Here is a 51796-nt window from a genome sequence, read left to right as displayed (position 1 = left end):
TCACATGGTTCGCAACTGTTGGATTAATCCTTTTCTTTGCGCGTCCCATCCAATGAAAAAATGAATGTTTCTTCCTTAATTATCTATTTCGGGATGAAGCCGTGAGTGGAGTAAGTGATATCAATGTTGATTTTGGTGATGGCCCAATTAATATGACAGTAACGTTTTCATCGGCATACCTTGGAGGTACAATTATCGTTAAAAAAGCAAATCTTGGTGTGCAAGATTTCAGGTTATTTTTTAAAGATCGTCTTCGAGTTACCGTTTATCATCAACCGTATGTTCATCTGCCGTTTTCTTTGCCGGTGATTCCTGTTCCGCTTACAGTGTCACTTTCGACACATTTTGAAAAGCCCTTTTGTTTTCTATCTTTTCCTTTTAATACAGGTAGTACTTGGAATCTGAGTGCGACTAATTTTACCATCAATGGAAATCTTCAATCCATCTGGTTCAAAATTCTCGACGTGGTCAACAAACTTGCAAACCGATTTGGATATGAGTTATTACCTCCTGAAATAGCTGCACTGCTGCCCATTGTTTATATCAATGAGACATTACATGCGTTAGGTATCGGGAATCGCTTTTCAATTCCTGAAATACCGTATGCTTTTTCCTGTTTTTCAACAGAGAATGTTACTGTTCCTGCAGGAACCTATACTTGTTATAATGTTTCGATCCTTGGGGGACTTGCGCATTATTACTATGCACCCGCCGCAGGAACAATTATAAAACTATCAGGTAACTTTCAAGAAGTGTTTCCCTCTCTGAAAAATATTAATATCGAGTTGCTTCAGACAAACTTTCATTAACCTTGATCCATTTTTTTCTCATAAAAAATGATTATTTGAATGGAAAAAGTGTAGGTGTTTGAATAATAAAGTGGAGGCTACCTGAATTTTGAATCGTATTCCCCTTTGTTGATCGCTTGGATAACCTCTGTTGGTTTTTTTCCTTCAACAGTTACACCCATTGATGTGCAGGTTCCAATGATTTCTTTAGTTCGATTTTTCAGATCTTTTCCAAGCAGACTTGCTTCTTTCATTTTTGCAATCTTGATCGCCTGATCAATTGTGATATTCCCAATTTTTGTCTTTGAAGGAGTTCCTGAACCTTTTTCCGCTTTGACCTCTTTTAGTATCAATGCTGATGCAGGCGGGGTACCGACTTCAATCTCAAAATTTTTTGTTTTTGGATCAACAATAATCTTTACCGGTACTTTCATTCCTTGGAATTGCTTGGTTTTATCGTTGATGCTGTTGATTACTTGCATGATGTTAACACCAAGTGGGCCAAGAGCTGGGCCAAGTGGAGGAGCAGCAGTTGCTTTTCCACCATCGACGAGTGCTTCTACTTTTTCAGCCATGTTACTTTACCTCTTCTTTTTTACCTTCTTCCTCTTTACGTTTAATGATTCGCACTTGTTCTCCTCGAACAGTAATAGGAATTGGAACGAGTGAATCAAGCAGTTCAACCGTAATTTCCTCTTTACTATAATCAATGTGGGTAATTTTTGCTTTTTCACCTCGGAATGGTCCTGCAACCATTTCGACGATATCTCCTTCAGTGATTTTTGCAACAGCTGACGTGGGGGTTAGAAAATGTTCGATTTGTTCAATGGGAATCTCACCTTCAAGCATGTTCCGAGCGTAGGAAATCGTTTTGATTAAATTTTTAATAAGTTCCTCATCAAAAGCCTCGATAAAAATATAGCCTCTAAGTTCAGGAGTTACTAGGATTGCTGGGATATTTAGTTTTGATTTTTTCGCTCGGCTGTTGATTAAGTCGGCGCAGTTTTGTTCCTTTCCAACTTGTGTTTTAACGGTAAACAACCGTGATTTTTCTTCAAGAGGTGGTTGAAAATTGGTATTTTCCATGATTGTTCCCAAACCTATCAATTATTTATAACCTAATGCCGTGAGAATCCATGGGGCGACAATTTCTCGTATGATATAAATAACAAAACCGAGTGCTCCAACTATGATAATGCCTAATCCTGTGATTTTTAGTGATTTTTCATATTCTTCAGTGGTTGGTTTCCGTGCCATCATCAAGACTCGTCCGTATTTTCCTTTGCCGATCCGTTGCTGTCGTGCTTCAATTTTTTGCTGCAATTGCCATGCTTTTTGGATAATTCCTGGTTTTTCTTCCACTGGTAACACCTATACTATGTACGAAAGCGTCAAAGAGTAGGATATATATAAATAATATGCTTGTTTTTCTGCACCGTTTTCCTGTGGTTCATGTAAAAATATATATTATGTGATTACGTCGATTCCGATCCCTGATTCTTCAGTTCGATGACTTGGACCAAGGATTTGTTTTGATTTAACACCAGTTATGACAAGCATTGTACGTATCGTTTTACGAAGCTTCGGATCAACAGTTGTTCCCCAGATAATACGAGCGTTTTTGTCGATTTTTGCATAGACTTCTTCGACAACCTGCTGGGCTTCTGCAAGCGTCATATCGTCTCCACCGATAACATTTACCAGTGCACCTGTGGCTCCGGAGATATCGACTTCGAGAAGTGGTGAATTTAACGCTTCTAATACCGCGTTGACCGCTTTATTTTCACCTTCCGCTTCGCCAAGACCGATCATAGCAACACCGCCACGTTTCATTACTGTTTTTAAATCTGCAAAGTCAAGGTTGACCAATCCAGGCATGGTGATCATTTCTGTTATCCCTTTGATTGATCGCATGAGTACTTCATCTGCAACTTTAAACGCAGCATTGAGTGCAAGATTTGGGACGATCTCGAGGAGTTTATCGTTGGGAATTACAATAACTGTATCACAGGTTTCTCTGAGCCGTCGCAGACCTAACTCTGCGTTATCTGCTCGAACTGATCCTTCTACTCCAAACGGTGTCGTAACAACGCCAATAGTGAGTGCTCCTGATTCTTTTGCGATTTGAGCAACCACTGGGGCAGAGCCAGTTCCTGTTCCCCCGCCGAGACCACACGTGACAAACACCATATCTGCAGGAGTTATCGCGTTTCTGATATCTTGTTCGCTTTCTCGTGCAGCTTCTTCGCCAATTTGCGGGAGGGAACCAGCACCAAGTCCACGAGTTAGATGACGTCCGATGAGAATTTTATGAGGTGATGGTGATAGGAGAAGATGTTGTGCATCGGTGTTAATTGATATTAACTCAGCACCAACGATGTTTGATTCAAAACATCGTGCTATAGTATTACTTCCAGCTCCACCGCACCCGACAACCTTAATTGTTGTTTTTAAACCTGCTAAAACTTCTTCTAATTCATCATCTTTGACGCCAGCAATTTTCATGGTGTTTTTTGTTTTGTCAGTTTTTCCTGTTTTTTTCTCGTCTTCAGTTGGTTTTTCCGATTCACATATTTTGTCAATGTCTTGAACAGCAGCGTTCGCAGCAATAACATCTTCAATAATCTTTTTCATGAATAGTGCCCTCCATCCTTCTTAATAATTATTACTTAATCCCACCTCAAAGAATACTGTTTTAATATATTCTTTTCAATATAGTAAAGCAGATTTAATTTTTAAACATTTCCTATACAACTGGAAACATCAAAGTGGATTTTTTGTGATGTGAGATTTTTTTTAAAAGTCGTCTTATTTTTTCCATATCTTCATTGAGAAATCCTTGTTCTGAATTGAGTGAGTTAAACAACCCAACGAAATCCGATCAGCAAAAGGAGCATATTTTTCAATATTTTTTTTGGTGATTCTCCCAGAAATTTCAATGAAGATATGTGGATTGATTGAACGAAGTTTTTTTGCTGTTTCTGCGGCTTTTTGTACCGAGAAATTATCAAGCATGATGATCTCGACGCCACAGTGAGCAGCACGGAGTGCATCTTTAGGTGTTTCAACCTCAATTTCGATTTTTCTCTTAGGATATTTTTTCCGAATTTTTTGTACGGTTTCTTCCAGAGATCCAGAAATGTTCAAGTGATTATCTTTTATGATAATGGCGTCGAATAGACCGTAACGATGAGAAAATCCACCGCCGATCTCAACAGCATTTTTTTCATATCTGCGAAAACCAGGTGTTGTTTTTCGTGTGGCAGCAATTTGAACATGAGGATTGATCTTATGAGCTCGGACTACCACTTCATGGGTGGCAGACGCAATACCACTCATACGTCCAAGGATATTGAGTGCAAGACGTTCAGCTTTTAACAGAGATCGGGCAGATCCGGACACTGTTGCGACAATACAACCTTTATTGATTGCTGTTCCATCTATAACTTGTGCACGGAATGAGCAATGAACGAAACGAAATACTTTTTCAATTTCTCGTATACCAGCTACGATACAGTTTTGTTTGGCAAAGATTTGGCCTGTACCTTGTTCAGTATGAAATAAAGCATTAGAGGTAATGTCACCTTTTTTTCCAAGATCTTCAGCAAGAAAGTAAGCGATTGTGTTTTTTGTCATCAATACATTTTATAACAGGATCATGTTTTAAGGTTTTGGTTTTTACTATGAAACTCGGCATTATTGGATGTGGCGCTATTGGAACTGATGTTGCACGTGCTGCTGATCATATGACTGATATTACAACAATATATCTCCATGACAAAAATCCAACAGCTGCTCAGAAATTGTGTAAACAACTATCAAAAGCAAGAATTACCTCCGTTGACCATTTTCTTCATGATGTTGATGTTGTTTTTGAGGCAGCATCTCAAGAAGCAGTTGTTCAATACGCTGAGCAGATACTTGCTCATAAAAAGCATCTTGTGATTATGAGTATTGGTAGTCTTTTTGATGATGTATTTCTTGATAAGTTAAGGTCTCTTGCTCGGAAAAATAACTGTAAGATATATCTTCCTTCAGGAGCTGTTTGCGGTATTGATGGTGTTTATGCAGCAAGTCTTGAACAACTTGATAGCGTTACCTTAGTTACTACGAAACCGCCGAAATCTCTTGGTACTGACGTTGATAGACGGACGGTTGTATTCCAAGGTACTGCACGTGATGCAGTCAAAGAATTTCCAAAAAATATTAATGTTGCTGCATGTCTCTCACTTGCAGGTATTGGTTTTGACCGTACGAAGGTTCAAATCGTTGCCGATCCTGTCGAAACCCGTATAAATCATAGAATACTTGCGCATGGTCGATTTGGGCGGTTACGTGCTGAAATTGAAAACATGCCAAATCCCAATAACCCTCAATCAAGTTATATGGCATCATTATCAGCTATTGCGATACTTCGGCGAATCCTTGATCCAATTCAAATCGGATGAATATTAAGGTTTCATCGTTACTAAATAAAGGTGTAAAGATAAAAGATAGGTTTATATAGAGGTTTTTGACACAAACCATTTTTTATTCCAGGTACGTAGTGGTGTATGTATGACCTTTGAAATCAAACACCGAGATGCAGCAGGAAGAATTTGTAGATTTACTACAAAACATGGGGCGGTTACCACCCCGACGCTTATGCCAGTTATCAATCTTAATAAAATGATCATCACCCCAAAAGAGATGCAGCGACTTTTTGGAACTGAAATCATCATTACAAACTCATATATCATAAACAAGCATCCTCATCTTCGAGATCAAGCACTTGATCAGGGGATTCATTCTCTTGTTGGTTTTGATGGACCAATAATGACTGATTCTGGAACATTTCAGTCCTACGTGTATGGAGATATTGATGTTGATCCTATACATATTGTCAAATTTCAACAACAAATAGGTAGTGACATTGGTACCATTCTTGACCTTTTTGGAACACCGAATCAAACCAAAAACCAAGCACGCTCCACGATCAACGAAACCCTCCGCCGAGCTCAGATAAGTATACCTGAAAAAAAAGATATGCTTCTTGCCTGCACCATCCAAGGATCGGTATATCCAGATCTTCGATATCTCTGTGCACAAAAAATGAGTAGACTTGATGCTGATTTTTATCCGATTGGCGGCGTTGTTCCACTGATGGAAAACCAACGGTACGCTGATCTGACAAGAATTATTCTTGCATCAAAACAAGGATTAAACCCAGCAAAGCCAGTGCATCTCTTTGGCGCTGGGCATCCTCTCATTTTTCCTCTTGCGGTTGCGCTTGGTTGTGATTTTTTTGACTCGTCAGCATATGCAAAATACGCGGCAGATCAACGTCTTATCTTTCCATGGGGGACAGAACAACTTAGTACCATTTCGGAGCTTCCTTGCACCTGCCCGGTATGCACCCATACAACAGCAGCTGAACTGAAAACAATTGAGCAAAACGAACAAATTAAACTCATTGCACAACATAATCTCTATGTAAGCTATGCTGAGCTCAAAAACATCAGAAATGCTATTCAACAGGGTTGTCTTTGGGAACTTGTTGAACAACGAGCAACAAGTAATCCTCATCTACTCGAAGCGCTCAAAGAATTACGAAAAAAAGAAAGTAAAATATGGCTTGAACAATTCGAACCAATCAGTAAAACCCACGCAGTTTTTTACACAGGAGATCATACTATCCATCGGCCAACTATATACCGATATCATCAACGTCTTTTGCATAACTATCAAAAAAAACATGATACAACCATAGTATTTCCTGACACCAAGCGACCCTATGCTACGACCTATACTACGCACATTAATAAAATTTTATCAATATATGATGCAAATCTTGTTGTTGCATCTCCGTTTGGGCCGATTCCCCTCGAACTTGATGAAATGTATCCTGCTGCACAATGTGTTTTTCCACGAACCATCGATTGTGAAACACAGGAGCTCGCTAAACGTCTAACAGAGATTTTTCTAAAAAAGCAGAGGAGAAGATCGCTTCTTACGCTTGTTAAAACAAAAAAATATGCAGCAGCAACTCCAGTTTCATCTGAGGTTTTTGAACAGTTGAAAATCGGTGCAATGGCAGATATGCAATTTGGCCGAGGTGCGGGTACTGCATTATTTGCTGGGCGTCTCCGTATTATAAAATCAAAGCATACGAATAAAATTCGCATGATTCTTGTCGATGATACTCATGTTGTTTCGTTACGTGCTCATGATGGTTTATTTACGCTGAAATATCACGGAGGGGAAAGATTGCATCGTGCATTTAAAAAACCACGTCTTCGTGTTATTGTAAAAAAAGATGCAGTTCCCTTCGTTCATGAAGGAAAAAGTGTTTTTGCAAAATTTGTTATCGATTGTGATCCGAAGCTTCGCCCGTACGATGAATGTCTGATTGTTGACGCTAAAGATACCTATCTTGGCGTTGGTCGTTGTATTTTGAACCGATCTGAAATGCAATCATTTTTGTATGGTATTGCAGTTCAAACCAGGGAAACACAACCGCAAGGATAAAGTTTCGGCAATTATCGAAAAACAAAGGAACAATTATAAAAATGATGAGTTGTTTTCTGTGATTAAAATCTAACAAGTTGGAGTACGATAGCATATGGATCAGGAAAAAACATCAGCTATTTCTGGATTTTATAAATTACCGATTAATCAACGACGGGAAATTATTCAAAAATTTGCTGGTTTAACTGAACAAGAACGCAAGATGTTCGATACACCTCTTGAACTTATTACTGCGGATCGAATGATTGAAAATGTTCTTGGGACCTTTGAGCTGCCACTGGGCATTGCATTAAATTTTAGAATCAATAATAAAGATTATGTTATACCTATGGTTACCGAGGAATCAAGTGTTGTTGCAGCAGCAAGCAATGCAGCAAAAATCGCTCGGATACGAGGAGGATTTACGGCAACCTGCACAGAACCTCTGATGATTGGTCAACTTCAAATACTGCATGTCAACGACATCCCAACAGCGGTACAAAAGATAGCACATCATAAAAAAGAACTTTTAAAAATCGCAAATGATCAAGATAAGATACTTACGGGTCTTGGTGGTGGAGCAACCGATCTTGAACTGAGAATTCTTGATAGTCCGTATGGAAAAATGATTGTTGCTCATCTCATTGTCGATGTTCGAGATGCGATGGGCGCAAATGCGGTTAATACCATGTGTGAAGCTCTTGGTCCAATTCTTGAAGATATCACTGGTGGAAAAGTACGTTTGAAAATACTTTCAAATCTTGCTGATCGACGGCTTGTGAAGGCAACAGCGGTTTTTGATCAACAAGCAATGGGTGGACCACATGCTGTGGACGCATTTCTGGAATCGTATACACTTGCGGTCCTTGACCCGTATCGAGCAGCAACTCATAATAAAGGTATTATGAATGGTATTGATGCTGTTTTGATTGCGACTGGAAATGATACACGTGCTGTTGAAGCAGGAGCACATGCCTACGCTGCACGAGATGGAACCTATACGTCGTTAACAACGTATTCAAAGGATGATACAGGTAATCTGGTTGGAGAAATTGAACTTCCTATGGCTGTTGGTATTGTTGGAGGTGCGGCAAACATGCATCCTAAAGCCCAGCTCTGTCGGAGAATTCTTGGTGTGACGAGTGCACAAGAACTTGCAATGGTCATTGGTAGTCTTGGCCTTGCACAAAATTTTGCAGCGGTATTCGCACTTTCGACAGTAGGTATTCAAAAAGGTCATATGAGCCTTCATGCAAAAAACATTGCAGTCATGGCTGGAGCTCAAGGTGATCAAATTGAAAAGATTGCAGAACGTATGATTCAAGAAAAGAAAATTAAACTTGATCGTGCGAAAGAGCTTCTTAAGGAACTTTAAAACACTTGAGCTGCGATATCTTCTGGTTCCCGTTCGCAGTAATAGCATTTTATCCGTGTGGGGTCCTTACAGATGACGTGAAACCGACTTTTGACAGGTTCGCGTCCATTTGATACACAGGTCGGATTTGAACAATGAATCAAGTCAACAATCTGATCTGGTACTTGAACTCTATGTTTTTTTACGACTTCATAATCACGGATGATATTAATTGTTGCTCTCGGTGCAATTAACGCAATCTTATCAACTTCTTTTGGGTCAAGTTCTCGGTTTTCAACTTTAACGATATCTTTTTTTCCACTTTTACCAATGACATTCATCGCGACGCTGACAACAGCGCTTGTTGATTCGGGGATTTTAAGAATATGTAACACCTTGACAGCGTAACCGGCGGTGATATGGTCGATTACAGTGCCATTTTTAATTGGAGTGATCTTTAATTCCTTCAATTTTTCTTCCCTCCAAGAATCAATGAAAGCAATGCCATCCGCATTGGTATTCCATAGAAAGCTTGTTTGAAATAGAGTGCATGTGGTGTTGTATCAACTTCGGGATCGATTTCTCCAACACGTGGCAATGGATGCATAATGATTAACTCTTCACGTGCATCTTTTAATAATTCTTTAGTTACTTTATAGCAGCCAGCAACTTTATTGTATTCTTCTGCGTCAGGAAATCGTTCACGTTGTATACGGGTTACATAGAGAACATCAGCATCTTTTATTGCTTTTTCGAGATTTGTTGTGTTTGTTGGCTCTACGCCAAATTCTTTGCAGGATGAGATTACTTCCTTTGGCATTCGAAGGGATTCCGGGGAAACAAAGGTGAGATTTGCTTGAAATAATGACAATGCATAGGCGAGAGAATGGACAGTACGACCATATTTTAAATCGCCGACGAGAACAATATTTTTTCCTTCGATCTTTTTACGTTCCATGATGATCGTAAATAGGTCAAGTAAACATTGTGTTGGATGTTGTCCGGCACCATCGCCAGCATTGATCACAGGAATTTCTGAAAATTCTGCTGCCAATCTTGCTGCACCTTCTTGTGGATGGCGAATCACAATAACATCGCTATATGCAGCTGCCATTCGAATAGTATCAGCAAGACTTTCCCCTTTTTTCTGAGACGTACCTGTTGGATCAGAAAATCCAATGACATTTCCCCCGAGTCGGAGCATAGCGGTTTCAAAACTGAGTCGTGTTCGTGTACTTGGTTCAAAAAATAACACCGCTAGGATTTTATTTTGTAAAATCCGTAGTTGCTTCTTACCTGTTGCATAGGGAATCATTTTTTTTGCATAGTGGATAAAAAAATTAATCTCCTCTTTAGAAAAGTCTTTGATCGAGATAATATCTCGGTTTTTAAAATCCATTGGCCATCAAGGGATATCGAATAAGGTTTTTATTTAATAAAGTTTTTGAACTGGATGAACTAGAAGAATTCAGAATGTTCATTGAAGTTTTTTTTCTCGATGATACCGTAAAAAGCATACTATTTTTGTGATTAGAGTTGTATGTTTCTAAACATCAAAAAGTTAATATACTAATGGAAATGCTTCTTCAGATGGATTGAAGATGCTTAAAAATTAAGGAAGATTTATTAATATATGGGTATTCATATACACATAATGGTATCCAAGCACATGCCTCAGGAGAAAAAGAGTAGACAAACAGAATTAGATAAACTCCATATGATTCTTGATAATCCTCGAAATCCACAGCTTGAAGATATTGGCCAGCACCTTGATCCTACACTTGAGTCGATTCGGCAACGACTCATCGGTAAAACATATTCTGGACAAGCTCGCACTCAACACGTTAAAACTAGGGGCTCCTCGTATCTTCAACCACGTGCAGTTATCCGTTCTCTTCAGCAACCGGATCAATATGATACTACTTCGGCATCATCGTTAGTTTCTCAAGTTTCTCAAGAATCACCACGTGCATCTCAATCATTTATTCACCAGCTCATAATTCAGCCGCAGGATCTCTATGAGGTAGAAAAAGTAGATGTCGTAACCGATGAGTTTGTTGAGGTTAAACCAAAAGGAAAACCTGAAAAAAAAGATACAGCTCCTGTATCATCCTTGAACGTAGGCGACGCTTTGCAACGAGACGTTGTTGATGAGCGCATACGTCCGATTCTTCAGTGGGAGCCTGTGCAGACCCTACCTGCTCAGCAAGAGAAACCACTTCCAGAGAAATCTGATGTGATTGATTTTGAATTAGTTCAAGAAACAGCAGCGTCACTCAATCAAGATGGAGAAGTATCATCCCCTGAAGTTCAGCCGTCAAAATCAGATATAGAACAATCTGATCACCAAAGAAAAAACCGAAAGGAACGTCGACGGCTGAAACGCGAAGAAAAAGAAGCACGGAAACGAGCAAAACAACAAGAAAAACTGGTAAGAAAACAAGAAAAGCAGCAAGCCTTGGAACGAAAAAAACATACCAAAGAACAGCAGGCATTGCAACAGCAAAAACTCAAAGAACTCCCGGAAACCCAACTTACGTTAGAGCAAACACCGAGTGTGAAAAATTTTGTTCAGGATATTTTTAAGGAAATTAGTTGTATTGATGAACACACTGCAGAACTTCTCTATCGACACGGATTTTTTTCAATTGATAATATCAAAGATGCATCGATTCAGGATCTTGTTGCTATTCCTGGAATTGACAAAAAAACTGCAAAGACAATCAAAGATGAAGTCGACATGTTAACATCGGGAAAAAAAGAACCTGACCTCCAGCAGCCCAATAAAAAAACAGTACAGAAGATCAACGTAAAAAAACCATTCGCTGACGAATTTACCGAATGGGAATCTCATGAGATACCCACCTCAAAAACAATAGAAACTGCTGAAGAACCGTATGTCTATGATCAATACACGTTATATAAAAAAGAAATTGAGGCTGCAGATGGTAAAAAGACAACGATCCATTTCTTCAGTAAGGACCAACCAGATCAGGGAATCCCAACAAGTCTTCCTAAGGGATACAGTGTTGAACTCAATAAAAAAACAGGACTGCCATATCTGAAAAAACAGAAAGAGGAATAATTTTTTTGTGATTCTTAAAGGCAAACATTCATATTTTATGATGCTTTTCCCGTAGTTCTATGTCGTGGAATGGTCCTCTCGAAAAACTCGATCAATTTCGTTTTCGAATTCCTCAATCATATCGCGGTGAGCAAGGTACGCTTTCGATGAGGACACAAGCGGTTATTTATGCTCATGATGACATGATCCCAGCGATTCGGAGTGACAACGCGTTGGAACAAGCAGCAAATGTTGCTATGTTACCCGGTATTGTTGGGTCGTCATTAGCGATGCCTGATATTCATTGGGGGTATGGTTTTCCAATTGGTGGAGTTGCAGCAACCCATGCTGACGAAGGTGTTATTTCACCAGGTGGTGTTGGATATGATATTAATTGCGGCTGTCGATTAGTCAGAACAAATCTTTATCATAAGGATCTCGATCATAAAACCATTCGATCTCTCGTTGATACATTATTTGTAAATATACCTTCAGGTCTTGGATCAACAGCAAAAGTACGTTTGACCCATAAAGAACTTGAAGATGTTCTTCGTTTCGGTGCACAATGGGCTGTTGACCAGGGTTTTGGTTGGCATGAAGATATAGAATTTCTTGAAGAGAACGGTTGCCTCCAACATGCAGATATCCAAGCAGTATCTCATGAAGCAAAACAGCGAGGAGCTCCCCAGCTTGGTTCGCTTGGTGCAGGGAATCATTTTCTTGAGATTCAACAGGTAGCTGAAATCTATGATGTGAAAGCAGCACAAGCCTATGGAATTAGCTCACCAGGTCAAATCATGATCATGATTCACACAGGATCTCGTGGTTTTGGCCATCAGGTATGTACTGATTATCTTCAAATTTTGGAACGAGCAGTAAAAAAGTACAATATTGTTCTTCCTGATAAACAACTCGCCTGCGCTCCAGTTCATTCAAAAGAAGGTGAACAGTATTTTAAAGCAATGGCGTGTGCTGCGAATTTTGCCTGGTGTAACCGTCAGATGATTGTTCATTGGATTCGAGAATCTTTTGAAAAGATTCTTCATCGAACTGCTGACGATTTAGATATGCATATTGTGTACGACGTGTCGCATAATATTGCAAAACTTGAAGAACATACTGTTGATGGAAAAAAACAAAAGGTGTATGTTCATCGAAAAGGTGCTACTCGATCATTTGGTCCTGGGAGTAGTGACATACCTCAGAAGTATCGTGCGGTTGGTCAGCCGGTTCTGATTCCAGGAGATATGGGGACTGAAAGTTATGTTCTCCGGGGAACAGGGACCATTGAAACGTTTGCTTCAACATGTCATGGTGCAGGACGGCTGCTGTCCCGTCATGAAGCATTAAAACGCTGGCGTGGAGAACATATCTTGAAAGATTTGCAGGAGAAAGGCATTTATGTACATCCTGCGAGTTTAAAAGTATTGGCTGAAGAGGCACCAGGTTCATATAAAAATGTACGTGAAGTTGTCAATGTTGCGCATGGTGCTGGTATTGCATGTAAGGTTGCACGGCTCGTCCCGTTGGGTGTAGTGAAAGGATAACAAGCCGTGGTTACACCAATTAGATTTAAAAACTAGGAAACATATTAAGGTAAATAGAGTTAGGTGGTGTAGTTCGTGGAAGATGTTGAAATCGTCGATTTTGAACAATATGATCTTACGAATGCAACAGTAATCGCTGGTTTTCCGTCGATTGGTCTTGTTAGTACGATTGTTGCCAATTACCTGATTGATGCGTTGGGTTTGAAACAGGTTGGTGCGTTGAACTCTCCGTATTTTCCGACACTTTCAGTAGTTCATACTGGGGAGCCCTTGTCACCAGTTCGTATCTATGCTGGAGGACTATCAAATGGTCAGAAAATCGCTGTTTTTGTCTCTGAGTTTAAACCAAAGCCAAACCTCATTAATTCATTGTCAAATTCAATTATGAATTGGGTAAAGAAGAAGAACTGTCGTCTTCTGATTTCACCGGAGGGTATGGTTGTTGAAGGAAAATCTGCTGAAGAGGAAGTAACAGTTGAGGCATATGCGATAGGATCAACAGAGAAAGCACGGTTAATGCTCCAGGCACATAATATCGCTCAGTTTAAAAATGGTATTATTGCTGGTGTTTCCGGAGTTCTTCTGAATATCGGACGGCAGGAAAAGTTTGATGTGATTTCGATTCTTTCTGAGGCACATCCAAATTATCCTGATGCACGTGCAGCTGCTTCCGCGATTAACGTTATTGCAACGTTGATCGGTGTTGAGATCAATGTTGGTCCGCTTTACGAGGAAGCAGAACGGATTGAAAAGCAACTTCAGAAGTTCCATAAACAGGCAAAACCTGTGGTTTCTGCAGCTGGTCCAGCACCACAGCCAAGTATGTATGGATAATACAACTATCCCTATTTTTTCCTTTTTTTACACTACATTTAAAAATCGACGTTCTATGCTTCTGAGGAGCGTATGGATAAAATACCATTAAATCACCCACGATATCATTCTTTGATGACTCGAGAAAAAATCGCCCGAGGTATGCGTGCTGGTTTTGTTCATGAAACCGGTTTGATCGCCCATGGCCGTGGTGAAGCGTTTGATTATCTTTTTGGGGAGCAAACCCAATGGTTTGCAGAACACGCAACAAAGACGGCAGCAGCATGTCTTCTTTGTGCCCATCATCCAATAATTTCAGTGAATGGCAATGTGGCAGCATTAGTTGCTAACGATATTGTTCGTCTATCAAAGATCATTCCAGCGGGTCTTGAAGTAAACCTTTTCCACCGGACGAGAAAACGGGTGAAAAAAATTATACGTCTTTTACACACGCAGGGTGCTTCTTTTGTGTATGGTTTAGCAGAAGATGCGCGGATACCGCACCTTGATCATGATCGAGCTATCTGTGACAAACAAGGTATTTTTTCTGCTGATGTGATTTTAGTTCCTCTTGAGGATGGTGATCGATGTCAGGCATTGCGGGCTCTGGGTAAGGTTGTGATAACGATTGATTTGAATCCGTTATCGCGGACGGCAAAAACCGCCCATATTACGATTGTTGATAATGTTACTCGAGCTGTACCAAACCTTATTCGTTTCGTTAACGAATTGAAGTCAACTTCACATGAAGAGCTTCAAGTCATGGTATCTTGTTGGGATAATCAAAAAAATCTTCAGGATTCTTTGTGTTTTCTGTCACAAAGACTAAAAACAATTGGTGAATACCCTGAGTAGAGAGATAGTATGATTCGAACGCATTATTCAAAGGCAATTACAAAAAAAGACTATAACACAGTGGTTACTGTTGCTGGATGGGTTGAAGAGGTTCGTAATCTTGGTTCCATTGCTTTTGTCATTCTCCGTGATCGTTTTGGAACCCTGCAGCTGACGGTTCTTAAAAAACAAACTCCTGAGCTTTTTACTCAACTGGTTGGTTTGTCTCGTGAATCGGTTATTCGTGTTCAAGGTCTATGTAAGGAAAATGAAAAAGTACGCAATGGATACGAAATTTTACCAGATCATCTTGAAATATTGTCGGTTGCTGAGACACCATTGCCACTTGGTGTTGTTGATAAGGTTGAGGCTGATTTTGATACCAGACTTGATAATCGGGTTTTAGATTTACGAAAGCCAGAGATTCAGGCGATTTTTACAATCCGTTCAGAGATCCTCTCAGCGGCACATAGCTTCTTGCATGAACATGATTTTCTCGAAGTTCATACACCAAAGATTATTGGGAGTTCTTCTGAGGGGGGAACTGATATGTTTTCAGTTCGATATTTTGAAAAAAACGCATTTCTAGCTCAATCTCCTCAGTTGTATAAACAAGCATTAATGGCCACTGGTTTTGATCGTGTCTATGAGATTGCTTGGTATTTCCGTGCTGAAGAGCATAACACCCGTCGGCATTTGAATGAATCAACTGCTGTTGATATTGAAATGGCGTATATTGAAAATGAAGAAGAGGTTATGGGTATTCTTGAAAGGTTAGTTCAGGCGATGTGGCAGCGTGCACATGAGTGTACCCGTGAGCTTGATGTTCTTCGAAAAAAACTGACTGTTCCTGAGATTCCGTTTCGTCGGATTCGGTATGATGATGCAGTTGATCAGCTTCAGACGCATCATTCACCAATTGTCTGGGGTAATGATTTGACCACTGAGGATGAAAAACTCCTTGGTGAGCTCATGCAAAAAGAAGGTACTGATTTTTATTTTATTACTCGGTATCCTCTTGAATGTAAACCGTTTTATACGATGCCTGAAGGAAAGAAACATTCACGTGGTTTTGATCTGGAGTGTAAGGGTGTTGAGCTTGCATCAGGTAGTCAGCGTATTCATACGTTACAGCTTCTTGAAGAACGTATCTGCGCCAAAGGGCTCAATCCCGATGATTTTTCTGCATATCTTCAATCATTTCGATTTGGTATGCCTCCCCACGGTGGTTTTGGTTTTGGAATTGAGCGTTTTCTCATGGAATTGCTTGATATTAAAAATATTCGTGAATGTATTTTGTTTCCGCGTGATCGGACACGAATAACACCTTGATTTTTACTCCTTTTTTTGTTTTTTCTTCTGTAAATTTATTTTTATTCATTTGTAGAAATATTTATAAGCTATAAAATTAACCATATACTATAAAAGATGTTGAACGAAAGTGATGGACATGGGTCGCGAAAATATCTGGGCATGGCTGCAAGTAAATGGAAGAATCTTCAAAGTTATCTCCGATGCTGAGAAAGGAATCATTGAAGTTTTTGATGATAACGGAGAGTTACTCATCCGAAAAATCAATTTAACACGGGAACAAGTCCATCTTGTTGAACAAAATTTTTTACATCACGTTGCTAAGAAATTGAATAACAATCAATCGGTTCCTTCGAAACAGAATCAAGATGTGACGTTTGATCCAATGGTTGGATAGGACATACTCAGAAATTTGTCTTATCGACATTGTAGAAACTAAAACTTAATATATGTACTTCTTGATATCAACTTTGTATGGAAAAAAAGATCATCTTTTTAGAACTTCCGGCTGATGTTGTTCAAAAAATTGATGAGCAAAATCATCTTGGAACAAGGTCGCTTTTTGTCTCAGAGCTTATCCAGCGGCAGTTGCAGGATACCATGCCGAAGATGCAGGCAACTCCTGAGATTCCAACGAGTATGCATGCAGGGGAACTTGCCCAGCGGACTCCTGGTGAGATTAGTCTTGTTGATAGTAGAGGCATCTCTCTTGGTACGTTTAACATTAACACTGTCGAAGGTTTCGAGGCACTCGGGAGAAAGATTTGTGAGCTTTCCGATGATCCTATTGTTCGTATGAAAGCTCGACGTTGGCGGTAAATAGCTATTTTGACTTTTGTTCATACCTCTGCTCCATTTTTTCTCGGTTAATATTTTATAGGACCAAAGTATTTATAGAATGACACTATGAACGGTTAACAATGGATGGGATGGTGTGAGGTGAGCAAAGAACCTGATATTGTTCGAGAGCTTCGACTGCAAGAACAAATGCAGGCACTTCATAATTCAATGCAGACGAATTCCTTCTTGGAACACAAGGAACACAATGGTGAACAAGATACTTATCATCTTTTTTCTGAAATCGAACACATTATTCATGATACAAGTCAGTATCAGATTGCGCATGAGCATGATTCTGATACTCCCGCAAGCAGATTGACCAATATCGAAAAACTTCTCTATGAAATTACAAGCGATTTAATGGTTTATCTGGATGCACGCGGCCGTGTGATCATGGTGAACCCAGCGGCACGGACGTATTCTGGTTTTTCTGATAGGGAAGTGGTTGGTCAGCCTTTCTGGAGAATCCCTGGTTTGTTACATGGTAACCTTCTGTTACTTGCTTTGAGAATTTTTAAAAACGTTCTTCTTGGTCAGCATCTCAAAAACGTTCCCGTTGAGTTCTATGATAAAGAGCAGAGAAAACATCTTCTAAATGTTTCTACCTATCCTATAAAGGAAAATAATCGCTTACGGTTTATTCTTGTTGTTGGAAAGGACATTACATCTCAGCGGGAGGATTTGGAGAAATTTCGAAATCTCGTTGAACGGGCGAACGATGGGATCCTCATTATTAAAGATTCAATCGTTCGATACGTCAATCCCCGTCTTGCAGAGATGTGGGGTGGTACTGTTGAAGAGATTATTGGAACCTCTTTTCTTGAGTATGTTGATCCAACAGAGCGAAAAAAAATTCTTCAGTACTATAAACAACGACTCGAGGGACGTTCTGTTCCTGTAACGTATGAAACAGTTCTTATTCGTAAAGATGGGAAAAAGGTATATGCAGATATTAATGCTGGTTTGATTCCATATGAAGGTGGCAATGCTGATTTTGTTATTATTCGTGATAAAACTCAAGAGAAAGAATCTGAAAAGAGAGTACGTGAGAGTGAACAACGATATCGGACAATTTTTCACCATGCAGCAGATGGTATCATAATCCTTGACAATAAGAATACTATTTACGATATCAATCAGACGGCATTAGAGATTAGCGGATATTCTCGTGAAGAACTTGTCGGTAGAAACATACGGTCATTATCAGATATCATTGAAAAAGGAACTTTTTTTACGATGATTCAGAATAATATTAAGAGAAAACTTGGTATGTCTGTTGATCCTTACGAGGTAAAAATTATTACAAAAAAAGGAGATGTTCGGGATGTAGAAATCAATGCAGTTCCATATACTTTGGAGAATGGAACGCAAGGATTACTTGCGGTTTTACGGGATGTTACTCAACGGAAAAAAGCTGAAGCTACACTCATTGAAAATGAAGAGAGATATCGTTCTCTTTTCGAACAAACCTATGATATGATTCAAAGTGTTGATCTGCAGGGGCATTTTATGTATGTTAACCCTGCGTGGATGGCAATTCTAGGATATTCAAAAGAAGAGTTATCGAAACTTGTTTTAACTGATATTATCCATGCGGAAGATCTTCCGAAATGTGTCGAGTTGTTCTCTCGTGTTCTCGGCGGAGAAAAAATTCAACATATCGAAACGAAGTTTATTACTAAAGATGGTGCTGCTGTTCTTGTAGAAGGAAACGCAATTCCAAGATATTGTCGTGGGAAAGTTATTGGTACTCAAGGAATCTTTCGTGATATAACTCAAAGAAAAAAAGCAGAAACTGAATTGAAAAAAAGTGAAAAAAGATTTCGTGATCTTGCTGAACTTCTCCCTGAGTCAATCTTTGAGTCAGATCTTCAAGGGAAAATAACGTATGGTAATAAAAAAGCGTTTACACTTTTTGGATATGAACCATCTGATCTTGATAAAGGATTATATATTACTCAGCTTCTTGATCCAAAAGAACTACAAAAATTTAAAGAAAACTATTATAATACTCTTTCGGGGAAAAGTTCTCACGGAAATGAATATATTTTTGTTAAAAAAGATGGAACAAAAATTCCAATGATGATCTATTCAGTACCAATCTATGAGGACACTAGCGTAGTTGGAACACGCGGTGTTGCTGTTGATTTAACTGAATTAAAAAAAGCATATACTGAAATTGAACAGTTATTAAAAATGAAAGACGAATTTATCAATCAGCTTGGCCATGATTTAAAAACTCCGTTATCCCCGTTGGTTAACCTACTCCCTATGGTACTTGAGCGGGAACAGGATGCAAAATCACGGGAACGATTACAAGTTGCAATTTCATGTGTCAATTATATGAAGGACCTCGTAGTAAAAACCATTGAACTTGCAAAACTTAATTCTGATAAGATTGAGTTTGAATTCGAAACGGTTGATATCGGTTCACTAGTTCAATCTATTATCAATCGTGATAAGTATCTTTTTGAAGGAAAACAAATTACCATTGAAAATCATATCACGTCTCCATTGTTGGTTACTGTCGATAGATTACGCATCGAAGAAGTGTTTGATAATCTACTTTCAAATGCACGAAAATATACTGTTCAACATCCTGGAAAAATCATACTTCGATCTTCAATAACTAACGACACTCTCACCATCTCGGTTACAGACACGGGTGTTGGGTTACGAGAAGATCAACGCGAACTCATCTTTCAAGAATTTTACAAAGGTGATTCATCTCGTCATGAGCTTGATTCAAGCGGTCTTGGATTGTCTATTACAAAACGCATTATCGAAAAACATGGTGGAAAGATATGGGCAGAAAGCCCAGGAATTGGAAAGGGGACAACGATGTTTTTCACGTTGCCCATGAATAAAAGGAAAGATACATAAAGGAGACAGCGGATATCAACGTTTACGGAGATGGATGTAGTGTGACTAAAAAGATTATGATTGTTGATGATAGTCGTCTCATTACGTATACTGTGAAAGATGGACTTGAAACGCTTGATCCAAACTATACGGTTATTGAAGTTGACAGCGGGAAAAAATGTTTTGAACTCCTTGAAAAAAACAAAATACCCGATCTGATCCTTCTCGACATTATGATGCCTGAGATGAACGGTTGGGAAGTGTATAAAAAACTTCGAAAACATGAATCTTGGAAAAAAATCCCAGTGGCGTTTCTCACTGCTAAAACTGATAATTTCAGCCGTGGTTTTGGGAAGATTCTTGGAGATGCGTATATTGAAAAACCGTTTGAGATCAAAGATTTAAAACAACGTATTGACAAACTTCTTGAGAAGCCGTACGAACTTTCAGAAACAAAATTAAAAATCATCGAAGATGTTTTAGAACACATCCCTGATGCTTAGCAGGACGTACCTCTTTGAACCGAGATATTCTTCCTTTATTGTGATATTTTTGTTCTTTTTATTAGATACATCCTTATATAAATAAACTTTATATAACCATCATTTCATATCATGTCTATAGTAAATCATTCTGGAGAAGGATGAGAGGGCTATCAAATAAACAACAAGAGTACAGATGGGATGTATGGTTGTCTGTAGATTTGATAGAGACGTAAATTAGGGAAAGAAGTACAGCGTAGATATACTTAAAAAATAATTTTTTCTCGCCGTTCTCCGTAAAAAGAAAAAACAAATAGAACATGAGGAGAGAAATTATGGGAAAATGGAATGATATGAAAATAAGTAAGAAGCTGGTGATCGGATTTGTGACCCTAATCGTATTAACTGCAGCAGTTGGTATCGTGGGATATAATGCGCTTGGTACGGCAGCGTTAACTAGTGAAACAACGAATGATGCAGCGTGGATTGTTGCTGATACTATTGAACTTCGAAGGCAGGTCAACAATTACATGTTATATGGTGAGGACGTCTATGTTACCAATGCAAATAAACAGCTGACAACGATTAGTGATCGAATAACTGAAATGAAAACAATGATTATTGATTCGCAGATACAAGGAATTCTTGATGGAATGGCAACGCCGCTTGCAAATTATAAAACTCATCTTGATACCTACATTGCTAAAACAGAATCAAATGCCAATGAGGTTTTACCTGAATGGACTGCTATAGGAGCAGCGTTCAATGCTGAGATTGCAAAAATCAGAACCTTAACAACACCTGGAAGTACTGTAAGCGAACAATCACATGTGGTTGAAGCTAAATTCATTTTACACCGGGTAGCAGCTCTCGACTATATTAGAACACCTACTGAAGAGAAATGGACCGCATTTGATACAGCAATGACTGCAACACAAACTGAAGCAGCGAAACTTTTAACTTTAGCTGCAGCTGCAGGAAACACAGAACTTAAAACAGAAGCAGATAACGTTGTAAATCATATTTCTCGATATTTAGCACAAGCAAATATATATCATCAAAATGAAGTCGCAAAAGCAGCCGCCCTCGAAGGTATGGTTGAAGCAGGCAGCAAAATCATGGGAAGCAGTCAGCAAGGAGATACCTATTATGGCGGTGCGTATCTGATCGTATCGATTGCCCATGAGCAACAGGCAGCAGCACAACTCCAGGCAAACATGATGATCATCGTATTTCTTGGATTATCCATAGCAATAGGTGTGATTCTTGCATGGACCATTACCCGTTCAATCACCAAACCACTTGCAACCATCGGCAGCGAACTCAAACAACTTGCAGAAACCGGTGATCTCTCAAAACGATGCAGTATTAAAAGTACTAATGAAATCGGTCTTATGGCAGCATCGTTAAATGAGATGCTTGATAACGTTGCTCAACCTGTCGCGCAGATAGCAACTTCTGCAGGTTATATCGCTCAAGGAGATCTCACGCAGGATATCGCTGTTGAGGGTGTCAAAGGCGATGTAAAGAAACTTGCTGATGGATTTAAGACGATGCTCGATGGACTTCGAGAAACGATAACTGCAGTTAAAAATAGTACTGAGCAGGTTGCAAGTAGCGCTGAAGAACTCTCCTCAAGTGCAGAGGAAGTCAATGCAAGTATGGAGGAAGTTTCAAGTACCATTCAACAAGTCGCAACAGGTTCACAGAACACAGCAAAAGACTCAGAGACCATGCTTCGACAAGCTCAGCAAGCAGGAGAATCCTCGGCGAAAGGTCAACAAGCCGCACAAGACGTTAGTCAAAAAATGGAACTAATTAAGAAAACCACTTTGGAAGGTGCTCAGAAAATTGCAGCGCTTGGTGAAAAATCCAAGGAAATCGGACAAATCGTCAACACCATTAATCAGATCAGTGAACAAACCAATCTGCTTGCATTGAATGCTGCAATTGAAGCAGCACGTGCTGGCGAAGCAGGTCGTGGTTTTGCCGTCGTTGCTGATGAAGTCAGAAAACTTGCGGAGGAGTCAAGTCAGGCAACTCAACAAATCTCCAACCTCATCCAAGGAATTCAAGCAGAAATCGAAAGCGCGGTTCGCAGTATGGGCGAAAATACGAAACAAGTTGAAGAAGGCGGAAAAGGTGTCGCTGCAGCAGTCGCCGCATTTGAACTGTTGCCAACAGTGATTAATGCAGTGAACAAATCAGCTCAGGAAGTCGGAGCGGTTGCACAGGAAAACGCAAGCGGCGCTGAAGAAGTCAGTGCATCAATTCAAGAAGTCACCTCGTCAATGCAGCAGGTTTCCAGCGCAGCACAACAGATGGCATCAATTGCCAGTGATCTCAAAAACATCGTTTCAAAGTTCAAGCTCGATGGAGAAAAAACAACAACATCTACTTCGTCGTGGGAGCATAAAAATACGTCTCCCACCACAACATCATCACCGGTGTCATCATCGCAGCCAGTCGTACATCAACCTGTGAAAAAAACTTTACTGCATCATCGGCAGCAGCAGGAGAAACATTGGAAAAGCAATCCTGCTGCTGAAGCATCAACTGCGGTCGAGACTCCGAAGAATCCTGAGATTAAAAGTTAATGGTGCAAGGTGACTGAGAGGAATAGATATGCCTGTTGGAACTGAAAGCAACACAACGAAAAAGTCGTTTAATGAGCAGCAGTTGGTGGTGTTTGAGCTCGCTGGCGAAGAGTTCGGGGTGAATATCAATAAAGTCAAAGAAATCATCCGCTGGGAAGAAGTAACCCGTATTCCAAATACACTTCCTTTCATTAAAGGAGTGATTAATCTCCGTGGAAATATTATTGTGGTCAATGATCTTGCGATGAAGCTAGGATTGCCGTCGAAACCGGTGGATGATGATACGAGGATTTTGGTGGTTGAGGTAGGGAATAATACGGTAGGTATGATCGTGGATAGTGCGACTGAAGTACTACGACTTGAAGGTGAGAAGATTCGTGATGCGCCGAGTATGATTACGAGCAGTATTGACCATAATTATATTGAGGGTGTTGGTATTTTGGATGAGAAGCGTTTGTTGACGTTGCTTGATTTGAGCAAGGTTCTTGAATCAAAGGATTATGAGCAGATTTGGCAAGCGCAGAAAACTGCAGAGCAAAACCTTAAAACACTCGAAGAAAAAAAATCTGCTAGTTGATAAGATGGGTTCGCTATGGCTTTAATGAACTGGGATGCATCATTTAGTGTTAACGTCAAGGAGATCGACATCCAACATCAAAGACTCGTAGAAATGTTAAATCAACTCCATGAACTGATGAAAGTCGGTCAAGGAAAGACAGCTATAGCACCAATTCTTGACGAGCTCATCACCTACGCTGGAACACATTTCAGCACTGAAGAAAAATACTTTGATCAATTCCGTTTTTCAGAAGCAGTACGACATAAAGCAGAACATAAACAATTCGTCCAAAAAGTCCTTGCGTTCCAAAATGATTTCAAAACAGGAAGAACAGTATTAACTATGGATGTAATGAATTTTCTCAGAGATTGGTTGGTAAACCATATCAAAGGAACCGATAAACGATATTCACAATGTTTCAATGAACATGGGTTATACTAAGTAATCCACTGCTTGAAACATATATCTCTACATATAAATTGAAAAATAGGAGGACGTATGCCAACAAATATTGAAGTCCGAGAAGCACTCATCAACTGTTTTGTTGAGGCACATAAGGAATTTATGAAAAAAGGAGCTGAAGCAACCGGAAAACCAGTCTCTGAAGAAGAAATCAGAAAAAATACAAAAATATTAGTTAAACAAGCATTCAACCGTGTGAATGCTGACTATGACCACCCAACAAAAGAAGACATCATGAAAGTGATGGGCGTACTTCAAGAAAAAGCAAAAGCAGCCGGCCGAGACATGAGTATCATTCAAAAACATGCTCGCCAGATGATGGAACTGGTCAATCAACTGTAATTTTTTATCTTATTTTTTTATTTTTGTACATGAAAATTTTTTCATATATCAGTATGACCATGGTGATGCCCAAGTAAATGATCACGTTCATGTTCTAAGAACTGCACAACCTCTCGAAATGATTCTGTATTTTTCCATGACGTTTTCACGAAACAAATTTTACGATTTATTTTTTTAATATCATCGATATACTGCTCCTCATCAAAACCAACAATCTCAGCTAAATCATATTTTGATATAACCACGACATGCGCATCCAGAAAAATATACGGATATTTTTTTGGTTTATCGCTTCCCTCTGGAGTTGAACTTACAACCATGTTGATATGCTGACCAATACGAACACCAGCAGGACACACCAGATTACCAACATTTTCAATAAAAAGAAATCTTTTATTCTTCAAATCCAAATCAAGCAGAGCTGTATGAACCATCGACGAGTTCAAATGACACCCGCTATGCGTGTTAATCTGAACTGTTTCAATCTTTCTTTTTTCAAGTCTTTTCTTATCAATATCGGATTCGAGGTCACCTTGAATTACTGCAACACTCGACACTTCAAGAAAATTCAAAACCCCCTCAATCACGGTTGTCTTCCCGGAACCAGGAGCACCCATAATATTCACACATAAAATCTGTTTTTGCTGTAAGCTCCGAGCAATCTGATCCGCAAGAATATCGTTAACTTCAGTCACCGATCGGTTAATCGTGACCCTCTTAGGCTCACCGTTATGAATCTGACAACCACAGTCCTCGCACATATACAAAACCCCTTAGGATTCAATTTCTCGAAGGATTACTTCTTTTCCCTGTTCAATAGTAACATCAGTTGAATAACATTTCGGACACACCAGCATGCATACATCATGTATAATACTTTTTTTCCTACATTGCTTGCAAACTATCTTTCCAGGTACTTCGTGGATGTAGAGTGTTGATTCTTTCAGTATCAACTCCTGTTGCTTCAACAGATCAAAATAAAACACCAAAGAGTCTTTACTATATGACGTAAACATACCAAGATCAACAACGATTTTTTTCGGGCGAGCAATGTTTCTTTTTCTACATTCGGTAACAACCATTTGAATTAAATTTGTCGTCAATGGAAGCTCATGCATAAGTATATCCCTTAACAGATCCTTGGAACAATTCTACCACTGGGCATCGGGAGAATTCTTGTACCTAGGATACTTTGAATGATAATATGACTTCCTTTTGTAATCCTGCCGCAAATCGCAGCATCAGAATTAAAATCTTGTAACTTTTTTTCAACCCTGGAGGCATTTTTTTCTGAAGCAACGCACACAAAACGACCTTCACAGGCAAGTTCGTACACGTTTACCCCTAAAAGTTCCGATACCTTTTTCACTCCTGGTTTCACGGGAATGCGTTCTTCATCAAGCACCATGCCAACCTTGTATCTCTGAGCGACCTCATGAAGTGACGACGCAAGACCACCACGGGTAGGATCTTTTGCAACTTTAATCAGCGGAAGAACACTGCGGATTTCTTCGAAAATCGGCTTCGAGTCAGATACAATCGTCGTTTTATACTGAAAACGCTTTGAAAGTAACGCAACCGCATGTTCACCAAGACCACCAGAAATAATAATCTTATCGCCAGGGTTTATTTTTTTTATCAGCATCTCTTTTTTTTTCACAAGACCAACACCAGCAGAATTAATTACAATCTTATCAATAGTTCCTTTCTGCATCACCTTCGTATCACCAGTAACTACAGGAATCTTTGTTTTCCCAGAGAGTCTTTTTATCGTTGAGATGATCTTTTTTAAATCCTTTTTTGGAAATCCTTCTTCAAGAACGATGCCAAGAGAAACGCCAATCGGCTGTGCACCGAGCACCGCAAGATCATTAATCGTACCACAGAATGCAAGATGTCCAATGTCACCTCCTGGGAAAAAAATCGGATCAACAATAAAAGAATCGGTTGTAAAAACGAGACTTCGTGACATATCAAGATCAAAACTTGCAGCATCAGTATCATAATTTTTCCATTTTCCCCGATAGGAAAAACCATAACTTCGAATCAGCTCATGCATCTCTCTGCCGCCAGAACCTTCTGCTAAGGTGACTACATCATCATTCATACAAAACACCTTTAGATTACTTTCCATATCGATAATAAATCGCACAACTTCCTTCAGCCGAAACCATACATGCTCCTTGAGGATTCTTCGGTGTACACTGTTTTTTATACAACGGGCATTCGGTTGGCTCGATCAGACCACGCAAGATGTCGCCACAACGACATGGAGTTTTTTTCGATGGAAGTACATTTTTTATTGTATCATAATATTTATGTTTTGCATTCAACGTAGCATTTTTAACCTCCAAACCAGATTTTGCTATAACTCCAAGTCCACGCCATTCACTATCAACAACAGTAAAATATTTTTTTAACAACAATCGAGCATTTTTATTACCCTGTTGCCGTACGACTTCAGGATACCCGTTCACCACGATCGGTTTCTTATCACGGATAAGTTCCAGAAGAATACGAATGGATCGAAGAATCTGCTCAGCCGAAAAACCCGCGATAACCTGAGGGATTCGAATCTTAGTATACGGTTGTATTCCGATAATCGTTGAAACATGACCTGGATTAATAAAACCATCCACCTTCAGATCACCTGATGCAAGCATCTTCAACGCTGGCGGAATCAATTTATGAGCAGAATACACGCAAATCTTTTTGTCTAGGAGAAAAGCAGTCATTGGTGCTGTTGTTTCAAAACCAATCCCGAAAAAAACAATATCCGGATATTTTTTCTGCAATTCAACAACTTCAGAAGCTGAATACACTTCAAAAACCATACCAGTTTTCCCACGAATCTCATCCAAACTCATTTTATTTCCTGGTACTCGAAGCATATCTCCATACGTTGCAATCGGAATACCATGACGTGCGCATTCTACAATACAATCGATATCATGCTGTGTCGTTACACACACGGGGCATCCGGGGCCAGAGATTAACCGAATGTTCTCCGGAAGAATATCACGGATACCATACCGTATAATCACATTGGTATGACCACCGCAGATCTCCATCAACGTTACCTCTCGTTTAATCTCTGAGGCATACCGATTAATATGTGTAATATGATTTTTCAACAACTCTTTTTCGTTCATTAAAATTCAAATCCTATATCAATATAATATCATGTCAGGCAATGAGAGAACAACATCCGTTTCTTTAATTTTTTGAATCAATCTTGCTGTTCTGAAAAAATTAATCAACACCTACAAATATCAACCTACTCTCCCCATGTACAAAATATTTATTGAAGGCGTCGTCCAAGGAGTCGGATTCAGACCATACATCTACCGAAAAGCACATTATCATCACCTTGTTGGATCAGTTAGAAATACAGGAAACGGTGTAGAAATCATCATCAATGATAAACATTTCATGAAAAAACTTACTGATCTTCCGCCACTTGCAACCATCACCAACTATACGATCACAAAAATCTCATCAAAAAAACGATACACCACCTTTTCAATACTGAAAAGCTCAGCGTCATCAGGAGAAACAAGTCTCCCGCCAGATATCTACCTCTGCGATGACTGCAAACACGAACTCCATGATAAGAACAACCGGCGATACCAGTACTATTTCATAACCTGTACCAACTGCGGACCACGATTCTCCATGATCGACGACTACCCGTATGACCGACCAAATACCGCCATGCATACATTTCCCATGTGCCACGAATGCAGACAAGAATATACAGATCCACTCAATCGAAGATATCATGCACAAACCATCGCCTGTAAAAACTGCGGCCCGAAACTCAAACTCATCCACAAGAGAACCACGGCCACTAATGACTTAAGCGAACCATCAGATATCAAAACAATACGCAAAGCAGTCACTCTTCTCAAATCAGGAGAAATACTAGCAATCAAAGGTATCGGCGGATTTCATACCTGTTCACTTTGCATCCCAGAAGCAGTATACAAAATTCGCACCCTTTTTCATCGACCACACAAACCCTATGCTATCCTGGTCAAAGATCTTCATATGGCACACCAGATCGCCCAGCTATCACCTCTTGAACAACAACTCCTTCAAAGCCCCCAACGACCAATCGTTGTCGTGGCTAAAAAAAACAGAGCGCTCTACCAAGAAATATCAGAACTTGACTCCATTGGCATTATGCTCCCCTACACTGCACTCCACTACCTTCTCTTTGATCATCTCAACGAACCGTTGGTCATGACTTCATGCAACATGCCTGGGGAACCGATAACAACAACAGAAACCATTGGATCCTATTTTTTAACTCATGAACGCCCCATTATCAACCGCTGTGATGATTCAGTCCTCAAAGTAGTTAACAACCATGTTTTCTATCTTAGACGATCTCGAGGATACACGCCACTTCCCATTCCACTTCCTTTGTCTTGTCATGATACCGTAGCACTTGGAGCAGAACTCAACAATGTCATCTGTACCGCAAAAAAACACCGCGCCTTCCTCTCACAATATATCGGCGATACATCAAAATATAAAACCTATCAATTCCTCCAAAATGCTGTTAACAAAATGATACGGCTCACTCGATTAAATCCAAAAATAATAACCTGCGATCTTCATCCTGCCTACTCGACGACACACTATGCTACAGATCTGGCAAAAAAATATCATACACCACTGATTCAGATACAACATCATAAAGCACACATTGCAAGTGTTGCTGCTGAATATAACCTTACTGATTATGTTGGAATCGCAATGGATGGTCTTGGCTATGGAGATGATGGAAAACTCTGGGGTGGAGAAGTTTTTCTCGTACAAAACCACATCAACTTCACTCGAATCGGCCATCTTGAAGAACAACCACAACTCGGAGGGGATACAGCAACAATATATCCAAAAAAAATGCTCTTTGGAATACTCTCAAAAATACTCTCAGAAAAAGAACTCAGAAAACTTCATCTTTTTCCACAAAAAGAAACAAACCTCTATATACAACTTCTTAACAATAGCTACAATATTCCATTCACTACAAGTACTGGACGCATCCTAGATGCAGCAGCTGCATGTCTTGGACTTTGCGATATAAAAACGTATGATGGCAGACCCGCAATGCTCCTTGAAAGCACCGGAACGACACCAGTACCTCTTCGTCCAATGTACGTACAAACCGATCAAACAATGGTTCTGAAAACAACACCTTTATTCGAATTTCTCCTAAACGATACCACCAACGATACAGGAAAAAAAGCTGCAACCATACAGCACTACCTTGCAGAAGGAATATACAAAATAGCAAGCAAAACAGCATACAAAAAAAACCTTCCGATTGTTTTTTCTGGTGGCGTTGCATATAACCGCATGATCGCATCCTACATGATTTGCCATGGTGTACTCATCAATAAAAATATACCCTGTGGTGATGGTGGTACCTGCTATGGACAAGCATACTTAGCAAACAGAATATATGAACACGAAAATCAAAACTAATACCTACCATCAGATTCCAAACCAGTGACTTATAATACTACCTATTTGTTCTGCTGTTCTGATTTCATGATTGATACCTACCGGGCATACTGCATTGCATGCAATGCATCATTTACGGTTACCTATGGCCGAAAAACCGATACCATTGTTTATGAAATATACTCGTGCTCGTTTTGCAGAAATCTTTTCTCACTCGAAAATACAGCAGAACTCAAATGCCCAAACTGTGGAAACCAAAAACTTGTTATCTACAATATGCATAAAAAAGAAAACATCGCTTACTACCAAAAAATGCTGGAGGAAGGATTCCTGAACAAGGATCAATATCTACAACTTACTTCATATTGGAATACCATACGAAATCATACCTGTCCCGTCTGCGGTAAACAAACCCTCCGATGGAGGTTACACCAAAACAAGTCTTAAATACAAAACACCGTTTTCCTCTGCTTAGGGATCCTTTTTATGGCCGACAACACCCAAAAAATACTTGAAGCGCAGAAAATAATCAAAGAAATGCAAAAAATCATGGAACTTCAACAATCAGACCACACAGAACCAAGAACACAATCGATTGCACAATCACCAGCAGCACCCATTCAAATACCTGAACCATCGCACCCGCATCAACACTCAACTATGATACTTAACCATCACCAACGCTGGACAGAACAGTCAATAGTTTTCTGTGACCTCTGTAAAAAGGAGATGCAACTTGGAAAAAATCTCTCAGGGTTAATTGTCGAAAACACTTTTTTTGCTTGTGAAGAGTGTTGTACCAAAACGCCACATAACGATATGGTAAAATGGGCACAATCAAAAATGCTCAATAAGAACACCGTCCGCCCAATCGGATTATGGCTTACTCAGGAGACCAACAAACAAAAAACCATTCTCTTTAAACCGTAATCCATAGTACTTCGTTACTTCGAATTATTCTCTAGCAAACAGTTATCCAAACTATTTTTTCCTCTTGGAATATCAACATATAAATAGATGTATTTCATTAACGATATGATTTGAGCACGATACGAAGAAGAGGTGAGATGGGAACAAAACGAGGATAGGTATCCTTAGCTCATAAAGGTATATTTTCGCGAAACCAAGGGAGTATGACTGAAGAACAAGTTGTTCTACCAAACACATACATAAAATACATTTCTCCAGTATCAGATATAAATGATAAAAGAAATGATCAAAGTTGGAAAAACGGATATATCATGCTTACCAGCATACGGTTGATTTTCATCCCTGAGATTGACAACAGACCAGCTGAAGATAAAGCGATAAGCATTCCGCTTTCCATGATTACTGAGGTTGACAAAAAAATAGATCTTTGGAAAAAGATCGTTGGAACTGCAAAAATACTTCCAATCCATCATCAAAACAATAACATCGAAGTTATATCACTCATCTCAACATCAAAAGAAACTGCAGACCTCATCAAAAAACTTCTTTTTATCCTTATCCTCAACGGTTCTGATATCGACTACGTATGCCCATTTGCACTTGGAGGAAAAATACAACTTGATAAAAAACCAGTTAACGGAAAAATCTACATTGACGAATCAAAAGTACTTCTGGTGAGTGAATGGCTTGGAAAAAAACAGATTGAAGAAATCGACCTCATCCATATCAATGATTTTCAAACAAGCCCCGATAACAGCTCAGGAAAAGGTATAGCATCACACACCTTAACCTATCTCAAAGATGGAACTTTAATTTCAACACTGATCACTGCACCCAATCGAATTATTCACTGTCTTGATAAATACGTCAAACTTATCAAAGGCGTTATCGAAACAGAGGAAGAAGCAATTAGCCTCGATGAAAAACAATTCATGCTCCTCCAGATGATGTACACTAGTGACATTGATGCACCAATGGCTATGGAAATGCTTGGCGTCTCCATGGAAGAACTCGAAAAAGTTGTCCATCAACTCGTTCAAATGAAAATTTTACGCACCGTTAATGAAAATGAAGTTGAAATAACAGAACTTGGAACAAAATACATTGTTGAACAAATGAAAAAAGCCTTAGCAAAATAAACACCTCTCTTCAGGATAGAAAGTTTGATAAATAGAAAAACAAATACAAGAAAAGAAAAACTCAATGATGAGGAGGGAAACATGGGAAAAAGAATCATGCTTGTAGACGACACAAAATTTATGAGAATGATGCTTGCAAATATCCTTAAACCCAAGGGATATGAAATCGTCGCAGAAGCAGAAGACGGTCTTGACGCCATTGAAAAATATAAACAATTTAAACCAGATCTTGTAACCATGGATATCGTCATGCCACATATGGAGGGAATCGAGGCGGTACGAAACATTATATCCACCGTAGACAGCAACGCAAAAATCATCATGGTTACTGCAGTTGGGCAAGATACGAAAGTTAAAGAGGCAATCGAAGCCGGCGCAAAAGGATATATTGTTAAACCATTCCAAGCACCTCAGGTTCTTGAAGAAGTAGAAAAAATCCTTGGTTAATGAATCCGTTAAGAGAGGAGATGCACTCTGTGTCGATACGAGCACTTGTTGTAGATGATTCAGCATTAATGCGAAAACTGATTAGCGATATTCTTCGAACTGATCCAGCAATCCAGGTCGTTGACACCGCACGAGATGGACAAGAAGCAGTCGAAAAAACCCTCCGATTACAACCTGATGTTATCACCATGGACGTAGAAATGCCGAATATGAATGGCATTGACGCAGTCAAATACATCATGGAAAAACAACCAACACCTATAGTCATGCTCAGTGCTATAACAACCCAAGGAGCAGAAGTAACACTTGATGCACTCCATGCAGGAGCCGTAGATTTCATCCCTAAACCGTCAGGTTCGATATCTACAGATATCGCAACTATTGGAACAGACATCATCGCAAAGGTAAAACAAGCAGCAGCGACAAAACACAAATTCAAAAAGCCGCTGCTTTCACTTTCGTATACAAAACCAAAAATCAATGTACTCCTCGTCGATGATTCCTACTTTTTTGCAAAAACACTTACTGACCTCATCAATCGAGAACCAGATTTACATGTCATAGACTATGCGCAAAACGGACAGGAAGCAATAGAAAAAGTCCAGAAAAGTCATCCTGATGTCATCATCATGGATATCGACATGCCCGTCATGAGCGGCGTCGATGCAACGTTTAACATACTTAAGCAACAACCAATACCAATCATCATTTGCAGCAGTCGCACAAAAGAAGGAATGAACGATGTAAAACTAGCTTTAGAACTCGGTGCAATCGATTTCATCCCAAAACCAACAGAAAATATGTCGATGCATTCAGTTGCTCCTCTCCTCATAAGACGAATCCGAGAAGCAGTTCGACAAACTCCCAAAAAAACAGAAGCAAATACCATTTCGACAACAACCGAAAAAATACTTCTTATTGGAACATCAACCGGAGGACCCCAAACACTCGCTTCACTGATACCTCAGATACCAGGGGACATTCCTGCAGGTATCCTGATCGTTCAACATATGCCTCCAGTCTTCACCAAATCATTAGCTGATCGTCTTGACAAAATATCTCAAATTCGAGTCAAAGAAGCAGCAGAAGGCGATGAGATTCTTCCAGGAAAAGCACTACTTGCTCCTGGAGATTTCCACATGACTGTCTACGAAAAAACAGTTAATGGTATCAAAAAACGATTTGTTTCTCTTAATAAGGAAGAACGAATTCATGGCGTGCGACCTGCAGTTGATATCACGTTTGCTTCAGCAGCGAATGTCTTCGGAGCAAACACAATTGGTGTGATACTCACGGGCATGGGACAAGATGGAGCTCATTCTATGGGCCTGATCAAAGCAAAAGGAGGAAAAACAATCGCTCAAGACGAATCAACGTCAATCATTTTTGGCATGCCTGATGCAGCAATTAAACTGGGCGTCGTTGATTCAGTACTCCCGCTTGATCAAATACCTGCTCAGATTAACGCTTACCTTAAATTAATGACGAAACCAAAAATTATGGAGGCCGTCTAATATGGCCGGAAACACACAGGAATATAAAGAAATGTTTGTGGAAGAAGCCCGCGAACATCTCCAAACACTCAACCAGTCATTACTCGATTTTGAAAAAGATCCAAAAAATAAAGATGCTCTCAACAAAATTTTTAGAGCAGCGCACACCATCAAGGGAATGTCAGCAACACTCAACTATGATAAAATACAAAAACTGTCCCATAAAACTGAAGATACCCTCGATCTTATCAGAAACAACAAACTTGAAGTCAATCCACAAATCATTGATCTTATCTTCAAATGTTTTGATGGTATCGAAAAAATGGTCGAAGATATCGCAGCACAAGATATGACCGAGTATGATATTCAAGGTCTTATCGCCGAACTGGAAAAACATACTCAAACCAATCCAGTACCTCAAACCACAGATCATCAACAAAAACCTCAACCACAAAAACCATCTGAAACAACAATATCTCTAGATCAAACGTTCCAACAACAAATCATAACAGAACTTAAAAACGGAAAATACGCCTATAAAATATCAATCACTGTTGACAAAACCTGCTCGATGAAATCCATCCGTGCATTTCTCCTTCTGAAAAAATTATCTGACGAAGGAAAAATTGTAACGTCAAAACCTGACCGGCAACAAATAGAAAACGGCTTGTTTGACGATAGTTTTGAAGTGTACTATACTTCAAATGAAAATCCAGACGCAGTACAACGGATTGTTAATTCAGTCTCAGAACTCGCAGTAAAAACAGTTACTCCGCTCAGTTACACCAATGATAGCCTTCAAGTGATTCCTCCTGAGAAAAGTCAAGAAAAAATAGAACAGCAACCAGCACCACTGCACCAAGCTACTTTTCAATTAGGACAAGATCAAACTGTCAAAAAAACTGAAGAAAAAACAAAAACACAGACCCAAACGACCGTTCAAACGATTCGAATCGGGATGGATCAACTAGATAAATTTATGAATCTTATCGGAGAACTTGTCATCAGCAAAGGACGACTTGCTCAAATCGCCGCTGATCATAAACTCGAAGACCTCTCAGAAACGATTGACACCATCGATCGACTAACAACAGAACTCCAAGATAAAATTCTGCAGATACGGATGATACCGATGAAGCATGTCTTTGATCGTTTCCCTCGAATGATCAGAGATCTCGCACGAGACAATGGAAAAAAAGTAAACCTGATCATTACTGGGGAAGGTATTGAACTTGATCGGACGATTCTTGATGAAATTGGTGATCCACTTGTTCATCTCCTGAGAAATTCCATTGATCATGGTATTGAACCACCAGAGATACGACGACAAAGCGGAAAACCTGAAGAGGGAACAGTTGAACTTCTTGCTGAACGTACACGAAACCATGTAGTCATCACGGTTCGCGATGATGGAAAAGGAATTGACCCGAATGCTATGAGAAAAGCCGCAGTTAAAAAAGGATTAAAAACACAAGAAGAAGTCGATCAGCTTGATGACAAAGAAGCACTTAACCTTATGTTCTTACCTGGTTTGAGTACTGCGGAAAAGATTACCAATATCTCAGGAAGAGGCGTTGGTATGGATGTTGTTAAATCAACTATTGAACGACTCAATGGATCTGTTGAAATTTACTCAGAACTCGGGAAAGGAAGTGCATTTTTACTTAGACTGCCGCTTACACTTGCGATTTTCAAAGCACTCTTTGTTGGCGTAGGACAAGAAACATATGCTATACCGATAAATAATGTCTCTGAAACCATCAATTTAAATCCTCAAGATATACAATATCTCAACGGACGTCCAGCGATTCTTCTCCGGAATGATATTTTACCGCTTGTCTCTATGACGAACATACTCAACGTTCCCCGAGAACAACAAACTAAGACGACGATGTACGGTGTTGTTGTTCAAAAAGAAGATAAAAAAATCGGTCTCATTGTAGACCGCCTGATTGGTGAGCAAGAAATTACCATAAAAAATATCAGCACATCACTGAAAAAAACAAAAGGAATCGCAGGTGTTACTATAACTGGGGATGGGCGTGTAATCCTTGTTATTGATGTTAACACGTTAATTGATTAACAATATAAGGAGATTCAACTATGGAAGAAATTATCCTTAATCCGGTCCAGAAAGATGCATTACAAGAACTTGCAAATATCGGTGCAGGGCATGCATCAACCGTCTTATCGCAGATGATTAATCGATCAATTCATATGGGAATACCAAAGGTTGAAATCATTCCTTTGTCAAAAGTAAATGAATATGTTAAAGAGGAAAGCATTGTTGTCGGTGTTTTTCTCAAAATATCCGACGAAATACCGTCTTATGTACTTTTGTTAATACCTCGGCAAAGCGCGTTCGCATTGGCAAACATGCTTCTTGGACAGAAACCAGAAGAAAGCAAGGAAATCCTTTCTGAGATTGACCAATCCGCATTAAGCGAGGTCAGCAATATCATGATTTGTGCATTTTTCGACAGCATTTCGGAACTCTTAGGTATTACTGTGATACCAGGTCCGCCCAATTTAGCGTTCGATATACCTGATGCAGTGATCGATTATGTTCTGATCCAAATTGGAGCAATATCGAATCAAGTTGTTGTCTTCAATGTAGAACTCCAGGAAGAACAACAACACCATCTTAAAATTCATATGTTCCTCCTTCCTGAACCACAGGCAGTCAATACGTTATTAGAAAAACTAGGAGTTAAATAAAAAAAGGGAAAAATCATGCAAGAACTTACCATTAACGACGGCCAACGAGACGCTCTGCAAGAAGTAGCAAACATTGGCGCTTCTCACGCTGCAACAGCACTCTCCCGCATGGTTAACAAAAATATTAAAATTGGGATTCCTAAAGTTGAAGTGGTACCTCTTGAACAGATTATCAACTGCGTAAAAGATCAAGAGGTTGTTGTCGGAATCTATCTCAGAATATCAAATGAAATTCCGACGTACATTCTTCTGCTTATTTCAAAAGACAGTGCGTTTTCACTTGCGCGTATGCTCCTTGGTGAACATTCAGAAACTGTTGGCTCGCTCACCGATATGGATAAATCAGCGCTCTGTGAAGTTGGCAACGTAATGATGTGTGCTTTCTTCGACAGCATTACCGAATTAATTGGAATATCGATGATCCCAGGACCGCCGGCACTTGCCTATGATATGCCCTGCGCCATCATGGATTATCTCATTATACAGATGGGAGCTGTTGCAGATAAAGTCGTTACCTTTAGTTGCGACGTGAAAGAAGAAGGAAAAGAAAGTTTCGACATCAATCTTTTCCTAGTTCCTGAACCAAAATCAATATCAATCATCTTACAAAAACTTGGAATGAATTAAATAAACTGAGGAGAAAAATATGGCAAATATAGAACAACTCAACCCAAATCAACTTGACGCTTTACAAGAAACAGGAAATATTGGCTGTTCACATGCAGCCACAGCGGTCTCACAAATGATCGGAAAAAGTGTGAACATTTCCGTACCAAGCCTTCATATCAAGAAGGTATCAGAACTCAAAGATTCGCTGCATGAACTTTTTATCAAAGATGAAAAAGTCGTCGGTGTCTACCTTGAACTTACGAAAGAATTCCTCGGGAGCATCCTTTTTTTATTCCCTATGAAAAGTGCGTTAAATCTTGCTGATCTCCTCGTAGGACAGCAACCAGGAACCTCCCAACAACTTGATGACATGGGTAAATCAGCAATAACTGAAGTAGGAAATATCGTTGTCTCAGCATATACGAATGCTCTTGGTAAACTTCTTAACACAACTGTTTGGCTTTCACCACCAAAATTCGAATATGATATGCCCGGTGCAGTCATCGAAACAGTTTCAAAAAACCTTGGTCCAGAGACCAGTCATGCTTTGATTTTTGACATTAAGTTTACTGATGAAAGCAACCTTTTCACATCGATATTTATTCTTCTTCCCTCACCACAATCACTTGATGCGCTCCTCTCAAAATTAATACCCTGTGTTTCAAACCACTATGATGAACCAACAAAACAATATGTTGAATCACTCTCAAAGAATATGGGGTAACACTCAATGGATAATGTCATCGTCATAGGCATTGGAGAATATGTTGTTGTTGAAGGCGATACAAAAATATCAACGGTTGGCCTCGGCAGCTGCATCGGCACAGTAATCTATGACGATTTCAAAAAAATATCAGGGATGTCCCACATCATGCTTCCATCCATCGAAAACAGACAAGACAAAATCGGAAAATACGCAGATACTGCACTTCCAGCTCTGATTGAAGATATGCTTGCAAAAGGAGCACAACGACCACGACTTAAAGCAAAAATAGCAGGAGGCGCAAGCCTGTTTACCTTCACTGAAGATCATTTAAAAATCGGAGAACGAAACGCAGAGGCAGTTGAACGGATCTTAACCCAACAAAAAATACCAATCCTTTCTAAAGATGTTGGTGGTGACCGAGGAAGAACAATAATTTTCAATCCTGTTACCTGTGAATTAAAAATAAAGATGGTCAAAAAAGGACCAAATGAACCAGAAGAAAAAATCATCTGAGAGGTGAACAACGATGCTTGACAAACCCTTCGATCAGGAGTTCCAAGAACTTAAAGCAAACGTCAAACAACTTCTCGACTTCAACACCTTCCAATACAAGGACACCTATCTTGGCCGACGGTTTGACTCACGGCTCAGAGCACTGCACATTGATTCTTACCATGCGTACTGGGAGTTTTTAAAAAAAGATAAAGCAGAACAAGAAAAACTTCTCCAAGAACTCACCATTAACGTTACAGAATTTTTCAGAGATAACACCGTCTACGATGCCTTTAAAACAGATGTGATACCAACAATACTTGCAGAAAAAAAAGGAACAATACGCGTCTGGAGTGCAGGAAGTTCAGATGGAAAAGAAGCATATAGCATAGCAATGCTTTTTTCTGAGGTTCTCGGAGAACAAAACCTGAGAAATCGCGTTGAAATCCTTGGAACCGACATTGATCGAGATTGCCTTAATCATGCAACACAAGGGGTCTATCATTCACGTCCAGGTATCATTCAAACCGATATCGAAAAACAAATCCAATATCTCAAAAACTATCAAAAATATTTTACTATTACCGATACTGTTTATGAAATCAAACCAAGTTTAAAAAGTATTGTTAGATTTGAATACCATGATCTCATATCAGGACCAAAAAAACACAACATCGACATCATCTTCTGCAGAAATGTCGTCATTTATTTTACTCGAGAACTCCAAGAAGTACTCTACGATGATTTCTATAATACTTTAAATCCCGGAGGATTTTTTGTCATGGGGAAAACAGAGACCCTAGTTGGAAACAGCAGGGATAAATTCAAACCTTTCAATCTCCGTGAAAGAATCTTCCGAAAATAAATAACCACACTTTGAAATATAGTAAAAAATGGAAAAAAGAAGGTTGAAAAAATGACACATGAATGTATTGAAACCATGGTTGATACGCTCGTTGGTGATTCCTACGAATTGTACAAAACTATTTTTGAAAACTCAGCAGTAGCAATCACAGTAACTGATGCACAAGAACGACTCATCCATTGGAACCGCTATGCTGAAAAGCTCCTTGGACTAACAAAAGAAGAACTTTACCTAAAACCTATTCAAACGTTATACCCCCCAGAAGAATGGCAAAAAATCAGGTCACAAAACATCCGCCAAAAAGGCATGCAACATCATCTGGAAACAAAGATACTACGGAAAAATAACGAACCTCTCGATATTGCGTTATCCTTAAGTGTTCTTAAAAACAAAGAAGGAACAATTATTGGTTCTATCGGAATTATTAAAGACATCTCAGAACAAAAAAAAGCAGAAGCAAAAGTGGCCTTTGAGCATCATCTACTTCAATCTTTACTGGATAACATTCCTGATTCTATATATTTTAAAGATGAACACAAACGATTTATTCTTGTTAACAAAGCAAAAGCGGCGCATTCTCACGTAACGCCAGAAGAAATGATCGGAAAAACAGATTTTCACTTTTTACAACCGCTCGAAGCAGAAAAAGCATCGTATGATGACACACAGGTGATGTTAACTGGAGAACCTATCATCAATAAAATCGAACATATCAAACGAAGCGATGGATCAGAACATTGGATATCAGTAACAAAAATACCACGTTATAACGAACAACGACAAATCATCGGAACTATGGGGATCTCACGAGATATCACCGCACAGAAACAAGCAGAACAAAAACTTATCCTCGAACACAGTTTATTCCAATCACTGCTTGACAACATACCTGACTCTATTTACTTTAAAGATGAAAATAACAGATTCATCCTGGTCAACAAGGCAAAAGCAGAACATTCCCAAGTTAAACCTGAGGAAATGATTGGTAAAACAGATTTTGATTTTTTAGCAGAACATCAAGCACGAAAAGCCTTTGAAGATGATCAAAAAATTTTACAAACTGGTCAGCCGATTATTGCAGAGACAGAAAAAATCGTTGGAAAAGATGGGTCTGAACGATGGGTTTCTGTAACTAAAATTCCACGATATTCTCCGGACGGCAAAATCATTGGAACGATGGGTATCTCTCGTGATATCACTAAACAAATAAAAGGAAACAAAGAAACCGAGAAATATAAAAAAGTAGCAATCGGCCAGAACCTAAGAATGATAGAACTCCGAGACAAAGTCAAGGAACTTATCTCAGAATTGGAAAAAGAACAATAATTATTTTTCAGAGTAGAACTCCCCTTTCTCTCCTTTATTTTTTAAAAAAGATATGAGTGCAGGGGTTGAGATTTGAACTCAAGAACCACTAAGGACAAGACCCTCAATCTTGCGCCGTTGACCAAGCTTGGCTACCCCTGCAAGAGCTGTCTATTTTACCATGTTCTTGTTTTTTCCAGTAAATAAGACATCCTATTTATCCTTTCGGGTGCTAATAGGCCCATAGTCATATTTCGTTCAGATCTATACCGCAAATAGCACTTAATTCGTCATGTAACTGTCGTAATCGTTGGGCGTGCTTTTTTTGCCCTTTATCGAGAGCTTTTTGGATTTCATCCTCGATACATTGCTGATGGTCGCCATGGGTTAGATTATCTGCATGAGCGACGATTTTTTCTTCTAGCGAGATCGGGAGGAAATCTTTATTTGGTAGGCCTAAACATCGAGCCTCATCTTTTGGAATTCCTGCCCCTATATGACGTTCAATGATACGGATGATCGTTGTCGGTAAACCTTTCTTTCTTGCGATTTTCGCTCCTTCAATAGCATGCTGTATACCCTGTGTTTTTGCTCTTCCAATGTCGTGGAGTAAAGCTCCTGCTTCGACAAGAGCAACATCAGCACCAGCACGTATCGCTATGCGTTTTGCAATATCCCGAACTGCGCAGCAATGCATAATAATGTCATCTGAGCATCCACATTCTTTCAGCAGTTGAATGCATTTTTCTTGATTTGGCGTTTCTTTCATGAAGGCATCCTACTCAATTTTTTTCTTTTTATCAATGACTTTTTTTCCTTTCGCCATGGGAACAACTTCAAGAACACCATTAAATTTTTTATCGATCCACGTTTGGTTGGTCAGCCGATCAAGAAAAATTGCTAAGGCAGCTACCTCAGAGTGTGGTTGATTTCCAATTGAGACATTAAAGTCAGCTACTTCAAAATAGTATGGTGCCACTTTTTCAGCTCCGACAATAATCAAAATATCTTTCTTTTTATCAATTTTTTCAAGAACCGTATCGAATCGTTCCCCATACATTGTTAAGTGGATAATGATTCCTTTCCAACTCTTGATTAGGGATGTTGGATTGACTCCGGTTCGGATAAGAAATTTTCCTCCGAATCTACGACTTATTGAATCAATTGTTTTTTTAATTTTTTCATCCTTTGTTGAAATAAGGATAGAATCTGCACCAAATGCACGGGCAGCTAATGCAACATGCGTTGTTATCCGTTTATCTCGATTTAATCTGTGACCAATTCGTAAAACAGTAATCGAGATAATATCACCTTTCCATGTATTGAACTATTGTCAACAAACATCTATGCACAGTTATATTTTTCTTTTTTTTGCAAGTACTCGATCAACTTTCTCTTCGATATCAGCAATATATGATGATGTTTTTGTATCCTGGGTTTGTATCGTATCAATTTTTTTTTCAATTGTTGAGGTATTTTCCCACGTATCTCGGTGGATTGTTTTAGCTGGATTTTGGAGTATTTGTTTTTTTTCCTTTTCATCTTTTGAATATAAAATTTCTTCATATTGCTTGATAGGTTTCTCATTCTGTTTCTCTTCGGATTCTTCGCAACAATCTTCATGGTCCTGTAATGCATGTTCGGTTTCACGCATATAATTTTCGATCTCTTTTCTCTTAATATCTTCCCGTATTCGACTCCTGTGAAATATATTCCAGTTGGCCACTTTGAGTCCTCCTAAAAATACCTGAGCAGGTGAACATACTGTTTGTTGATAAATTTTTCTTAAAAATTCATTTTTTGATTTTAGCTAAACGAAAAACATTTATCTCACCATGTTCATTTCTCCCACTCTACCTTGCTTAGGGTTTTCAGGGCTTATGGTCTAGCGGTTATGACGTCGCTCTCACACAGCGGAGGTCGCCGGTTCGAATCCGGCTAAGCCCACTTGTCACGTTCACCATTTTTGGAAAAAAAGAACCGATTAATTTATTAATATGAAATTGCATTCATTTATTTAAGTTGATGGGATGCAGGATAGAGATGATAGCACGGTATCTTCTGATGTTTTAAAGCCTCTTGTTATTCGAGCGCTCAGAAGAAGTAGTGTTCGAAAAAAAATAGCAGAATATCTCTTCGATATTAGCCCGAGTGGAAGTTATACCTCAGAAATTGCCTATAATGTAAAAACTACGCCAACTAATGTTCTCGGGGCTATTCGAGGTATGAATTCACGATACCGTGATGATGAATCGTTGATCAGTCTTCGTATTGTTGAGCAAATACAAGGTGGAAAACACAACGATATTAAGCTCTATCGGCTTACTGATTTTGGAAAAGAAATCATTGAAAACATTCGTGATACTCGGAAAAGGTTCTAAATATACAATTATTTTTTTTAAATAAAAATGTTCCTATTTTTTTCATACATTGTGGTAACTTGTGTCTCTTCAACTTGTTTGATGTCTCCGTTTTCAAATTTTACTACAAGCCACCGACTTGGATGCGGGTACGTGTTAATTACAAGTGCTTTTTGTTCAGGGAAGTCAGGATTCTCTCTATCTTTAACAAAGACTTCTATACCACGTTTAATTCCGCGATCTTGGAGCATCGTATCATCATCTCCAAATTTATGCAAACGAGCAACAAGAAATAATCAAAATGATATAAAAATTTATTTGGTTTGATTCTTAGTTTATTCAAAAAATAATATTTTTTATTCGCATTCGTTCATTGAAGCTATTGTTTTTTAGTTTCATTCCAATGCAATTATATAGATAATATAACATTCTGGTAACCAAGAGGCGTGGTGAACCATGAAATCAACGCATAGACTTTCACTTTTTGCGCTACTAATGATGATGATAGTACTGTACATGCCGTTGTGTAGTGCTGAAGAGCAGCCCTACTCACTTTCAATTGTAGATAAAAAATATACTATCATGAAAGTAACTGAACATCCTAAGGGAGATGTCGTGTATTTCAATATTAGTATCACACTTAAAAACTCAGGAAGCAGGGTATCAGATAATATCACAGTTCAAATTGAAGATGAGACAGGAATCATCATTAAACGAAATGGGACAATTTCTCCAGGAGAAATAAAGATATATTATTTTAATGAATATCCATTGATTGGTATGCAGCAACATATATTGAAGATATCCTACTACCCAACGATCGATCGAATAAAAAGAACGTCATATAACTCTGGACAAGATGAATTTATTCTTTTGCCAGCTAAAGATCAGTCATCAACACCAGGATTTGAAGGTATTTTTTTCATATCATCTTTACTAACAATATTTTTATACTACCTGTATAAAAATAAAACACATAAATAATAAGAAGTTAGTAAGTAAATATTTTTTTTCTTTAACCATCGTTTTTTTGTGTTAATTGACTGTTAGTACTACATGGTCTATTCTTTCAACGCCAGGTCCTTCATATGAGATTGTATTTGCAGGGGTAACAGCTCGTTCCGTGTAATTCTCTAACAGATAAATGTTCTTTGGTCCAACGGTTGCAATTAAGGTATTGTCACGATCATAAAACGATGCGTTGACTTTCACACGGATATCTCGCCCAGCAATATTATGGAAAAGATAACGAACCTCGACTCGCATTATCTCATCAAATCTGTTTTTAACAGTGTCTAAAGAAGCGTTTTTTAACTCAACGACATTTGACACTAATCTTACCCCTTTAAACGTCTTCACGCCACTTGGTTCTTCTTGGCATCCTGCTAAAAAAACACTTAGGATGATGACAAAAATAAGGATACTTAGTAGTTTTTTCTTCATTCTTTAACCCTCCTGAGATAGTTGAAATTCTACTATCTGTATATAAAATCATCATAAATACATTTCTAAAATATAAATTTCAACCTCTTAGCCTGTTGAAAAATTAATTGAACCCTCCTAACCTTTCATTTTGTTTGGGTTGCACAAAATGAAAAATCATAGGAGGGTTAATCTCAGAAAGATAATAGCCAATATTAATCTTTCAGAAGCAGAAAACATACTCAAAACCAACTACAAATATCAACCAGGAAAACCAGGACGACCAACCCCTATCACCAACAGGAATGTTCCTCTCATTTATCCTAATGTTCCTACGGATGGAATCATACCGCGACTACCAAGCCTTTCTAGAAAAAGACCAATTCTGGAGACGACAACTACACTTCAAACAACCTCCAGATATTGGAAGTTTCACCAACTTCCTCAAACGAATCGGCATCAGTACCTTTAAACAACTCTTCACCCATATTGTCCAACAACTGCTAGACCAAGGATTCCTCAACCTCCACATGATTGCACAGGATGGATCTATTCTCCAAGCAAACCCAGGATGATCCCAATGCAAAATGGGGATGGGACCATATCGAAGAACAAAGCGTCTTCGGATACAAAATACATGTGGCTGTAGATGTAAAAACAGAACTTCCAGTTGCTATCACTTTCACCGGTGCCAACACCCATGATTCAACCCCGTTTAAACCAGTCTATACCAAGGTGAAATCATACAAAACTGAACATCCAACACAATATTTTCTCGGAGATAAAGCCTTCGATTCATCTTCCGTTAGACAGATCCTGCTCAAAGACAAAGTTACACCCATCATTAAGGCTGCACGAACGAAAATCAAACCACAATATCCACCAGAATTTAAAAAAACCTACAAGAAAAGAACCGCAGTAGAACGGTTCTTCTCCAGACTTAAAGACTTCCTTAATCTTAAGAAACTCCATATCTATGGGATGGAAACACTTCAACTTTACACTTATCTCATCTTCGTAGGAATGCTTCTTAGTGGGTACATGAACAACCAATTAGGGCATTCACCAAGAAGCATCAAAACATTCCTACGATTATACACATAAGGAACAAAGGGTAATTTCTTATCCCGAAATTACTTCCTCCTAGAAAACCCCAGATCATCACTCATGAAAAAGAACAGAAAAATCACTATTTCTCCAACGAAAGGCAGATTACTTTGATTTAATTTTCATTCAAAATACACTGCATTCTTCCAATCACTCTTCAAATTGTATTAACACAAGAATTTTTCAACAGCCTACTTTTTATAAGAAGTGTAAAAGAAAAGATTAAAGAATGAGAACTAGTTACCAACTCGAATTATAGCGCGCGGAGTAGTATGACCGGTTTTCCTCTATGTGAGGATTTCCAAACCCGCCACGATTTAAAATGGAATATCGAAGAAGGTTACAATCTGAGAGGTTATGTATCTATGAACATCCAAGAACTTATACCACTTAAGAATTTCAATTGGAAAACAATTCTGTCATTACTTTTCCTTGTTGCTGGCTTTCTCTTTTGGGTATCTTGGGGGATCACCTATGGAGTCTGGGTTGACATCGGCATCTATTCAGTCGTTGTTCTCTTCGTCCTCGGTGGTCTTGCCGGAATCTTTTTAAGTTTACGAGAACCAAAACAGGAATAACCATCTTTTTTCCGCTTTTTTCACCAAAAAATGCCAGAAGATTTATATAGAACAAAGCATACTTGGTTTTTTGATGGATAAGGAAGAAATATTAAAAAAATACTCAGGAGAATGGATTATTCTGTTCAATGATGAAATCGTTGACCATAGTTACAACCTTGAAGAGGTTCTTAGAATTGCAGAAGAAAAATACCCTCATGATAAATTCCCTGATGATACCATAAAAATATCAAAAGTATTATCTGGCAATATCCATTTACGTTAAATCCTATGCCTGAGACACAATACATCTTCGAATACCACGACTACCCACTTATACCAATAAAATTTTTTTCAAAAACACGAGAAACTCCAATTATTGAAGCATTACTTGATTCTGGTGGTGATTTCATTGTGATACCAAACGCAATCGCACGGTATCTTGGTCTTGAACTGCTCCAAGCAAGCTGTGTTGATACTGCAGGTGGGGAAACAACTCTCTGTAAGTCATATGTCAAAATGGTGATCCACGGAAAACGAAATAAATTCACCTACGACGACCTCGAAATTCATGTTTCAGATCGAAATGACATCCCTGTTCTTCTCGGACGAAAACCGATATTCGAAGATCATGAAATTATTTTTAAGAAATACGAAAACAAACTTATCCTACAACCAATCAAACAACAGCCCAACATATAAAAAAACATTTTTTATAACACTTCTAGTATCGAACAACTAACGATTATAAAAACTATCGTCGATTTACTTTCTTCAAGTGGGAAGAGTCATGACCAATAAATCAATACAGTATGTTGATAATCCTCTCCAACAACCAATCTACATTGGTTCGCTATGTATACCGAATCGACTCGTAAGATCTGCAACTCATGAAAACATGGCAGATGCAGGGGGGATTGTCACTCCTGAATACCAGAAACTATATGAAAAACTCAGTCAAGGAGGAACCGGGTTACTCATCACCGGGCATTTTTATGTCGATAAACATGGTCGAACAATCCAAGGAATGGCAGGAGCTGATGATGATCAACAAATACCACCGTTACGTTCGGTCACTGAATATGTTCATCAACAAAAAAAATGTATCATCGCTCAACTCAATCATGCAGGGCTGAAAGCTTCACCAGAAATTGGTTTTCAGAAACGTATTATCGCTCCTTCAAAAACATATAAAGCCCATGCGTTAACTTCAGCTGAAATTGATTCAATTGTTGAGGCATTTGGAAAAAGTGCACGGCGATTATATTCTGCAGGTTTTGACGGCATCCAACTCCATGCAGCGCATACATTTCTCATTGCTCAATTCCTCTCAAAACGTATCAACCACAGACGTGACGGGTATGGTGGTTCACTACGCAATCGGCAACGATTTCTCCTCGAAGTGTTCAGTTGCGTTCGTCATCATCTTCCAGCATCAGTACCGATCATCGTCAAACTTGACACCCGTGCAGCCTCCTATGCTAGTATACCCCCGTTGATTCCATTAATATCTTTTTCTGAGGCGCTTGACACCGCAAAACAACTTGAACGACAAGGATGTGATGCCCTTGAACTTTCCTGTGGCTTTTTTGCTACCCGCGGTGCAATCTCCTACAAAACTTCCTTCTATGCATACTACATGCGTCAACAAAAACCATTTCATGCGAAAGCTTCCGCAGCACTTCTCACCCCTGTTGATCTCATCATGAATCATACCCAATGGTTTAAACCACATCATAATCTCAAACATATCTCGATCTTTAAACAACAGGTATCAATACCAATTCTTGCAGGAAGCTGTTTTCGCGACCCCTCAGTCATGAAACAAGTTATCAACAACAACCAGGCTGATATGATTTGTTTTTCACGACCATTGATCCATAATCCACGGTTTTCCCAGGAGATTCTCCAGGGGTCGACACAACCTTCAGGATGTCTGAATTGTAATCTCTGTCTGTCAATGCTTCCAAGCGGCAGACCGCTTCGCTGTTATTATGGAGAACCACCAAAAAAATCAGAATTTATATCACGCATGTAACAATTGATAGGCTGTTCCTCAGACAGATTTATACATTCTGCAAGAATATCTCCTTCAACCATGAAACTGTGTAAGAACTGTATGTTTCCATCAATTCATCCGCTCGCAATGATGGACGGTGAAAAACTGTGTAGTTACTGTCGAAATGAACGCCACTTTGGTGTTCTTGCTGACCCTGTTGTTTTGGAGAAATACAACCAAAAACACATTGATGATCTCTTAGAGCAACTCAACCTTACACTTTCCGAAATTCCAACAAGAACTACCAAAAAAGTAATAACATAGTTTTTTCAATTCAAAAGATACAATACAGTATGTATTTAACCATCGTTGGTATTATGAAGAATACATTTTTCACAAACGTACACCAAAAGGTTTGAATCTTCATGATAGATACAACGCATGAAAAAAACGTCCGAGAATTTTATACTCGTTGGACATCACATCTTCTTCCATTTTGGGATGTAGATGAGACACTCTGTTTGCACCATGGTTTTTTCGAACCAGGAATTCATTCGTTCAAAGATGCTGTTCTCAATATGAATCGATTCGTCGGCAGTCTGCTTGGTTTAAATGAACAAAAACCAATGAAGATTCTTGATGCAGGATGCGGTCTTGGCGGAGTATCAATTTTTTTCGCAGAACACTTTCCACAATCCTCATTCATCGGTATTACACTAGCTGATGAACATGTGAAATTAGCTCAATTTTTTTCACGTCAACGAGGGTTATCAAACGTTGACTTTCAAACAAAAAATTTCCTTGAAACTGAATTTCCTGGCTGTTATTTCGATGCGATTTTTGCTGTTGAATCTGCGTCATATGCAACTAATTTCATGGATTTTATACTAGAGATGTACAGAATCTTAAAACCAGGTGGTCGACTTGTAGTCATTGATGGATTTTTACGTTGTATACCAACTACTGATTTTTTAAAAAAAACATATATGCATTTTTCACAGGGGTTGGGAGGTCTCCAATTTTCACTACTTCATGAATTTTGTCAGGACCTACAAAATACAGGTTTTTCAGCAATAGAAGTTCAAAATATATCAAGAAACGTTCGACCATCGTTTTTTGCTCATGCAGTTGTTGGTTTTCCGTTTTATATTATTGATTCACTTAAGAAAATACATCATCAAAACAACAAACAATCTCAGATTCCTTCAACTTCTGCAATTCGGAGCACGAGCATCTACGGGGCAGTCGTCGTATTAAAAGGATTTTTGGGATACTATGCAGTAACTGCGATTAAACCAGAGTAGAAACTTTGCTTTAACAAATCTTCTTTTCATAGACTCTGAATATTTTATACAATTGCGCCCCTATCTTCTCAATTGCTTTCCTTGATGCAATATTTTCTTCATCAATCCATCCACATTCAGCACCAGTATACCCTCGTCGTTGCATTTCAAGCATAGTATAATAATTCATAAATGTTCCAATGCCTTTAATTCGATATTCTTTTTTGATCCCAACAAAATTAAATTTTCCTTCAGTAATCTTTCTTTTCATTAAAAAAAACTGAACGATTTGGATTGGACCAAGTTTACCTTTGAATTTTTTAAATATCTGATTATAGTTCGGTGTTGACCATTTAAAACTAATTGGTTTTCCATCAATTTCAGCGATGAGAAACAATTTTGAATCAACAAACCATCGTGCCTGTTTCACCCCAAAACGGGTTCGAACTTCTTGTTCTGGTACATTAACATATCCCCAATGTTGGGAAAATTGTTCCATCATCAATGGTATCCACCAGTTGAGCTCTCGACCTGCATGCAGACGATTAAATCCACGAATTGTTACATTGTTCTTTTCGACCTGCTCCGCAACTTCTTTAACTGAGGGTGGTATTGGTTTTGTGAGGTCCAAATAATACGAGACTAAATCACGACATTTCTGCATACCATACCGATCGGCAAAATCGATGTAATACGGTGGCGAATACGATCCAAGAATAAACGGTGATTGATTAAATCCTTGATATAAAAAACCACAGCCTACATCAATACGCCCGTTGATGGGCCCTCGCATATGTGTTACCCCATGGGATTTCAACCAGTGTTCAGCTGCTGTAAAAAGACTTTCAGCAACTCTATAGTCATTGATACATTCAAAGAAACCAAAATAACCAACTTTTTTGTTTTCTTCTTGATATAGTTCATCAATGATTGCTGCTATTCGACCAACTGGTTCTCCCTTTTCATATGCAATAAAAAGTTGTGTTTTTGCATGCGTCCAAAAAGGATTTTTAGTTTTAAAAAAACTTTTAAGTTCACTCCAGAATGGTGCAACCCAATACTGATCATCCTTATAGATATTGAAAACCAGAGTATAAAAATTTTTAAATTGTTTGTAACCAGCGACCGGTATTACTTTCATATCAGACACTGCTGCATCATTTTTTTGCATGGATGTCCTTTGAAAAATGTATTTCTTATCCATAACCACCGATGATAAATCCGTATCTCTCAGCTCAATAATAGTGTATTGGTTTTTTATATGTCGTTAGTATACAAAATACTGTTTTTTCCCTCTTTTTTACAATAGCGAAACCTATTAACTGCGGCTGGGAGTACCGCGTGATCTGAAACGAAGTGTAAGACCCGCGGGTGAAAAGCCGCATCTCTTTTTAGCAGATCCACATTTTCTTCTTCTGTCGCACGCGGCAGGCATCCGCCTGCCCTCTAAAGGTGCGACAGGAGACATAGAAAATATGGAAAATGTAAGTAGTGGATGCTATAAAAAGCTGGCGCATGACACACGAAACAACTGGGTGACCATGATGTTCGTCACAAAAAACCGGTACAATTGCTTCAGAAAGCAATCCCACATCGACACCTGTACTCAAACGTTCCGAGATTTTGAACGACTCGGGTTTGAATTCCGTGACTTCGGCTTTGGCGGAAGTCACGTCCATTTCCCAGTCAACGTACCGAAAAAGTACTCCCTACAAACCGCCGAGACTATGCTTAAATCCTACAGCAGCAGGAAGATGTTTGAGGCGTACCCTGGATTCCGTAAGCGTTACCCACGTGGCAGCTTCTGGAGCGGCTACGAACACCACGATTCCACGGGACTGATCGATTTGGAAAAGTCGATTAACTATTGTCGGAGTCAACAACAGCGACATGGGGTACACATCTTTGATGATCGGCAGCAAAAGTTACCAGGGTTCGCCGCCGAGTGAGATACGGCAACGCCCGAAGGGCTTGCCGAGGAACGAAGGCGGAACGGGGGTTATAGGGGGCGCAGCCCCTCTATTTCACGACCCACTATTGTATGAAGAATGGACTGATACAACATTAGGAATGCCTGGGATACAACAGATGTATACTGATCTTTCAGGTAGTATCACAAACAGGATAAAAACCATTGGATTATACAAATATCTAGCATCAATGAGTTTTCTAACTGCTGCAGAACGTTTAAACAACCTATTACAATATATTCTTCCTGCAAATAGTAATTTCTCAACGTTTCCTGATTTTGTCAACAAGTTCAAACAAATCGCATTAGAAAAACAAACAATAACTATCTATCTACAAACCATGCAATCAACATGGAATGATTCAGCAATAACAAAAATATGTCAAAAAGATACAAAACTACTCTACTCTGAATATAAAAACTTGTCTAAACTTGCGGCTACATCCCGAAATGAATCTAAATTCAGCATAACGTCTCATTTTGCTGTGAGAATCACGCACAGCAAACAGAAAAAATCATAATTCAACAAGCTTTTTTACAGATTTTTTCAACAAAACCATCGTGTTCTTTAAAAATAAT

The 51796-nt window shown here is 38.9% G+C and carries 59 protein-coding genes and 2 tRNA genes; 43 read left to right on the top strand and 18 right to left on the bottom strand.

From position 1 onward, the window contains the following. Positions 1 to 101: 101 nt before the first annotated feature. A complete protein-coding gene (locus QXL17_02355) occupies positions 102 to 809 on the top strand; it encodes a hypothetical protein (protein MEM4257977.1) in 708 nt (235 codons plus the stop codon). Positions 810 to 886: 77 nt separating this feature from the next. On the opposite strand, the gene QXL17_02350 is transcribed toward QXL17_02355, so the two are convergent. From QXL17_02350 to nadC, 5 genes are all read right to left on the bottom strand, one after another. Next, positions 887 to 1363, bottom strand: coding sequence for a 50S ribosomal protein L11 (locus QXL17_02350; GenBank protein MEM4257976.1), 477 nt, complete (start codon positions 1361 to 1363; stop codon positions 887 to 889). A gap of 1 nt (position 1364) precedes the next feature. Then, positions 1365 to 1874 (bottom strand): transcription elongation factor Spt5, encoded by a 510-nt coding sequence (locus tag QXL17_02345; protein ID MEM4257975.1) that lies wholly within the window; start codon positions 1872 to 1874, stop codon positions 1365 to 1367. A 21-nt stretch (positions 1875 to 1895) separates the two neighbouring features. Next, entirely contained in the window at positions 1896 to 2150 is a 255-nt protein-coding gene (locus QXL17_02340) for a protein translocase SEC61 complex subunit gamma (GenBank protein ID MEM4257974.1), read from the bottom strand. Between the two features lie 105 nt (positions 2151 to 2255). Beyond that, positions 2256 to 3293: a cell division protein FtsZ gene (gene ftsZ / locus QXL17_02335; GenBank protein ID MEM4257973.1), complete on the bottom strand. Its 1038-nt coding sequence runs from the start codon at positions 3291 to 3293 to the stop codon at positions 2256 to 2258. A gap of 303 nt (positions 3294 to 3596) precedes the next feature. Beyond that, positions 3597 to 4424 carry a carboxylating nicotinate-nucleotide diphosphorylase gene (gene nadC / locus QXL17_02330; protein MEM4257972.1) on the bottom strand — a complete coding sequence of 276 codons (828 nt, stop codon included), beginning with the start codon at positions 4422 to 4424 and terminating at the stop codon, positions 3597 to 3599. A 47-nt stretch (positions 4425 to 4471) separates the two neighbouring features. On the opposite strand from nadC, the gene QXL17_02325 reads away from it, so the two are divergent. The 3 genes from QXL17_02325 to QXL17_02315 all read left to right on the top strand — a co-directional run bounded on the left by QXL17_02325 (position 4472) and on the right by QXL17_02315 (position 8649). Beyond that, positions 4472 to 5236: an aspartate dehydrogenase gene (locus tag QXL17_02325; GenBank protein MEM4257971.1), complete on the top strand. Its 765-nt coding sequence runs from the start codon at positions 4472 to 4474 to the stop codon at positions 5234 to 5236. Between the two features lie 109 nt (positions 5237 to 5345). Next, entirely contained in the window at positions 5346 to 7295 is a 1950-nt protein-coding gene (gene tgtA / locus QXL17_02320) for a tRNA guanosine(15) transglycosylase TgtA (protein ID MEM4257970.1), read from the top strand. 94 nt (positions 7296 to 7389) lie between these two features. After that, the gene (locus QXL17_02315) at positions 7390 to 8649 is read left to right on the top strand and encodes a hydroxymethylglutaryl-CoA reductase, degradative (protein MEM4257969.1); all 1260 of its coding nucleotides are present in this window, start codon (positions 7390 to 7392) and stop codon (positions 8647 to 8649) included. Here the strand turns inward: QXL17_02315 and pyrI are convergent. After that, positions 8646 to 9098 (bottom strand): aspartate carbamoyltransferase regulatory subunit, encoded by a 453-nt coding sequence (gene pyrI / locus QXL17_02310; GenBank protein ID MEM4257968.1) that lies wholly within the window; start codon positions 9096 to 9098, stop codon positions 8646 to 8648. The two genes, QXL17_02315 and pyrI, sit on opposite strands and share 4 nt — an antisense overlap. Further along, positions 9095 to 10027, bottom strand: a complete 933-nt coding sequence (pyrB, locus tag QXL17_02305) for an aspartate carbamoyltransferase (GenBank protein ID MEM4257967.1) — start codon at positions 10025 to 10027, stop codon at positions 9095 to 9097. Before pyrB ends, pyrI begins: the two co-directional genes overlap by 4 nt. A gap of 270 nt (positions 10028 to 10297) precedes the next feature. On the opposite strand from pyrB, the gene QXL17_02300 reads away from it, so the two are divergent. The 13 genes from QXL17_02300 (at position 10298) to QXL17_02240 (ending at position 24341) form a co-directional block, all read left to right on the top strand. Beyond that, a complete protein-coding gene (locus tag QXL17_02300) occupies positions 10298 to 11713 on the top strand; it encodes a helix-hairpin-helix domain-containing protein (protein MEM4257966.1) in 1416 nt (471 codons plus the stop codon). Positions 11714 to 11772: 59 nt separating this feature from the next. Continuing rightward, positions 11773 to 13239, top strand: coding sequence for an RtcB family protein (locus tag QXL17_02295; GenBank protein ID MEM4257965.1), 1467 nt, complete (start codon positions 11773 to 11775; stop codon positions 13237 to 13239). 75 nt (positions 13240 to 13314) lie between these two features. Further along, positions 13315 to 14073: a PAC2 family protein gene (locus QXL17_02290; GenBank protein MEM4257964.1), complete on the top strand. Its 759-nt coding sequence runs from the start codon at positions 13315 to 13317 to the stop codon at positions 14071 to 14073. A 72-nt stretch (positions 14074 to 14145) separates the two neighbouring features. After that, the gene (locus QXL17_02285; protein ID MEM4257963.1) at positions 14146 to 14907 is read left to right on the top strand and encodes a 4-phosphopantoate--beta-alanine ligase; all 762 of its coding nucleotides are present in this window, start codon (positions 14146 to 14148) and stop codon (positions 14905 to 14907) included. A gap of 9 nt (positions 14908 to 14916) precedes the next feature. Next, positions 14917 to 16218, top strand: coding sequence for an aspartate--tRNA(Asn) ligase (aspS, locus tag QXL17_02280; GenBank protein ID MEM4257962.1), 1302 nt, complete (start codon positions 14917 to 14919; stop codon positions 16216 to 16218). 118 nt (positions 16219 to 16336) lie between these two features. Beyond that, a complete protein-coding gene (locus QXL17_02275; GenBank protein ID MEM4257961.1) occupies positions 16337 to 16594 on the top strand; it encodes a hypothetical protein in 258 nt (85 codons plus the stop codon). A 77-nt stretch (positions 16595 to 16671) separates the two neighbouring features. Beyond that, a complete protein-coding gene (locus QXL17_02270) occupies positions 16672 to 17016 on the top strand; it encodes a hypothetical protein (GenBank protein MEM4257960.1) in 345 nt (114 codons plus the stop codon). A 105-nt stretch (positions 17017 to 17121) separates the two neighbouring features. Then, a complete protein-coding gene (locus QXL17_02265; GenBank protein ID MEM4257959.1) occupies positions 17122 to 19920 on the top strand; it encodes a PAS domain S-box protein in 2799 nt (932 codons plus the stop codon). Positions 19921 to 19961: 41 nt separating this feature from the next. Further along, entirely contained in the window at positions 19962 to 20402 is a 441-nt protein-coding gene (locus QXL17_02260; GenBank protein ID MEM4257958.1) for a response regulator, read from the top strand. Positions 20403 to 20716: 314 nt separating this feature from the next. Beyond that, positions 20717 to 22978, top strand: a complete 2262-nt coding sequence (locus tag QXL17_02255; GenBank protein ID MEM4257957.1) for a methyl-accepting chemotaxis protein — start codon at positions 20717 to 20719, stop codon at positions 22976 to 22978. 28 nt (positions 22979 to 23006) lie between these two features. Then, positions 23007 to 23555: a chemotaxis protein CheW gene (locus QXL17_02250; protein ID MEM4257956.1), complete on the top strand. Its 549-nt coding sequence runs from the start codon at positions 23007 to 23009 to the stop codon at positions 23553 to 23555. A gap of 15 nt (positions 23556 to 23570) precedes the next feature. Beyond that, a complete protein-coding gene (locus QXL17_02245) occupies positions 23571 to 23978 on the top strand; it encodes a bacteriohemerythrin (GenBank protein ID MEM4257955.1) in 408 nt (135 codons plus the stop codon). Positions 23979 to 24035: 57 nt separating this feature from the next. Then, complete coding sequence (locus tag QXL17_02240; GenBank protein ID MEM4257954.1) at positions 24036 to 24341, top strand: hypothetical protein; 306 nt, start codon at positions 24036 to 24038, stop codon at positions 24339 to 24341. A 41-nt stretch (positions 24342 to 24382) separates the two neighbouring features. Here QXL17_02240 and hypB read toward each other — a convergent pair whose 3' ends face one another. From hypB to hypD, 4 genes are read right to left on the bottom strand one after another with little or no spacing between them, the layout of a single operon-like run. Next, positions 24383 to 25102 (bottom strand): hydrogenase nickel incorporation protein HypB, encoded by a 720-nt coding sequence (hypB, locus tag QXL17_02235; protein ID MEM4257953.1) that lies wholly within the window; start codon positions 25100 to 25102, stop codon positions 24383 to 24385. A gap of 12 nt (positions 25103 to 25114) precedes the next feature. Then, positions 25115 to 25459, bottom strand: coding sequence for a hydrogenase maturation nickel metallochaperone HypA (locus QXL17_02230; GenBank protein ID MEM4257952.1), 345 nt, complete (start codon positions 25457 to 25459; stop codon positions 25115 to 25117). A gap of 11 nt (positions 25460 to 25470) precedes the next feature. Further along, entirely contained in the window at positions 25471 to 26448 is a 978-nt protein-coding gene (gene hypE, locus QXL17_02225) for a hydrogenase expression/formation protein HypE (GenBank protein ID MEM4257951.1), read from the bottom strand. 16 nt (positions 26449 to 26464) lie between these two features. Next, positions 26465 to 27493, bottom strand: coding sequence for a hydrogenase formation protein HypD (hypD, locus tag QXL17_02220; protein ID MEM4257950.1), 1029 nt, complete (start codon positions 27491 to 27493; stop codon positions 26465 to 26467). Positions 27494 to 27629: 136 nt separating this feature from the next. Between hypD and hypF the strand changes: the two genes are divergently transcribed. The 13 genes from hypF to QXL17_02155 all read left to right on the top strand — a co-directional run bounded on the left by hypF (position 27630) and on the right by QXL17_02155 (position 40541). Further along, a complete protein-coding gene (gene hypF / locus QXL17_02215) occupies positions 27630 to 29837 on the top strand; it encodes a carbamoyltransferase HypF (protein MEM4257949.1) in 2208 nt (735 codons plus the stop codon). A 66-nt stretch (positions 29838 to 29903) separates the two neighbouring features. After that, the gene (locus QXL17_02210; protein MEM4257948.1) at positions 29904 to 30263 is read left to right on the top strand and encodes a hypothetical protein; all 360 of its coding nucleotides are present in this window, start codon (positions 29904 to 29906) and stop codon (positions 30261 to 30263) included. A gap of 39 nt (positions 30264 to 30302) precedes the next feature. After that, complete coding sequence (locus QXL17_02205) at positions 30303 to 30746, top strand: hypothetical protein (protein MEM4257947.1); 444 nt, start codon at positions 30303 to 30305, stop codon at positions 30744 to 30746. 203 nt (positions 30747 to 30949) lie between these two features. Further along, positions 30950 to 31885: a CheF family chemotaxis protein gene (locus QXL17_02200; GenBank protein ID MEM4257946.1), complete on the top strand. Its 936-nt coding sequence runs from the start codon at positions 30950 to 30952 to the stop codon at positions 31883 to 31885. 81 nt (positions 31886 to 31966) lie between these two features. After that, positions 31967 to 32332, top strand: coding sequence for a response regulator (locus QXL17_02195; GenBank protein MEM4257945.1), 366 nt, complete (start codon positions 31967 to 31969; stop codon positions 32330 to 32332). Between the two features lie 29 nt (positions 32333 to 32361). Next, positions 32362 to 33846, top strand: a complete 1485-nt coding sequence (cheB, locus tag QXL17_02190) for a chemotaxis-specific protein-glutamate methyltransferase CheB (GenBank protein MEM4257944.1) — start codon at positions 32362 to 32364, stop codon at positions 33844 to 33846. Position 33847: 1 nt separating this feature from the next. Beyond that, positions 33848 to 35908 (top strand): chemotaxis protein CheA, encoded by a 2061-nt coding sequence (locus QXL17_02185; protein MEM4257943.1) that lies wholly within the window; start codon positions 33848 to 33850, stop codon positions 35906 to 35908. Between the two features lie 20 nt (positions 35909 to 35928). Beyond that, entirely contained in the window at positions 35929 to 36543 is a 615-nt protein-coding gene (locus QXL17_02180; GenBank protein ID MEM4257942.1) for a chemotaxis protein CheC, read from the top strand. A gap of 15 nt (positions 36544 to 36558) precedes the next feature. Then, entirely contained in the window at positions 36559 to 37170 is a 612-nt protein-coding gene (locus QXL17_02175) for a chemotaxis protein CheC (protein ID MEM4257941.1), read from the top strand. Positions 37171 to 37189: 19 nt separating this feature from the next. After that, positions 37190 to 37876, top strand: a complete 687-nt coding sequence (locus QXL17_02170; protein ID MEM4257940.1) for a chemotaxis protein CheC — start codon at positions 37190 to 37192, stop codon at positions 37874 to 37876. A 6-nt stretch (positions 37877 to 37882) separates the two neighbouring features. Beyond that, positions 37883 to 38371, top strand: coding sequence for a chemotaxis protein CheD (locus tag QXL17_02165; GenBank protein MEM4257939.1), 489 nt, complete (start codon positions 37883 to 37885; stop codon positions 38369 to 38371). Between the two features lie 13 nt (positions 38372 to 38384). Further along, complete coding sequence (locus QXL17_02160) at positions 38385 to 39215, top strand: protein-glutamate O-methyltransferase CheR (GenBank protein ID MEM4257938.1); 831 nt, start codon at positions 38385 to 38387, stop codon at positions 39213 to 39215. 51 nt (positions 39216 to 39266) lie between these two features. Further along, the gene (locus tag QXL17_02155; protein MEM4257937.1) at positions 39267 to 40541 is read left to right on the top strand and encodes a PAS domain-containing protein; all 1275 of its coding nucleotides are present in this window, start codon (positions 39267 to 39269) and stop codon (positions 40539 to 40541) included. Positions 40542 to 40598: 57 nt separating this feature from the next. Here the strand turns inward: QXL17_02155 and QXL17_02150 are convergent. The 4 genes from QXL17_02150 to QXL17_02135 all read right to left on the bottom strand — a co-directional run bounded on the left by QXL17_02150 (position 40599) and on the right by QXL17_02135 (position 42174). Beyond that, positions 40599 to 40682 (bottom strand) — tRNA-Leu (locus tag QXL17_02150). An 85-nt stretch (positions 40683 to 40767) separates the two neighbouring features. Further along, the gene (locus tag QXL17_02145) at positions 40768 to 41289 is read right to left on the bottom strand and encodes an HDIG domain-containing protein (GenBank protein MEM4257936.1); all 522 of its coding nucleotides are present in this window, start codon (positions 41287 to 41289) and stop codon (positions 40768 to 40770) included. Between the two features lie 9 nt (positions 41290 to 41298). Further along, positions 41299 to 41817, bottom strand: coding sequence for a tRNA (cytidine(56)-2'-O)-methyltransferase (locus QXL17_02140; GenBank protein ID MEM4257935.1), 519 nt, complete (start codon positions 41815 to 41817; stop codon positions 41299 to 41301). Between the two features lie 57 nt (positions 41818 to 41874). After that, the gene (locus QXL17_02135; protein MEM4257934.1) at positions 41875 to 42174 is read right to left on the bottom strand and encodes a hypothetical protein; all 300 of its coding nucleotides are present in this window, start codon (positions 42172 to 42174) and stop codon (positions 41875 to 41877) included. Positions 42175 to 42394: 220 nt separating this feature from the next. Here QXL17_02135 and QXL17_02130 point away from each other — a divergent pair. Then, a tRNA-Val gene (locus tag QXL17_02130) sits at positions 42395 to 42467 on the top strand. A gap of 83 nt (positions 42468 to 42550) precedes the next feature. Further along, positions 42551 to 42901: an archaellum operon transcriptional activator EarA family protein gene (locus QXL17_02125; protein ID MEM4257933.1), complete on the top strand. Its 351-nt coding sequence runs from the start codon at positions 42551 to 42553 to the stop codon at positions 42899 to 42901. Between the two features lie 17 nt (positions 42902 to 42918). Here the strand turns inward: QXL17_02125 and QXL17_02120 are convergent, their stop codons facing one another. Further along, positions 42919 to 43131, bottom strand: coding sequence for a hypothetical protein (locus QXL17_02120; GenBank protein MEM4257932.1), 213 nt, complete (start codon positions 43129 to 43131; stop codon positions 42919 to 42921). A gap of 205 nt (positions 43132 to 43336) precedes the next feature. Between QXL17_02120 and QXL17_02115 the strand changes: the two genes are divergently transcribed. Beyond that, positions 43337 to 43864, top strand: a complete 528-nt coding sequence (locus tag QXL17_02115) for a hypothetical protein (GenBank protein MEM4257931.1) — start codon at positions 43337 to 43339, stop codon at positions 43862 to 43864. A gap of 51 nt (positions 43865 to 43915) precedes the next feature. Here QXL17_02115 and QXL17_02110 read toward each other — a convergent pair whose 3' ends face one another. Then, positions 43916 to 44323: a hypothetical protein gene (locus QXL17_02110; protein ID MEM4257930.1), complete on the bottom strand. Its 408-nt coding sequence runs from the start codon at positions 44321 to 44323 to the stop codon at positions 43916 to 43918. A gap of 191 nt (positions 44324 to 44514) precedes the next feature. On the opposite strand from QXL17_02110, the gene QXL17_02105 reads away from it, so the two are divergent. The 8 genes from QXL17_02105 (at position 44515) to QXL17_02070 (ending at position 49269) form a co-directional block, all read left to right on the top strand. Continuing rightward, entirely contained in the window at positions 44515 to 44877 is a 363-nt protein-coding gene (locus QXL17_02105) for a transposase (protein MEM4257929.1), read from the top strand. Beyond that, positions 44846 to 45406 carry a transposase gene (locus QXL17_02100; protein MEM4257928.1) on the top strand — a complete coding sequence of 187 codons (561 nt, stop codon included), beginning with the start codon at positions 44846 to 44848 and terminating at the stop codon, positions 45404 to 45406. The genes QXL17_02105 and QXL17_02100 overlap by 32 nt, the downstream gene beginning before the upstream one ends. Before the next feature lie 368 nt (positions 45407 to 45774). Further along, positions 45775 to 45987: a hypothetical protein gene (locus QXL17_02095; protein ID MEM4257927.1), complete on the top strand. Its 213-nt coding sequence runs from the start codon at positions 45775 to 45777 to the stop codon at positions 45985 to 45987. A gap of 73 nt (positions 45988 to 46060) precedes the next feature. Then, a complete protein-coding gene (locus QXL17_02090) occupies positions 46061 to 46252 on the top strand; it encodes a DUF5678 domain-containing protein (protein MEM4257926.1) in 192 nt (63 codons plus the stop codon). A 5-nt stretch (positions 46253 to 46257) separates the two neighbouring features. Beyond that, a complete protein-coding gene (locus QXL17_02085) occupies positions 46258 to 46668 on the top strand; it encodes an aspartyl protease (protein MEM4257925.1) in 411 nt (136 codons plus the stop codon). A gap of 88 nt (positions 46669 to 46756) precedes the next feature. Further along, positions 46757 to 48004 (top strand): NADH:flavin oxidoreductase, encoded by a 1248-nt coding sequence (locus QXL17_02080; protein ID MEM4257924.1) that lies wholly within the window; start codon positions 46757 to 46759, stop codon positions 48002 to 48004. Between the two features lie 81 nt (positions 48005 to 48085). Next, complete coding sequence (locus QXL17_02075; GenBank protein MEM4257923.1) at positions 48086 to 48289, top strand: hypothetical protein; 204 nt, start codon at positions 48086 to 48088, stop codon at positions 48287 to 48289. 101 nt (positions 48290 to 48390) lie between these two features. Further along, positions 48391 to 49269 (top strand): methyltransferase domain-containing protein, encoded by an 879-nt coding sequence (locus QXL17_02070; protein ID MEM4257922.1) that lies wholly within the window; start codon positions 48391 to 48393, stop codon positions 49267 to 49269. Positions 49270 to 49279: 10 nt separating this feature from the next. Here QXL17_02070 and QXL17_02065 read toward each other — a convergent pair whose 3' ends face one another. After that, positions 49280 to 50419 carry a GNAT family N-acetyltransferase gene (locus tag QXL17_02065; GenBank protein MEM4257921.1) on the bottom strand — a complete coding sequence of 380 codons (1140 nt, stop codon included), beginning with the start codon at positions 50417 to 50419 and terminating at the stop codon, positions 49280 to 49282. Positions 50420 to 50723: 304 nt separating this feature from the next. Here QXL17_02065 and QXL17_02060 point away from each other — a divergent pair, with 304 nt between their 5' ends. Both QXL17_02060 and QXL17_02055 read left to right on the top strand, forming a co-directional pair. Then, on the top strand, positions 50724 to 51197 hold the full coding sequence (locus QXL17_02060) for a transposase (protein ID MEM4257920.1): 474 nt from the start codon (positions 50724 to 50726) through the stop codon (positions 51195 to 51197). Continuing rightward, entirely contained in the window at positions 51154 to 51738 is a 585-nt protein-coding gene (locus QXL17_02055; GenBank protein MEM4257919.1) for a hypothetical protein, read from the top strand. Before QXL17_02060 ends, QXL17_02055 begins: the two co-directional genes overlap by 44 nt. The last annotated feature ends 58 nt before the right edge of the window (positions 51739 to 51796 follow it).

The sequence above is a fragment of the Candidatus Thermoplasmatota archaeon genome (genome assembly GCA_038884455.1).
Lineage (GTDB): Archaea > Thermoplasmatota > E2 > DHVEG-1 > DHVEG-1 > JAWABU01.
This window is presented reverse-complemented; position numbering and strand designations above follow the sequence as displayed.

What these genes read in the sequence shown, in the direction of transcription:
- QXL17_02350 (MEM4257976.1), bottom strand. Translation starts at nt 1,363, where the DNA reads ATGGCTGAAAAAGTAGAAGCACTCGTCGATGGTGGAAAAGCAACTGCT.
- QXL17_02345 (MEM4257975.1), bottom strand. Translation starts at nt 1,874, where the DNA reads ATGGAAAATACCAATTTTCAACCACCTCTTGAAGAAAAATCACGGTTG.
- ftsZ (MEM4257973.1), bottom strand. Translation starts at nt 3,293, where the DNA reads ATGAAAATTGCTGGCGTCAAAGATGATGAATTAGAAGAAGTTTTAGCA.
- nadC (MEM4257972.1), bottom strand. Translation starts at nt 4,424, where the DNA reads ATGACAAAAAACACAATCGCTTACTTTCTTGCTGAAGATCTTGGAAAA.
- QXL17_02325 (MEM4257971.1), top strand. Translation starts at nt 4,472, where the DNA reads ATGAAACTCGGCATTATTGGATGTGGCGCTATTGGAACTGATGTTGCA.
- tgtA (MEM4257970.1), top strand. Translation starts at nt 5,346, where the DNA reads ATGACCTTTGAAATCAAACACCGAGATGCAGCAGGAAGAATTTGTAGA.
- QXL17_02315 (MEM4257969.1), top strand. Translation starts at nt 7,390, where the DNA reads ATGGATCAGGAAAAAACATCAGCTATTTCTGGATTTTATAAATTACCG.
- pyrB (MEM4257967.1), bottom strand. Translation starts at nt 10,027, where the DNA reads ATGGATTTTAAAAACCGAGATATTATCTCGATCAAAGACTTTTCTAAA.
- QXL17_02300 (MEM4257966.1), top strand. Translation starts at nt 10,298, where the DNA reads ATGCCTCAGGAGAAAAAGAGTAGACAAACAGAATTAGATAAACTCCAT.
- QXL17_02295 (MEM4257965.1), top strand. Translation starts at nt 11,773, where the DNA reads ATGTCGTGGAATGGTCCTCTCGAAAAACTCGATCAATTTCGTTTTCGA.
- QXL17_02285 (MEM4257963.1), top strand. Translation starts at nt 14,146, where the DNA reads ATGGATAAAATACCATTAAATCACCCACGATATCATTCTTTGATGACT.
- aspS (MEM4257962.1), top strand. Translation starts at nt 14,917, where the DNA reads ATGATTCGAACGCATTATTCAAAGGCAATTACAAAAAAAGACTATAAC.
- QXL17_02275 (MEM4257961.1), top strand. Translation starts at nt 16,337, where the DNA reads ATGGGTCGCGAAAATATCTGGGCATGGCTGCAAGTAAATGGAAGAATC.
- QXL17_02270 (MEM4257960.1), top strand. Translation starts at nt 16,672, where the DNA reads ATGGAAAAAAAGATCATCTTTTTAGAACTTCCGGCTGATGTTGTTCAA.
- QXL17_02265 (MEM4257959.1), top strand. Translation starts at nt 17,122, where the DNA reads ATGGGATGGTGTGAGGTGAGCAAAGAACCTGATATTGTTCGAGAGCTT.
- QXL17_02255 (MEM4257957.1), top strand. Translation starts at nt 20,717, where the DNA reads ATGGGAAAATGGAATGATATGAAAATAAGTAAGAAGCTGGTGATCGGA.
- QXL17_02250 (MEM4257956.1), top strand. Translation starts at nt 23,007, where the DNA reads ATGCCTGTTGGAACTGAAAGCAACACAACGAAAAAGTCGTTTAATGAG.
- QXL17_02245 (MEM4257955.1), top strand. Translation starts at nt 23,571, where the DNA reads ATGGCTTTAATGAACTGGGATGCATCATTTAGTGTTAACGTCAAGGAG.
- QXL17_02240 (MEM4257954.1), top strand. Translation starts at nt 24,036, where the DNA reads ATGCCAACAAATATTGAAGTCCGAGAAGCACTCATCAACTGTTTTGTT.
- hypB (MEM4257953.1), bottom strand. Translation starts at nt 25,102, where the DNA reads ATGTGCGAGGACTGTGGTTGTCAGATTCATAACGGTGAGCCTAAGAGG.
- QXL17_02230 (MEM4257952.1), bottom strand. Translation starts at nt 25,459, where the DNA reads ATGCATGAGCTTCCATTGACGACAAATTTAATTCAAATGGTTGTTACC.
- hypE (MEM4257951.1), bottom strand. Translation starts at nt 26,448, where the DNA reads ATGAATGATGATGTAGTCACCTTAGCAGAAGGTTCTGGCGGCAGAGAG.
- hypD (MEM4257950.1), bottom strand. Translation starts at nt 27,493, where the DNA reads ATGAACGAAAAAGAGTTGTTGAAAAATCATATTACACATATTAATCGG.
- hypF (MEM4257949.1), top strand. Translation starts at nt 27,630, where the DNA reads ATGTACAAAATATTTATTGAAGGCGTCGTCCAAGGAGTCGGATTCAGA.
- QXL17_02210 (MEM4257948.1), top strand. Translation starts at nt 29,904, where the DNA reads ATGATTGATACCTACCGGGCATACTGCATTGCATGCAATGCATCATTT.
- QXL17_02205 (MEM4257947.1), top strand. Translation starts at nt 30,303, where the DNA reads ATGGCCGACAACACCCAAAAAATACTTGAAGCGCAGAAAATAATCAAA.
- QXL17_02200 (MEM4257946.1), top strand. Translation starts at nt 30,950, where the DNA reads ATGACTGAAGAACAAGTTGTTCTACCAAACACATACATAAAATACATT.
- QXL17_02195 (MEM4257945.1), top strand. Translation starts at nt 31,967, where the DNA reads ATGGGAAAAAGAATCATGCTTGTAGACGACACAAAATTTATGAGAATG.
- QXL17_02185 (MEM4257943.1), top strand. Translation starts at nt 33,848, where the DNA reads ATGGCCGGAAACACACAGGAATATAAAGAAATGTTTGTGGAAGAAGCC.
- QXL17_02180 (MEM4257942.1), top strand. Translation starts at nt 35,929, where the DNA reads ATGGAAGAAATTATCCTTAATCCGGTCCAGAAAGATGCATTACAAGAA.
- QXL17_02175 (MEM4257941.1), top strand. Translation starts at nt 36,559, where the DNA reads ATGCAAGAACTTACCATTAACGACGGCCAACGAGACGCTCTGCAAGAA.
- QXL17_02170 (MEM4257940.1), top strand. Translation starts at nt 37,190, where the DNA reads ATGGCAAATATAGAACAACTCAACCCAAATCAACTTGACGCTTTACAA.
- QXL17_02165 (MEM4257939.1), top strand. Translation starts at nt 37,883, where the DNA reads ATGGATAATGTCATCGTCATAGGCATTGGAGAATATGTTGTTGTTGAA.
- QXL17_02160 (MEM4257938.1), top strand. Translation starts at nt 38,385, where the DNA reads ATGCTTGACAAACCCTTCGATCAGGAGTTCCAAGAACTTAAAGCAAAC.
- QXL17_02155 (MEM4257937.1), top strand. Translation starts at nt 39,267, where the DNA reads ATGACACATGAATGTATTGAAACCATGGTTGATACGCTCGTTGGTGAT.
- QXL17_02145 (MEM4257936.1), bottom strand. Translation starts at nt 41,289, where the DNA reads ATGAAAGAAACGCCAAATCAAGAAAAATGCATTCAACTGCTGAAAGAA.
- QXL17_02135 (MEM4257934.1), bottom strand. Translation starts at nt 42,174, where the DNA reads ATGCGTGAAACCGAACATGCATTACAGGACCATGAAGATTGTTGCGAA.
- QXL17_02125 (MEM4257933.1), top strand. Translation starts at nt 42,551, where the DNA reads ATGCAGGATAGAGATGATAGCACGGTATCTTCTGATGTTTTAAAGCCT.
- QXL17_02120 (MEM4257932.1), bottom strand. Translation starts at nt 43,131, where the DNA reads ATGCTCCAAGATCGCGGAATTAAACGTGGTATAGAAGTCTTTGTTAAA.
- QXL17_02115 (MEM4257931.1), top strand. Translation starts at nt 43,337, where the DNA reads ATGAAATCAACGCATAGACTTTCACTTTTTGCGCTACTAATGATGATG.
- QXL17_02110 (MEM4257930.1), bottom strand. Translation starts at nt 44,323, where the DNA reads ATGAAGAAAAAACTACTAAGTATCCTTATTTTTGTCATCATCCTAAGT.
- QXL17_02100 (MEM4257928.1), top strand. Translation starts at nt 44,846, where the DNA reads ATGGATCTATTCTCCAAGCAAACCCAGGATGATCCCAATGCAAAATGG.
- QXL17_02095 (MEM4257927.1), top strand. Translation starts at nt 45,775, where the DNA reads ATGAACATCCAAGAACTTATACCACTTAAGAATTTCAATTGGAAAACA.
- QXL17_02090 (MEM4257926.1), top strand. Translation starts at nt 46,061, where the DNA reads ATGGATAAGGAAGAAATATTAAAAAAATACTCAGGAGAATGGATTATT.
- QXL17_02085 (MEM4257925.1), top strand. Translation starts at nt 46,258, where the DNA reads ATGCCTGAGACACAATACATCTTCGAATACCACGACTACCCACTTATA.
- QXL17_02080 (MEM4257924.1), top strand. Translation starts at nt 46,757, where the DNA reads ATGACCAATAAATCAATACAGTATGTTGATAATCCTCTCCAACAACCA.
- QXL17_02075 (MEM4257923.1), top strand. Translation starts at nt 48,086, where the DNA reads ATGTTTCCATCAATTCATCCGCTCGCAATGATGGACGGTGAAAAACTG.
- QXL17_02070 (MEM4257922.1), top strand. Translation starts at nt 48,391, where the DNA reads ATGATAGATACAACGCATGAAAAAAACGTCCGAGAATTTTATACTCGT.
- QXL17_02065 (MEM4257921.1), bottom strand. Translation starts at nt 50,419, where the DNA reads ATGCAAAAAAATGATGCAGCAGTGTCTGATATGAAAGTAATACCGGTC.
- QXL17_02060 (MEM4257920.1), top strand. Translation starts at nt 50,724, where the DNA reads ATGGAAAATGTAAGTAGTGGATGCTATAAAAAGCTGGCGCATGACACA.